This window comes from Nucisporomicrobium flavum, from assembly GCF_016464385.1.
In the GTDB taxonomy this organism is placed as follows: Bacteria; Actinomycetota; Actinomycetes; order Mycobacteriales; family Micromonosporaceae; genus Actinoplanes; species Actinoplanes flavus_A.
Genome location: NZ_JADMLH010000021.1, coordinates 55,086 through 111,133, shown reverse-complemented (window position 1 = coordinate 111,133; position 56,048 = coordinate 55,086). Strand labels below are relative to the sequence as shown.

55 protein-coding genes (2 of these 55 cut by a window edge) are annotated in these 56,048 nt (G+C 72.7%); 30 read left to right on the top strand and 25 right to left on the bottom strand.

The window, feature by feature from the left end; translation table 11 throughout:
* Together IT780_RS35035 and IT780_RS35030 are read right to left on the bottom strand one after the other, a co-directional pair.
* Positions 1–785: the 5' portion of an aldo/keto reductase family protein gene (locus tag IT780_RS35035; protein ID WP_199516133.1), read on the bottom strand. It extends 214 nt beyond the left edge of the window; the window shows 785 of its 999 coding nt (coding positions 1–785); the start codon lies at positions 783–785; its stop codon lies off the left edge, out of view.
* A gap of 22 nt (positions 786–807) precedes the next feature.
* Entirely contained in the window at positions 808–3,330 is a 2,523-nt protein-coding gene (locus IT780_RS35030) for a WG repeat-containing protein (protein ID WP_199516132.1), read from the bottom strand.
* A gap of 2,976 nt (positions 3,331–6,306) precedes the next feature.
* Here IT780_RS35030 and IT780_RS35025 point away from each other — a divergent pair.
* From IT780_RS35025 to IT780_RS35015, 3 genes are read left to right on the top strand one after another with little or no spacing between them, the layout of a single operon-like run.
* Positions 6,307–6,993: an ABC transporter permease gene (locus IT780_RS35025; protein ID WP_307831534.1), complete on the top strand. Its 687-nt coding sequence runs from the start codon at positions 6,307–6,309 to the stop codon at positions 6,991–6,993.
* Positions 6,986–7,786, top strand: a complete 801-nt coding sequence (locus tag IT780_RS35020; protein WP_199516130.1) for an ABC transporter permease — start codon at positions 6,986–6,988, stop codon at positions 7,784–7,786. Before IT780_RS35025 ends, IT780_RS35020 begins: the two co-directional genes overlap by 8 nt.
* Positions 7,783–8,739 (top strand): ABC transporter ATP-binding protein, encoded by a 957-nt coding sequence (locus tag IT780_RS35015; protein WP_199516129.1) that lies wholly within the window; start codon positions 7,783–7,785, stop codon positions 8,737–8,739. The genes IT780_RS35020 and IT780_RS35015 overlap by 4 nt, the downstream gene beginning before the upstream one ends.
* A 159-nt stretch (positions 8,740–8,898) precedes the next feature.
* On the opposite strand, the gene IT780_RS35010 is transcribed toward IT780_RS35015, so the two are convergent.
* Positions 8,899–9,456, bottom strand: coding sequence for a helix-turn-helix domain-containing protein (locus IT780_RS35010; protein ID WP_199516128.1), 558 nt, complete (start codon positions 9,454–9,456; stop codon positions 8,899–8,901).
* A 66-nt stretch (positions 9,457–9,522) separates the two neighbouring features.
* Here IT780_RS35010 and IT780_RS35005 point away from each other — a divergent pair, with 66 nt between their 5' ends.
* Together IT780_RS35005 and IT780_RS35000 are read left to right on the top strand one after the other, a co-directional pair.
* Positions 9,523–10,461 carry an AzlC family ABC transporter permease gene (locus tag IT780_RS35005; protein WP_233413984.1) on the top strand — a complete coding sequence of 313 codons (939 nt, stop codon included), beginning with the start codon at positions 9,523–9,525 and terminating at the stop codon, positions 10,459–10,461.
* Positions 10,455–10,763, top strand: coding sequence for an AzlD domain-containing protein (locus tag IT780_RS35000; RefSeq protein ID WP_199516127.1), 309 nt, complete (start codon positions 10,455–10,457; stop codon positions 10,761–10,763). The genes IT780_RS35005 and IT780_RS35000 overlap by 7 nt, the downstream gene beginning before the upstream one ends.
* Before the next feature lie 179 nt (positions 10,764–10,942).
* Here the strand turns inward: IT780_RS35000 and IT780_RS34995 are convergent, their stop codons facing one another.
* The 4 genes from IT780_RS34995 to IT780_RS34980 form a co-directional block, all read right to left on the bottom strand.
* Positions 10,943–11,572, bottom strand: coding sequence for a DUF3043 domain-containing protein (locus tag IT780_RS34995; protein WP_199516126.1), 630 nt, complete (start codon positions 11,570–11,572; stop codon positions 10,943–10,945).
* A gap of 88 nt (positions 11,573–11,660) precedes the next feature.
* Positions 11,661–13,016 (bottom strand): UDP-N-acetylglucosamine 1-carboxyvinyltransferase, encoded by a 1,356-nt coding sequence (gene murA, locus IT780_RS34990; RefSeq protein ID WP_199516125.1) that lies wholly within the window; start codon positions 13,014–13,016, stop codon positions 11,661–11,663.
* A 262-nt stretch (positions 13,017–13,278) separates the two neighbouring features.
* Complete coding sequence (gene nadA, locus IT780_RS34985; RefSeq protein ID WP_372443873.1) at positions 13,279–14,448, bottom strand: quinolinate synthase NadA; 1,170 nt, start codon at positions 14,446–14,448, stop codon at positions 13,279–13,281.
* 61 nt (positions 14,449–14,509) lie between these two features.
* Positions 14,510–14,659 carry a hypothetical protein gene (locus IT780_RS34980; protein WP_199516171.1) on the bottom strand — a complete coding sequence of 50 codons (150 nt, stop codon included), beginning with the start codon at positions 14,657–14,659 and terminating at the stop codon, positions 14,510–14,512.
* A gap of 48 nt (positions 14,660–14,707) precedes the next feature.
* On the opposite strand from IT780_RS34980, the gene IT780_RS34975 reads away from it, so the two are divergent.
* From IT780_RS34975 to IT780_RS34960, 4 genes are all read left to right on the top strand, one after another.
* Positions 14,708–15,820 carry a glycerate kinase family protein gene (locus IT780_RS34975; protein WP_199516123.1) on the top strand — a complete coding sequence of 371 codons (1,113 nt, stop codon included), beginning with the start codon at positions 14,708–14,710 and terminating at the stop codon, positions 15,818–15,820.
* 103 nt (positions 15,821–15,923) lie between these two features.
* Positions 15,924–16,298, top strand: a complete 375-nt coding sequence (gene erpA, locus IT780_RS34970) for an iron-sulfur cluster insertion protein ErpA (protein WP_199516122.1) — start codon at positions 15,924–15,926, stop codon at positions 16,296–16,298.
* Positions 16,299–16,487: 189 nt separating this feature from the next.
* Complete coding sequence (locus tag IT780_RS34965) at positions 16,488–17,468, top strand: carbohydrate kinase family protein (RefSeq protein WP_199516121.1); 981 nt, start codon at positions 16,488–16,490, stop codon at positions 17,466–17,468.
* Positions 17,469–17,470: 2 nt separating this feature from the next.
* Positions 17,471–17,971 carry a P-loop nucleotide/nucleoside kinase family protein gene (locus IT780_RS34960; protein WP_199516120.1) on the top strand — a complete coding sequence of 167 codons (501 nt, stop codon included), beginning with the start codon at positions 17,471–17,473 and terminating at the stop codon, positions 17,969–17,971.
* Here the strand turns inward: IT780_RS34960 and IT780_RS34955 are convergent.
* Positions 17,964–18,176 carry a sulfurtransferase TusA family protein gene (locus tag IT780_RS34955; RefSeq protein WP_199516119.1) on the bottom strand — a complete coding sequence of 71 codons (213 nt, stop codon included), beginning with the start codon at positions 18,174–18,176 and terminating at the stop codon, positions 17,964–17,966. The genes IT780_RS34960 and IT780_RS34955 overlap by 8 nt on opposite strands.
* Positions 18,173–19,321: a cysteine desulfurase family protein gene (locus IT780_RS34950; protein WP_199516118.1), complete on the bottom strand. Its 1,149-nt coding sequence runs from the start codon at positions 19,319–19,321 to the stop codon at positions 18,173–18,175. Before IT780_RS34950 ends, IT780_RS34955 begins: the two co-directional genes overlap by 4 nt.
* Before the next feature lie 171 nt (positions 19,322–19,492).
* Here IT780_RS34950 and ctaC point away from each other — a divergent pair, with 171 nt between their 5' ends.
* Together ctaC and IT780_RS34940 are read left to right on the top strand one after the other, a co-directional pair.
* On the top strand, positions 19,493–20,437 hold the full coding sequence (gene ctaC, locus IT780_RS34945; RefSeq protein ID WP_372443871.1) for an aa3-type cytochrome oxidase subunit II: 945 nt from the start codon (positions 19,493–19,495) through the stop codon (positions 20,435–20,437).
* A 9-nt stretch (positions 20,438–20,446) separates the two neighbouring features.
* Positions 20,447–20,872 (top strand): cytochrome c oxidase subunit 4, encoded by a 426-nt coding sequence (locus tag IT780_RS34940; RefSeq protein WP_199516116.1) that lies wholly within the window; start codon positions 20,447–20,449, stop codon positions 20,870–20,872.
* Positions 20,873–21,054: 182 nt separating this feature from the next.
* On the opposite strand, the gene IT780_RS34935 is transcribed toward IT780_RS34940, so the two are convergent.
* The 4 genes from IT780_RS34935 to IT780_RS34920 all read right to left on the bottom strand — a co-directional run bounded on the left by IT780_RS34935 (position 21,055) and on the right by IT780_RS34920 (position 24,398).
* Entirely contained in the window at positions 21,055–21,261 is a 207-nt protein-coding gene (locus IT780_RS34935) for a hypothetical protein (protein WP_199516115.1), read from the bottom strand.
* A 172-nt stretch (positions 21,262–21,433) separates the two neighbouring features.
* Positions 21,434–22,495 (bottom strand): anthranilate phosphoribosyltransferase, encoded by a 1,062-nt coding sequence (gene trpD / locus IT780_RS34930; protein WP_199516114.1) that lies wholly within the window; start codon positions 22,493–22,495, stop codon positions 21,434–21,436.
* A 276-nt stretch (positions 22,496–22,771) separates the two neighbouring features.
* Positions 22,772–23,218, bottom strand: a complete 447-nt coding sequence (locus IT780_RS34925; RefSeq protein ID WP_199516113.1) for a hypothetical protein — start codon at positions 23,216–23,218, stop codon at positions 22,772–22,774.
* A gap of 181 nt (positions 23,219–23,399) precedes the next feature.
* A complete protein-coding gene (locus IT780_RS34920) occupies positions 23,400–24,398 on the bottom strand; it encodes a cytochrome c oxidase assembly protein (RefSeq protein ID WP_199516112.1) in 999 nt (332 codons plus the stop codon).
* 106 nt (positions 24,399–24,504) lie between these two features.
* Between IT780_RS34920 and ctaE the strand changes: the two genes are divergently transcribed.
* Genes ctaE through qcrB form a run of 4 tightly spaced genes read left to right on the top strand, consistent with a single transcriptional unit; the run spans position 24,505 to position 28,726 of the window.
* The gene (ctaE, locus tag IT780_RS34915) at positions 24,505–25,101 is read left to right on the top strand and encodes an aa3-type cytochrome oxidase subunit III (protein WP_199516111.1); all 597 of its coding nucleotides are present in this window, start codon (positions 24,505–24,507) and stop codon (positions 25,099–25,101) included.
* Between the two features lie 51 nt (positions 25,102–25,152).
* A complete protein-coding gene (gene qcrC, locus IT780_RS34910; RefSeq protein ID WP_199516110.1) occupies positions 25,153–26,001 on the top strand; it encodes a cytochrome bc1 complex diheme cytochrome c subunit in 849 nt (282 codons plus the stop codon).
* Positions 25,998–27,110 carry a cytochrome bc1 complex Rieske iron-sulfur subunit gene (gene qcrA / locus IT780_RS34905; RefSeq protein ID WP_199516109.1) on the top strand — a complete coding sequence of 371 codons (1,113 nt, stop codon included), beginning with the start codon at positions 25,998–26,000 and terminating at the stop codon, positions 27,108–27,110. Before qcrC ends, qcrA begins: the two co-directional genes overlap by 4 nt.
* A complete protein-coding gene (qcrB, locus tag IT780_RS34900) occupies positions 27,107–28,726 on the top strand; it encodes a cytochrome bc1 complex cytochrome b subunit (protein ID WP_199516108.1) in 1,620 nt (539 codons plus the stop codon). Before qcrA ends, qcrB begins: the two co-directional genes overlap by 4 nt.
* Before the next feature lie 301 nt (positions 28,727–29,027).
* On the opposite strand, the gene IT780_RS34895 is transcribed toward qcrB, so the two are convergent.
* The 5 genes from IT780_RS34895 to IT780_RS34875 all read right to left on the bottom strand — a co-directional run bounded on the left by IT780_RS34895 (position 29,028) and on the right by IT780_RS34875 (position 34,866).
* Positions 29,028–29,315: an Lrp/AsnC family transcriptional regulator gene (locus IT780_RS34895; RefSeq protein WP_199516107.1), complete on the bottom strand. Its 288-nt coding sequence runs from the start codon at positions 29,313–29,315 to the stop codon at positions 29,028–29,030.
* Positions 29,316–29,746: 431 nt separating this feature from the next.
* Complete coding sequence (locus IT780_RS34890; protein ID WP_199516106.1) at positions 29,747–30,577, bottom strand: NTP transferase domain-containing protein; 831 nt, start codon at positions 30,575–30,577, stop codon at positions 29,747–29,749.
* Complete coding sequence (locus tag IT780_RS34885; RefSeq protein ID WP_199516166.1) at positions 30,574–31,071, bottom strand: NUDIX domain-containing protein; 498 nt, start codon at positions 31,069–31,071, stop codon at positions 30,574–30,576. Before IT780_RS34885 ends, IT780_RS34890 begins: the two co-directional genes overlap by 4 nt.
* 84 nt (positions 31,072–31,155) lie before the next feature.
* On the bottom strand, positions 31,156–32,934 hold the full coding sequence (locus IT780_RS34880) for a RelA/SpoT family protein (protein ID WP_199516105.1): 1,779 nt from the start codon (positions 32,932–32,934) through the stop codon (positions 31,156–31,158).
* A 102-nt stretch (positions 32,935–33,036) separates the two neighbouring features.
* Positions 33,037–34,866, bottom strand: coding sequence for a DEDD exonuclease domain-containing protein (locus tag IT780_RS34875; protein ID WP_199516104.1), 1,830 nt, complete (start codon positions 34,864–34,866; stop codon positions 33,037–33,039).
* 75 nt (positions 34,867–34,941) lie between these two features.
* Between IT780_RS34875 and IT780_RS34870 the strand changes: the two genes are divergently transcribed.
* From IT780_RS34870 to IT780_RS34840, 7 genes are all read left to right on the top strand, one after another.
* On the top strand, positions 34,942–36,348 hold the full coding sequence (locus IT780_RS34870; protein ID WP_199516103.1) for an NYN domain-containing protein: 1,407 nt from the start codon (positions 34,942–34,944) through the stop codon (positions 36,346–36,348).
* Positions 36,349–36,524: 176 nt separating this feature from the next.
* A complete protein-coding gene (locus IT780_RS34865) occupies positions 36,525–36,680 on the top strand; it encodes a hypothetical protein (RefSeq protein ID WP_307831531.1) in 156 nt (51 codons plus the stop codon).
* Between the two features lie 231 nt (positions 36,681–36,911).
* Positions 36,912–38,168, top strand: a complete 1,257-nt coding sequence (locus tag IT780_RS34860; protein WP_199516101.1) for a M48 family metallopeptidase — start codon at positions 36,912–36,914, stop codon at positions 38,166–38,168.
* A 70-nt stretch (positions 38,169–38,238) separates the two neighbouring features.
* A complete protein-coding gene (locus IT780_RS34855) occupies positions 38,239–39,366 on the top strand; it encodes a glycosyltransferase family 4 protein (RefSeq protein ID WP_199516100.1) in 1,128 nt (375 codons plus the stop codon).
* A gap of 74 nt (positions 39,367–39,440) precedes the next feature.
* The gene (locus IT780_RS34850) at positions 39,441–41,405 is read left to right on the top strand and encodes an ABC transporter ATP-binding protein (RefSeq protein WP_199516099.1); all 1,965 of its coding nucleotides are present in this window, start codon (positions 39,441–39,443) and stop codon (positions 41,403–41,405) included.
* A 52-nt stretch (positions 41,406–41,457) separates the two neighbouring features.
* Positions 41,458–42,054 (top strand): TlpA family protein disulfide reductase, encoded by a 597-nt coding sequence (locus IT780_RS34845; RefSeq protein WP_233413983.1) that lies wholly within the window; start codon positions 41,458–41,460, stop codon positions 42,052–42,054.
* Between the two features lie 104 nt (positions 42,055–42,158).
* A complete protein-coding gene (locus tag IT780_RS34840) occupies positions 42,159–42,572 on the top strand; it encodes a DUF4395 domain-containing protein (protein ID WP_199516098.1) in 414 nt (137 codons plus the stop codon).
* 167 nt (positions 42,573–42,739) lie between these two features.
* Here IT780_RS34840 and IT780_RS34835 read toward each other — a convergent pair whose 3' ends face one another.
* Both IT780_RS34835 and IT780_RS34830 read right to left on the bottom strand, forming a co-directional pair.
* Complete coding sequence (locus IT780_RS34835) at positions 42,740–43,408, bottom strand: response regulator transcription factor (RefSeq protein ID WP_023359837.1); 669 nt, start codon at positions 43,406–43,408, stop codon at positions 42,740–42,742.
* Positions 43,409–43,415: 7 nt separating this feature from the next.
* On the bottom strand, positions 43,416–45,107 hold the full coding sequence (locus tag IT780_RS34830) for a sensor histidine kinase (RefSeq protein ID WP_199516097.1): 1,692 nt from the start codon (positions 45,105–45,107) through the stop codon (positions 43,416–43,418).
* Positions 45,108–45,202: 95 nt separating this feature from the next.
* Here IT780_RS34830 and IT780_RS34825 point away from each other — a divergent pair, with 95 nt between their 5' ends.
* Genes IT780_RS34825 through IT780_RS34810 form a run of 4 tightly spaced genes read left to right on the top strand, consistent with a single transcriptional unit; the run spans position 45,203 to position 48,204 of the window.
* On the top strand, positions 45,203–45,655 hold the full coding sequence (locus IT780_RS34825) for an SRPBCC family protein (RefSeq protein WP_199516096.1): 453 nt from the start codon (positions 45,203–45,205) through the stop codon (positions 45,653–45,655).
* A 36-nt stretch (positions 45,656–45,691) separates the two neighbouring features.
* Entirely contained in the window at positions 45,692–46,531 is an 840-nt protein-coding gene (locus IT780_RS34820) for a hypothetical protein (RefSeq protein WP_233413982.1), read from the top strand.
* 22 nt (positions 46,532–46,553) lie between these two features.
* A complete protein-coding gene (locus tag IT780_RS34815) occupies positions 46,554–47,504 on the top strand; it encodes an ROK family glucokinase (protein ID WP_199516095.1) in 951 nt (316 codons plus the stop codon).
* Between the two features lie 10 nt (positions 47,505–47,514).
* Entirely contained in the window at positions 47,515–48,204 is a 690-nt protein-coding gene (locus IT780_RS34810) for an endonuclease/exonuclease/phosphatase family protein (RefSeq protein WP_199516094.1), read from the top strand.
* 12 nt (positions 48,205–48,216) lie between these two features.
* Here the strand turns inward: IT780_RS34810 and IT780_RS34805 are convergent, their stop codons facing one another.
* From IT780_RS34805 to IT780_RS34795, 3 genes are read right to left on the bottom strand one after another with little or no spacing between them, the layout of a single operon-like run.
* On the bottom strand, positions 48,217–48,675 hold the full coding sequence (locus tag IT780_RS34805) for an SRPBCC domain-containing protein (protein ID WP_233414006.1): 459 nt from the start codon (positions 48,673–48,675) through the stop codon (positions 48,217–48,219).
* On the bottom strand, positions 48,675–49,331 hold the full coding sequence (locus tag IT780_RS34800; protein WP_199516092.1) for a dihydrofolate reductase family protein: 657 nt from the start codon (positions 49,329–49,331) through the stop codon (positions 48,675–48,677). Before IT780_RS34800 ends, IT780_RS34805 begins: the two co-directional genes overlap by 1 nt.
* 1 nt (position 49,332) lies before the next feature.
* Positions 49,333–49,671, bottom strand: a complete 339-nt coding sequence (locus IT780_RS34795) for an ArsR/SmtB family transcription factor (RefSeq protein WP_199516091.1) — start codon at positions 49,669–49,671, stop codon at positions 49,333–49,335.
* Between the two features lie 88 nt (positions 49,672–49,759).
* On the opposite strand from IT780_RS34795, the gene IT780_RS34790 reads away from it, so the two are divergent.
* The 4 genes from IT780_RS34790 to IT780_RS34775 are packed head-to-tail and all read left to right on the top strand — an operon-like array spanning position 49,760 to position 54,378.
* Positions 49,760–51,106, top strand: coding sequence for a flavin-containing monooxygenase (locus IT780_RS34790; RefSeq protein ID WP_199516090.1), 1,347 nt, complete (start codon positions 49,760–49,762; stop codon positions 51,104–51,106).
* Entirely contained in the window at positions 51,103–51,873 is a 771-nt protein-coding gene (locus tag IT780_RS34785) for an alpha/beta hydrolase (RefSeq protein ID WP_199516089.1), read from the top strand. Before IT780_RS34790 ends, IT780_RS34785 begins: the two co-directional genes overlap by 4 nt.
* Positions 51,874–51,918: 45 nt before the next feature.
* Complete coding sequence (locus tag IT780_RS34780; protein ID WP_199516088.1) at positions 51,919–53,667, top strand: DUF6311 domain-containing protein; 1,749 nt, start codon at positions 51,919–51,921, stop codon at positions 53,665–53,667.
* A 42-nt stretch (positions 53,668–53,709) separates the two neighbouring features.
* A complete protein-coding gene (locus IT780_RS34775) occupies positions 53,710–54,378 on the top strand; it encodes a response regulator transcription factor (protein WP_199516087.1) in 669 nt (222 codons plus the stop codon).
* Here IT780_RS34775 and IT780_RS34770 read toward each other — a convergent pair.
* Together IT780_RS34770 and IT780_RS34765 are read right to left on the bottom strand one after the other, a co-directional pair.
* Entirely contained in the window at positions 54,367–55,782 is a 1,416-nt protein-coding gene (locus IT780_RS34770; protein WP_199516086.1) for an alpha,alpha-trehalose-phosphate synthase (UDP-forming), read from the bottom strand. The genes IT780_RS34775 and IT780_RS34770 overlap by 12 nt on opposite strands.
* A gap of 60 nt (positions 55,783–55,842) precedes the next feature.
* Positions 55,843–56,048, bottom strand: the end of a protein-coding gene (locus tag IT780_RS34765) for a DUF308 domain-containing protein (RefSeq protein WP_199516085.1). Its footprint extends 646 nt past the window's final position; 206 of the gene's 852 nt are visible here — the last part of the coding sequence; the start codon falls outside the window, past its right edge; the stop codon is at positions 55,843–55,845.

Genomic DNA, 56,048 nt, shown 5'->3' with positions numbered 1-56,048 from the left:
AGGCCGGCCTGCTCGGCGAGCGGCTTGAGCTTCTGCACGGTGGTCAGCACCTCGTCGGTCATCAGGCGCTGGATGAACTGGGCGCCCGACTTGTCGTCGGTGGCACGCGACCCCGCCGGCGGCTGCTTGCCCGGCTCGTACTTGCCGGTCAGCACGCCCTGCGCGATCGGCGAGAACACGACCTGGCCCAGCCCCAGCTCCTCGCACGCCGGCACGACCTCGGCCTCGATGACCCGCCACAGCATCGAGTACTGCGGCTGGTTGGAGACGAGCGGGAACTTCAGCTCCCGGGCGAGCCGGTGGCCGGCGCGGATCTGCTCGGCGGTCCACTCCGAGACGCCGATGTAGAGCGCCTTGCCGGAGTGCACGATGTCGGCGAACGCCTCCATCGTCTCCTCGAGCGGCGTCGAATGGTCGAAGCGGTGCGCCTGGTACAGGTCGACGTAGTCCATCTGCAGCCGGCGCAGCGACCCGTTGATCGACTCCATGACGTGCTTGCGGGACAGGCTGCGGTCGTTCGGGCCGGGGCCGGTGGGCCAGTAGACCTTGGTGAAGACCTCGAGGCCCTCGCGGCGTTCACCCTTCAGCGCCCGCCCCAGCACCTCCTCGGCGGCGGTGCCGGCGTACGCGTCTGCGGTGTCGAAGGTGGTGATGCCCACGTCGAGGGCGGCCCGCACGCACGCGGCGGCGGCCTCCTCCTCGACCTGGGAACCGTGGGTGATCCAGTTGCCGTACGCGATCTCGCTGATCATGAGACCGGAACGGCCGAGGTGACGGAACTCCATGACCGCCGACCCTACCCGCTCCTTACAGAACCGGCCTGTCGTCCGGGATCAGCCGCTCGATCTCCTGCATCACCTCGGCCGGATCGCGGTACGTGACGCCGACGAGCGGCTCGCCGTCACGGTCCAGCGCGCCCCAGCGCCCGTCCCGGTCACCGACGAGGAACGCCGCCGGGTGGATCAGCAGCCGCGCGTGCACCGGCTGCACCCGCAGCTGGCCCGTACGGTCCACCACGCCGAACCGGTCGCCGGCGTCCACGACGGCCAGCCCCTCCTCGGTGAACCCGTCCACCGGCCCGCCCGCGCTCAACTCGGTCGCGAACGCCCGGTACTTCGGGTGCACCACGACCCGCCCGTGCCGGTCCATCGCGCCCCAGCCGCCGCGCCGCACCGGTGCCACCCCCCGCCGGAACGGCCGTACGTCGTCGAACCCGCCCGGCACGATCACCCGGTTGTGCCAGTCCACCGCGAACCACCCGCCGGCCGGATCGCGCGACACCCACGCCAGGCCGTCCGTGAACGGCAGGGCCTGCAGGTACGCCGACGACTCGTCGATCAGCAGCGCCCCGGACTCGTCGATCAGCTCCCACGCGGCGGCGTGCGGGCGGCGTACCCAGGCGGCGCCCTCGGAGAACGGCTGGGCGTCGGCGAACGACTCCGCGATGACCACGTCACCGTTGCTGTCGGCGTACCCGACAAGCCCGGTCTCGTAGTCGGAAGCCGGCTGCGGCGGACGGCTCTGCTGCAGGATCTCCTCCCGCGACCGCGGGTAAGGACCCCACCCGGCCTCCTGCACCCGAGCCATCACCGCATCGAGCGCCGCCTCGGTCCGCGCGACCAGATCGGGATCCTCGACCCGCCGCAGCTCCAACGCGAGCTCGAAATGGTTGCACGCCTCCAGATACCGCCCCTGCTCATAACAGGACTTTCCGGCGTTCACATGCATCTCGGCCCGCAACCGGCCGGGCAGCTCGACGGAATTGGCCTCCTCGTACAACCGGTCGGCCTCGGCGAAATCGCCCCGCCACTGCTGCACCTGAGCCAGCCGGGCCTGCACGACGGCAACCTGCCCCAGCTCCCCGGTGGCCTCGGCATGGCGCAACGCCTCCCGCCCGTCGGCGAGCGCCCGGCCGTACTCCCCGAGCAGCCGGCTCACCACGGCCCGCAAACTCAGCAACCGCGCCCGGACGGAGTCACGCTCGGCGTACTCCAACCGGTCGGTGAACCGATCCCGCAACGCCCGCAACCGGTCCGGCTCGGCCACCGTCTCGCGCAGGGTGACGGGATCAACCTCCCACGGGTACGCGGACAGCAGCTGTTCCGGGTCGGCCAGGACGGGTACGGGCTCGAGCTCGGGCTCCGGCGGCGGGGGTACGGAGAGGGTGGGCAGCTGCATGCTCGGGGCGCGGACGGCTTGCTCCGTACGGTCCGGGCTCGCTGCCTGGACCGCTTCGCTCTGCTCTGCCGTCTCGCTTTCTGCCTGCTCTGTCGTCTCGCTTTCTGCCTGGTCTTCGGGCTCGGCCTGGTCTTCGGGCTCGCTCTGGTCCTGCGGCTCGCTTGGTTCTGTCGGCTCGTCTGGTTCTGCCGGCTCGCTTTGTGCAGGGGCCTCGCCGCCGACGGGTCCGCTCGCCGCGGTCTCCGTCTCGCCCGGCACGGTCCCGGCGGGGTCGTCCTTCGGCTCCCGAGGGGTCACGATCTGGTTCTCCGCGGAGGGGGAGAACCAGTCCGTCCGGACCGGGGCGGCACTGACCGGCTCGGGAGCGGGCGCGGCGCTGACGGGCGACTCCGCGGGCGACACCGGAATCGAATCCGGATCGGCCGTGACCGCACCCAGCCCGCTCATCGACAACAACCACCCGAGCCCGCCACCCGCCGGTTCACCCTCCTCGTCCGCCGGCCGCTGAGCGTCTGAGCCGTCAGCGCCGTGATCGGCGACCCCTGCCGCGGCCTCGTCACTGGGCGTTCCGACCGGCTCGGCTTGTCCATCGACCGCAGGCTGCTCCTGGACAGCCTCACCCGCCGGAACGTCGATGATCTCGGCGTCAAGGGGCGGCTCCGCGGCCGCGGGCACATCGGCGACGGCCGGAGCGACCTCGACGACGACCGGTTCCGCGACGACCTCGGCCTCGGCACCATCAGCCTCGACGACTTCGGCGTCGACGACCTCATCCCCGGCGTCCACCACGGCGACCGGCACGTCGATGACGACCTCGGCCTCGGCTTCCGGCTGGTCACGGGGCTCGGCCTGGGCGCTGTCGTCGCCGGGCTCGACCGGGCCGCTGTTGTCGTCGGCGGCCTTGATCGGGTCGTTGTCGCTGGCGGGCTCGGCCGGGTCGTTGTCGCTGGCGGGCTCGGCCGGGTCGTTGTCGCTGGCGGGCTCGGCCGGGTCGTTGTCGCTGGCGGGCTCGGCCGGGTCGCTGTCGCTGGCGGGCTCGGCCGGGTCGCTGTCGCCGGCGGCTTCGGCCGGGTCGCTGTCGTCAGCGGCCGAGTCGCTCGGTTCGACGACTGTGCCGGGCTCGCGAAGCTCATCGGCGGGCCGCTCGACCACCGCGACGCTGCTTGCGGCGGTGGTGGGTTCTCCGGCGTCTGCATCAGCCGGGTCCGGCGGAACAGTGCCGTCGGCGGGCCCTGCTGGGTTGGTAGCCGGTGATTCGTTGTCCGGGCTCGGAACGTTTGCTTCCGGGGAAGTCGGTTCAGCGGTCTCCGTCCGGGCCGGCGGGGTCTCCTCTGCCACAACCGGCTCCGGCTGACCCACGTCCGTCACAGCCGGCTCAGGCGCGACGTCGGCCGTCTCCGGCGTGGTCAGGCCTGCGTCCGGCGCGGCCGGGCCTGCGTCCGGCGCGGCCGGGCCTGCGTCCGGCGTGGCCGGGCCTGCGTCCGGCGCGGCGACACCAGGATCGGGCGCGGCGGTGACGGGTTCGGGCTTGGTTGCGGCAGGTGCGGCCAGGACAGGTTCGGCCGCAGCCATGACGGGTGCCGGCGCGGCCGCGGCGGGTTCGGGTGCGGCCATGACGGGCTCTGGCGCAGCTGCAACGGGCTCGGGTGCGGCCAGAACCGGTTCTGGTGCGGCCGCGACCGGTTCGGGTGCGGCCATGACCGGTTCGGGTGCGGCCATGACCGGTTCGGGTGCGGCTGCGGCGGGTTCGGGTGCGGCCATGACCGGTTCGGGCTGAACCGCGGCGAGTTCCCGCGCGGTCGGGGCCTGCTGCGGCTCGTAAGCCGGCGTCGGCGGCGACACTCGGTAGGACACGGGCGTTCCCGAAACAGGTCGCGCCACAGGCGGCGTAGGTGCGGCCGACACGGGCCGCACCACCGGCGGCTCCGGCTGCCGCGCAGCGAGCGGCGGCGCGGCCGAAACCGGCGGCGGGGCCGAAACCGGCGGCGCGGCCGAAACCGGCGGCGGGGCCGAAACCGGCGGCGGGGCCGAAACCGGCGGCGCGGGCGGTGCCTGGGGTGCGGTCGGGGCCGGCGCGGCCGAGACGGGCGGCGTGGTCGGAACGGGCCGGGCGGTCGGCACCGGCTGGGTCGGCTGAACCGGTGGGATCGGTGTGGCCGGGCGCGTCTCGGCCGGCGCGCTTGCTGCCGCCGCCCACCCGGCCGACGGCACGATCGGCTGGGTCGTCTCCGGTCCGGCCGGATCGCTCGCATGGCGGACCGGGGCCGGTTCCGGGGCGCGCGGCGGGGGCGGCGTCTGCAACGGCGCCGGGAAGCGGGGGTCCGTCGGCGGTTCCAGGCTGTGGGCGCCACGCCGCGGTGGCTCCGGCATGCCGTACGGCGCACCGGACCGCTGCCCGGCCTCAGCAGCCGGGCGCGGGTCCGCCGGCACGGCGTAAGGATCGGCGCGACGCGCAGAGTACGGCGCAGCCAGCCGCGGATCGGTCGGTGGCGTGTACGACGCCGCCTGCCGTCCCTCATAAGGCGGAGCGACCCGCGGCTCCGGGGCAGGAACGTGCTGGCCAGGACGGGGCTCGGCGGGCGTGGAGCGCGCCGCCCACATGTCAGCTGCGGATGTCCCGGGCCGCGCCCGCGACCAACCATCCGGCACGGGAGGCGCAGACTCGGGCCGCGGCCGGTCCGCTGCGGGAGGTGCGGACTCGGGCCGCGACCGGTCCACTGCGGGAGGTGCGGATTCCGGCCGCGACCAACCACCCGCCGCGGGAGGTGCGGACTCGGGCCGCGACCAGCCGTCCGGTGCGGGCGTCGCCGAATCCGGGCGTGACCATCCGGCGCCCGCGCGAGGTGCCGGCTCCGGCCGGGTCCAGCCCTCCGCCGCAGGAGGCGCGGAATGCGGCCGGGACCATCCGTCCCCGGCGGAAGGGGCGGATTCCGGCCGGGAGCGGCCCGCCGCAGGTGGTGACCAGGCTTCCGGGGCCGGTGACGGCGGCGCGGATCGCGGTGGCACCCAGGGTTCCGGGGTTCCGGGGCGTGGGTCGACCGGGGCCGCCCACCGCGGGTCGGGCGGTACCGGGCGGGGCGCCGGGTAGCGGGCGTCCGGGGGTGCCGGGCGCGGCGTCGGCTGAGGCGGTGGCGCCGAGCGGTACGGCGGCGTCTGGCGCGGGCCGTGGAACTGGTTGTCGGATACCGGTGGGCGCGGGTCGTGGAACTGCTCGTCGGATGCCGGTTGGCGCGGCGCCGGGGACGGTTCGCGGCCGGGGCGCTGGGCCTCCGGCGGGCCGGCGGGCCGGCGCGGGTTCGCGGCCGGGCGGGACTGGCGGGGGTCGTTCTCGGGCAGGCGGTCGGGGAGCGGGACCGGGCGGTTCCACGACGGCTCGGCCCGCCGCGGGGCCGGTGGGGGTGGGGGAGTGGCCGCCGGGCGGGCGGGCGCGGGGGAGTCCTCCGGCCCGTTCCACGACGGCGGGGGCTGCGGTGGACGGCCGACGGTCGCGCGGCCCGCCGCCGGGGAGATCGGACGGGCGGGTGGCGCCGAGGCGGGGGAGAGAGGGTGGGCGGGTGGCGCCGAGGTCGGGGAGAGATGGTGGGCGGGTGGCGCCGAGGCTTGGGCGATGGCTCGGAAGTCCGCGTCCCACGCCGCTGCCGCCTCGGCCGCGACCGAGGCGTCGTACACCGGTTGGTGGACCGCGCGGCGGCGGCCCGGGTCGCCGGGGTAGCGCTGGCCCGGCAGCGGTTCCCATTCCCAGGTGATCTCGTACACCCAGGCGGGTTCGTCGTCCCAGCCGCCGGCACCGAGGTGTGAGCTCCAGCCGTTCATCCGGCAACCCGGAGGCTGCCCGATGACTGACTACGCTGCGTCACGACGATCCACCTTGTCGGAAATTGCTCGGTGGCAGGGCGGGGCACCGGGTACAGTCGCCCGGCTCCGCTGCGGGGGTTGTGGAAGGAGATTAGCGGCGTGAACGGGCTCGACGCCAGGGTGCCTGGGATCTCTCCTGATCGTCCGTTCCGGGGCCGCGTCACTACGTTCGGTGCGCTTTCATGGTCGGGTTTCCGGAGGTACGCAACCTACCGGCAGGCGACGATAGCCGGATCGTTCACCAACACCGTCTTCGGGTTCCTGCGGTGTTACGTGTTGCTCGCCGTCGCGGCGGGCGCGGCCGGTGGGCGGGCGGCCGGATATGACGCTGAGCAGCTGGCCACGTTCGTGTGGGTGGGGCAGGGATTGCTCACCGTAGTGTCGTTGTGGGGCTGGACCGAGCTCGCCGACCGGATCCGGTCCGGTGACGTGGCCGCCGACCTGCTGCGCCCCGTACACCCGGTCATCGGCTATCTGGCCCCGGACCTGGGGCGGGCCGCGCACGCGATGATCTTCCGCTTCCTGCCGCCGCTCACGGTCGGCGCGCTTTTCTTCGATCTGTACGCCCCCAGCCGCTGGTTCACGGTCCCGTTGTTCGCGCTGTCCGTGCTGCTCGCCGTGATCGGCAGTTTCGGGCTGCGGTTCCTGGTGAACGCCACGGCGTACTGGCTGCACGACGCCCGGGGCCCGATCACGCTGTGGGTGCTGTCCGCGGGCGTGCTCGCCGGGCTGTACTTCCCGCTGCGGTTCCTGCCGGACTGGCTGGCGGTCACGCTGTGGGTCGGTACGCCGTTCCCCGGCCTGCTCCAGACCCCCGCGGACGTGCTGGTCGAGCGCGATCCCGCCCCGGTGCAGGCGGCGCTGGTGGCCCTGCAGGCGCTGTGGGCGGCCGCCCTGCTCGGCCTCGCCGCCGTGGTGCAGCGCCGCGCCGAGAAGCGCCTGGTGGCCCAGGGTGGGTGAGCTGCGGGCGTACGGTGCGCTGTTCCTCGGTCAGTGGCGGTCGCTGGCGTCCTACCGGGCGTCGTTCGCGGTGGACTTGGCCACGAACATCCTCGGGGCGGTGCTGGACGTCGTCGCCGTGCTCGTGCTGTTCGGCGCAACCCGCACGGTGGCCGGCTTCACCCTGCGCGAGGGTCTGCTCGTGGTGAGCCTGTCGTCGTGCGGGTTCGCCACCGCCGACCTCGTGGTGGGCAACATCGACCGGCTGAAGACGTACGTGCGCACGGGCGCGATGGACGCCGTGCTGACCCGCCCGCTCGGCGCGTTGCCGCAGCTGGTGCTGATGGACATGCCGCTGCGCAAGGGGCTGCGCGTGGCCGTGGCGGTCGCCGTGCTGATCACCGCGCTGCGCCTCAACCACGTCGACTGGACGCCGGCGCGGGCGGCGCTGGTCGTGATCGCCCCGCTGTCCGGCGCGCTGTTCTTCGGCGCGATCTTCGTGGCCAGCGCGAGCCTCGCGTTCTGGTGGGTGGAGTCCGGGGAGGTCGGCAGCGCCTTCACGTACGGCGGGCGGGACTTCACCGCGTACCCCGTACCCGTCTTCGAGGGCTGGTTCCGGGCGGTCTTCGCGTACGGCATGGGGTTCGGTTTCGTGGCCTACCAGCCGGCGCTGACGCTGCTGGAGCACCCCGACCCGCTGGGTCTGCCCGCCGGGGCGGGCTTCCTCTCCCCGCTGGTCGCGCTGGTCGCGGCCGGCGTCGCCGCCGTCGTGTGGCGGGCCGGCATCAGGCACTACAGGAGTACGGGCTCATGAGCGTGATCACGATGCGCGGGCTGCGCAAGGACTTCACGGTACGGGTCCGCACGGGCCGCCTGCGCCGGGAGAAACGGACGGTCGAGGCCGTGGCGGGCATCGACCTGACCGTGGAGGCGGGCGAGATGGTCGGCTACATCGGGCCGAACGGCGCCGGCAAGTCCACGACGCTGAAGATGCTCACGGGCGTCCTCACGCCGTCGTCCGGGGAGGTGTCGGTGTGCGGGCTGGCGCCGGTGCCGCAGCGCACCCGCCTGGCGCTGACGATCGGCGTGGTGTTCGGGCAGCGTTCGCAGCTCTGGTGGGATCTGCCGCTGCGCGACTCGTTCGCGCTGCTGCGGCACATCTACCGGGTGCCGCCCGACGCGCACGCCGCCCGCCTGCGGCGCTGCCGGTCGCTGCTGGACCTGGACGAGTTCCTGGACACCCCGGTACGGCAGCTGTCGCTGGGCCAGCGGATGCGCGGCGAGCTGACCGCCGCCCTGCTGCACGGCCCGTCGGTGCTGTTCCTCGACGAGCCCACGATCGGCCTCGACGTGGTGAGCAAGCAGGCGGTGCGCTCGTTCCTCGCCGAGCTGGGCGCCACGGGCGACGTGACGCTGGTGCTGACCACCCACGACCTGGCCGACATCGAACGGCTGTGCCGCCGGCTCGTGGTGATCGACCACGGCCGGGTGGTGCACGACGGCACGATCGAGGCCCTGCACGCCCGGTACGGTTCCCGCCGCCGGCTCGTGGTGGACCTGGACACGCCGCTGCCGCCGGGGTTCGCCGTACCGGGAGCCGACCTGGTCTCGCTCGAAGCGGACGGCCATCGGGCCTCGTTCGACCTGCTGTCGTCGTCCGCGGCGGGTGCGGTCGTCGCGGAGCTGGCGACGCTGGCGTCGATGCGGGACCTGTCGCTCGTCGAGCCGGACATCGAGGACGTGGTGGCCCGGCTCTACCGCGCCTAGGGGGTGTCCTGCGGATCATGGCGACGCCGAGCCGAGGTCCAGGTTTCGCGTCGCAAGCGTGGCGGGCGGTCGGATACCGGGTTGTATCCGGCCGTTCGGCACGTGCCGCGAGGCGGAAGCTGGGCCCGGCGCAGGCCGTCATGATCCGCAGGACACCCCCTAGCGGTGCTCCATCACGAGGACGGCCCAGGTGCCGGGTTCGAGGGCCTCGTAGTGGTGCGGGATGTCGCCGGGGAACGCCACGTAGTCGCCGGGGCCCAGGTCGACGAACTCGCCCCTCGGGCCCGTACGCAGCCGTCCCGCGGCGACGACCACGTGTTCCACGCTGCCCGGGATGTGCGCCTCCGCCTCGCGTGGCTGGCCCGGCTCGAGCTCCATCACGTACAGGTCGCGCCGGGTGTGCGACGACCCGGCGGCGAGCAGGCTCGCCGCGAAATCGGCATGATCGGCTCGCAGACGCGGGGTCTCGGCGGCCCGGATCACGCGTACGACGGGAACGGGCGGTTCGACCAGCCGGCTGAACGGCACCCCGAGCGCGACGCCGAGCGACCAGAGCGTCTCGATGCTGGGATTGCCCGTGCCGTTCTCCAGCTGGGACAGCGTCGACTTGGCCAGCCCCGCCCGGCGCGCCAGCTCGGCGAGCGAGATGCCCACCCGCTCCCGCTCACGGCGCAGGGCGGCGGCGATCGTGGCGAGCGGGGGAGCGGGCTGCGACATGTTCACTCCGTCGGTCGGTTCGTTCGGTTTGACGAACGGCGCGGTGGGCGTTCATTATTCTGGACTATGCGTACGCGAAAACGAACGGTGGACCGCGCGCTCCTCCGCGACGCAGCCGCCATCGCCGCCGCAATGATCGCGGTCGGCGCCTCGTTCGGAGCGATCACCATCGCGTACGGCCTCCCCACCTGGGTCCCGTTCGCCATGTCGACCGTGGTGTTCGCGGGCGGCGCCCAGTTCCTCGCGGTCGGCCTGATCGCCGCCGGCAATCCGGTCGCGGCCGTGATCGCGGGCCTGCTCCTTAACGCCCGCCACCTCCCGTTCGGCCTGGCCGTCTCCACCACCATCGGCGACCGCTGGCGCGACCGGCTCCTCGGCAGCCACCTGATGACGGACGAGGTCGTCGCCTTCACCCTCCGCGAACCCGACCCCGCCCGCCGACGCCGCACATACTGGCTCATCGGCGTCACCCTCTTCACATCCTGGAACGCGGGCACAGCGCTCGGCGTCCTCCTCGGCGGCGCAACGGGCGACCCCGCGGCGTTCGGTCTGGACGCGGCATTCCCGGCCGGCCTGATCGCGCTGATCCTGCCGTCCCTCCGGGACCGCCCGACCCGCGCGGCGGCGCTGGCCGGGGCGGCGGTGGCCGTGCTGGCCACGCCGGTGCTGCCGGCCGGCCTGCCGGTCCTGTGCGCGCTGCTGGGGCTGGCTGTCCTGTTCATCCCGCGGCTGCGGGCAGCCTCAACCCCGGCGGCGGACGACCGGGCCGCGGCGGGTGACCGGACCGCGGCGGGTGACCGGGTCTCGGGCATGCCGGCTGCGGGTGACCAGGTCTCGGCGGTGTCGGCGGCGGGTGACCGGGCCGCGGCGGTGCCTGCGGTGGGCGACCGGGCCGCGGCGGTGCCTGCGGTGGGCGACTCGGTGTCGGCCGGGCCGGCGGCGGCCGGGCCCGCACCGTCCGCGGCTGCGGGGCCGGATCGTTGTCCCTCGGAGGCGTCATGCTGATCGCCACGATCATCGTGCTGGGTGTGGGCACCTACACGTTGCGGCTCAGCGGGGTGCTGCTCCGCGACCGCCTCGTCCTGTCCGAACCGGTGCAGCGCCTGCTTCCGATGGCGGCGACCACCCTGCTGGCCGCGCTGGCGATGACGGCCGCGCTGATGGACGGAGCGGCGTTCGCCGGAGCGGCCCGCCCGGCCGGCGTCGCGGTGGGCGCACTCCTGGCCTGGCGCCGGGCACCGTTTGTCCTGGTGGTCGTGGCCGCCGCGGCCACAGCGGCGCTGCTCCGCCTGGCCGGCGTCCCGTGACCCGCTCGCCGACCCGACCGTAGCGATCGGCTAGACCCGGCTCGGCCTGGCGGCCCGACCCGGCAGCCCGGCTCGGCCTGGCGGCCCGGCTCGGCCTGGCGGCCCGGCTCGGCCTGGCGGCCCGACCCGGCAGCCCGGCTCGGCCTGCCGGCCCCCGCCCGGCTGGCTGGCTGGCTGGCTCAGATCTTGGTGCCGAGCTCCACCTGCGGCTTGGGCACCCGCATCCGCCGGAACGTCAGCGCTCGCATGATGCCGTACATGTACAGCGAGCCCATCCGCTGGGTCGTGTTCGGGTACTTCTCCGTCACCCGCTTCTTGATGCGCCGGGAGATCAGGATGCTGTCGACGATCACGCTGATGGCGAGGATCGCCCAGAGCAGGTTGGCCGCGAGCTGGACCTGGTAGGGCATCTTGCCGGTGGAGCCGATGAAGACGATGATCGCGCCGACGAAGAACCAGGTGCCGGCCGTGCGGCGGGAGTCGACGATGTCGCGGACCAGGCGGCGTTCCGGGCCTCGGTCGCGGGCGAGCAGGTAGCGCTCGTCGCCGGAGCGCATGCCTTCGGAGGCCTCGGCCCGTTCGGCGCGCTGGCGTTCGCGCATCTGCTTGTACGCCTCGCGGCGGTTGGCCGGGGCCGCCACCGTGCCGGGCCGGCGTTGGGAGCTCTGCCGTTTCGGCGTCTCCTTGCCGAGCTCCTTCTTCGACGGCGTGTAGCCCTTGGGGCGCGGCGTGGTGTCCGGCTCGGGCGTCACCGTGGAGGTGGCGTCGGCGACCAGATCGGCGGACTTGCGGCGAAACAGCGAGGACACCCCAGCAGCGTAGCCAAGAGCCGCACCAAACCTGAAACCGCGCCGCCCATCCCTGTGGACAGGCGGCGCGGCCGGGGCGTACGGATGATCAGATGCGCTCGACGTGCGCACCCAGCGCGGCGAGCTTGCCCTCGAAGTCCTCGTAGCCGCGGTTGATCAGGTCGACGCCGTAGACCCGGGACGTACCCTCGGCCGCCAGCGCCGCGATCAGGTGGCTGAAGCCGGCGCGCAGGTCCGGGATGACGAGGTCGGCGGCGTGCAGCTTGCTCGGGCCGGCGATGACCGCGGAGTGCTTGAAGTTGCGGCGGCCGAAGCGGCAGGGGGTGCCGCCGAGGCAGTCGCGGTACACCTGGATCGTGGCGCCCATCGAGTTCAGCGCCTCGGTGTAGCCCAGGCGCTGCTCGTACACCGTCTCGTGCATGATCGACAGGCCGCGGGCCTGGGTCAGGGCGACCACCAGGGGCTGCTGCCAGTCGGTCATGAAGCCGGGGTGGACGTCGGTCTCCAGCGCGACGGCCTGCAACTCGCCGCCAGGGTGCCAGAACTTGATGCCGCCCTCGACCGTCCCGACCCCGGGGCGCCCCACGCGGGCATCGGTGATCTCGAACTGGCCGCCGATCGAGCGGAAGATGTTGAGGAACGTCATCATGTCGGCCTGCTGGGCGCCGAGCACCTCGATCTCGCCGCGGGTGGCGAGCGCGGCGGCGGCCCAGCTGGCGGCCTCGATGCGGTCGGGGATGGGCTTGTGGCTGTAGCCGTGCAGGCGGGGCACGCCGAGGACCTCGATGACCCGGTCGGTGTGCACGGTGATGATCGCGCCCATCTTCTGCAGCACGCAGATGAGGTCGATGATCTCCGGCTCGATCGCCGCGTTGCGCAGCTCGGTGACGCCCTCGGCGCGGACGGCCGTGAGCAGCACCTGCTCGGTGGCGCCGACGCTCGGGTACGGCAGCTCGAGCTTCGTGCCGTGCAGCCCGTTGGGCGCGGTCAGGTGCATGCCCTCGGGGGTCTTGTCGACGATCGCGCCGAACTGGCGCAGCGCCTGGATGTGGAAGTCGATCGGGCGCGGGCCGATGTGGCAGCCACCCAGGTCGGGGATGAACGCGTGCCCGAGCCGGTGCAGCAGCGGCCCGCAGAGCAGGATCGGGATCCGCGACGAGCCGGCGTGCACGTTGATCTGGTCGCTGCTGGCGCTCTCCACGTTCGTGGGGTCCATGACGAGTTCGCCCTCGTCGGCGCCGTCGGACACCTTCACGCCGTGCAGGCCGAGCAGCCCGCGGACGACCTCCACGTCGCGGATGCGCGGTACGTCGAAGAGGCGGCTCGGTGTCTCGCCCAGCAGGGCGGCCACCATGGCCTTCGAGACCAGGTTCTTGGCGCCACGGACCCGGATCTGCCCGTGCAGCGGCGTACCGCCGTGTACGGCCAGGACGTCGTCGGTCAACGCAACCTCCGAAAGGGGCGCATCGACGCGCCCGAGCGAGTAGGGGTGCTGCCTCACGGGTGGGGGTACCCCGCGGCAGCCGCCCGGGCAGCATAGCCCTGAGTGACCGTTGCAGAAATCACCAGATCGCCCAGCGCGGCACGAATCCCTGATGATTAAGCCAACAAAAAGGTACGGCGGAGCGCTCGGCTCATCGCCTGTCACTCAGGGTGACGGAATCGGGGTTTCCGGTCGAGGGCGGGCGGTTGGGGCGGCAGCCGGGTTACGGCAGAGCGAGCATCTGGTCGAGAGCCACCCGGGCGTACTTCGCCGTGTCCTCGTCGACGGTGATCTGGTTCGGGACGCGCCCCGCCACGAGCTCCTCGAGCGACCACACGAGATGCGGGAGATCGATGCGGTTCATCGTGGAGCAGTAGCAGACCGTCCGGTCCAGGAACATGATCTGCTTGTCCGGGTGCGCGAGGGCGAGCCGGCGCACCAGGTTGAGCTCCGTGCCGATCGCCCAGGCCGATCCGGCGGGCGCGTTGTCCAGCGCCTTGATGATGTACTCGGTCGAGCCGACCTGGTCGGCGGCGCGGACGACCTCGTGCCGGCACTCCGGGTGGACGAGGACGGTGACGCCGGGGACCCGTTCGCGCACCTCGCGGACGCTGTCGATCGTGAAGCGGCCGTGCACCGAGCAGTGCCCCCGCCAGAGGATCATCTTCGCGTCGCGCAGCTGCTCCGGCGTGAGCCCGCCGTGCGGCTTGTGCGGATCCCAGAGCACGCAGTCGTCGAGGGAGAAGCCCATGTCGAGCACCGCGGTGTTGCGGCCCAGGTGCTGGTCGGGGAGGAAGAACACCTTCTGACCCTGCTCGAACGCCCAGGTCAGGGCGCGCTTGGCGTTGGAGGAGGTGCACACCACGCCGCCGTTGCGCCCGACGAAGCCCTTGATGTCCGCCGAGCTGTTCATGTAGGTCACGGGGACCACGTCGCCGGCGATGCCCAGGTCGGTGAACTCGTCCCAGGCGGCCTCGACCTGGCCCAGGACGGCCATGTCGGCCATCGAGCAGCCGGCGGCCAGGTCGGGGAGCACGACCTTCTGCGCGGGACCGGTCAGGATGTCGGCGCTCTCGGCCATGAAGTGCACGCCGCAGAAGACGATGAACTCGGCGGCGGGCCGGGCGGCAGCCTCGCGGGCCAGCTTGAACGAGTCGCCGGTGACGTCGGCGAACTGGATGACCTCGTCGCGCTGGTAGTGGTGGCCCAGCACGAAGACGCGGTCGCCGAGGGCGGCCTTGGCGGCGGTTGCGCGGGCCACCAAGTCGGGGTCGCTCGGCGCGGGCAGGTCGCCCGGGCAGTCGACGCCGCGCTCACTGGCCGGGTCGGTGCCCTGGCCGAGCAGGAGCAGCGCGAGTGGCGTGTTCTCGGGTTCCGTCCACGTCGAGGTCACGGCACCCATGTTTCCACAACGTTGCGCCCGCCAAGAGCGTCGATCAGGTGTTCTGAACCACTCAGCGGCGGCGGTTCTGGAAGCGGGTGGCCAGCTTACGGAGACGGGCCTGGTTCTCGGGCTTGGCCAGCTGGCGCCGGCCCTGATCGACGAGCCGCTGCCCCTGAGGGCTGCGGAGGAACTTCTGCACGCGCTGCATGAGGGTGGGCATGCCTTAACGTTGCCCGACGCACCTGAGCGAAACCTGTACTTTCTCCTCGTGCGCGTACTCATCTGTCCGGACAAGTTCGCCGGGACGCTGACCGCCTCCGAGGTCGCCGCCGCGCTCGCCGAGGGCTGGCACGAGACCGCTCCCGGCGACGAGTGCGTGCTGCGCCCGCTCTCCGACGGCGGCCCCGGCTTCGTGGAGGTGCTGGCGGCGGCGCTTGACGGGCGGCGCATCCCGGTCGCCACCGTCGATCCGCTCGGCCGTCCGGCGCGCGGTGAGGTCCTGCTCGCCGGCTCCACCGCGTACGTGGAGAGCGCGCAGGCCTGCGGCCTGCATCTTCTGACCGAGGAGGAGCGCAACCCCAACGTCGCCACCTCGTACGGGCTGGGCCTGCTGCTCGCCGCCGCGGTCGAGGCGGGCGCCACCGAGGTCGTGGTGGGGCTGGGCGGTTCCGCCGTCAACGACGCGGGCGCGGGCATGCTGGCCGCGCTCGGCGCCGGACCGGTCGACGAGAGCGGGTACGCCCTGCCGTACGGCGGCGCGGTCCTCGGCGCGGCGGCCCGCCTCGAAGGTCCGCCCCAGCTGCGCCAGGTCAGCCTGGTCGCCGCCACGGACGTCGACAACCCGCTGCTCGGCCTGCACGGCGCCAGCAACGTGTACGGCCCGCAGAAGGGTGCCACCAGGGAGGACGTGCTGCGCCTCGACGCCGCCCTCGAGCACTTCTCGGGCGTGCTCGAGAAGGCGTTCGGGGTCGACAACCTGGCCCTGACGCCCGGCGCGGGCGCGGCCGGTGGCCTCGGCGCGGCGCTGCTGGCGCTCGGCGGCCGGGTGGTCTCGGGCATCGGCCTGGTCACCCGGCTCATCGGCCTGGAGGAGCAGCTGGACCGCGCCGGCCTCGTGATCACGGGGGAGGGGTCCTTCGACCACCAGTCGCTGCGCGGCAAGGTCGCCGCCGGCATCGCGAACGGCGCCCGCGACCGTGGGCTTCCGTGCGTGGTCGTCGCGGGGCGCAACGAGACGGGTTACCGCGAGGCGGCCGCCGCCGGGGTCACGGAGACGTACGCCCTGGTCGAGCACTTCGGCTCGGAGGAACGGGCACTCGCCGAGCCGGCCCGCGGCCTGCGCGAGGTCGCGGCCCGCCTCGCCCGGCAGTGGAGCCGCTGACGCGCGGTGTCGGACATCTCGGCCACCCGGATTGGGAATACGGCCTGAGAGAGCTAGCGTTGGCCGGTACGGCACATCACCGGACCTGCAGGGAGAACCGCACGTGTCTACTGAAGCGCACACCGAGTCGACCGAGGCCACCACGGCCGCGCCGACCGGCGTCATTTTGACCGACGTCGCGGCGACCAAGGTCAAGGCCCTGATCGAGCAGGAAGGCCGCGACGACCTGCGCCTGCGCATCGCCGTGCAGCCCGGTGGCTGTTCCGGCCTGCGGTACCAGCTGTTCTTCGACGAGCGCTCGCTCGACGGTGACATCGTCAGCGACTTCGACGGCGTCGAGGTCGTCGTCGACCGGATGAGCTCGCCGTACCTCGCGGGCGCGACGATCGACTTCGCGGACCGCATCGACGCCCAGGGCTTCACCATCGACAACCCCAACGCGCAGAACTCCTGCGCCTGCGGCGACTCCTTCCACTGAGCCGCCCGCCTGCAGCACATCGAGGCCGTCCGTTCCCCCGGGAACGGACGGCCTCCCCGTCCAACCACCCCACCACCGCCCACAAACCGACTGAAGGCTGCTGCATGCGACGCGTGTGACGCGGGAGTGTCGTCCCGGGCAACGGCCGGTAGGCTCCGGGGGTAATCGCACCCGACCCCGAGGGCCGACATGAAGATCGCCGTCACCGGCTCGATCGCCACCGACCACCTGATGCACTTCCCCGGCAAGTTCGCCGAACAGCTCATCGCCGACCAGTTGCACAAGGTCTCGCTGTCCTTCCTCGTCGACGACCTGGTCGTGCGGCGCGGCGGCGTGGCGTCGAACATCGCGTACGGGATGGGCAAGCTGGGCCTGCGCCCGATCCTGGTCGGCGCCGTCGGCGTGGACTTCGCCGACTACCGATCCTGGCTGGAGCGTCACGGGGTCGACTGCGACTCGGTGCACGTCAGCGAGGTCGCGCACACCGCGCGCTTCGTCTGCACCACCGACGACGACCTCAACCAGATCGCCTCGTTCTACGCGGGCGCGATGAGCGAGGCCCGCAACATCGAGCTCGAACCGGTCGCGGAGCGCGCCGGCGGCCTCGACCTCGTGCTGGTCAGCGCCAACGACCCGGCCGCGATGATCCGCCACTCGCAGGAGTGCCGCACCCGCGGGTACGCGTTCGCCGCCGACCCGTCCCAGCAGCTCGCCCGCATGGAGGGCAGCGACGTCATGTCGCTGATCCAGGGCGCGGAGTACCTGCTGACCAACGACTACGAGCGGTCCCTGCTGGAGACCAAGGCCGGCCTCACCGCCGACCAGGTGCTCGAGCACGTCCGCATCCGGGTCACCACGCTGGGCAAGGACGGTGTGGAGATCACGGGCCGCGACATCGAGCGGGTGCACGTGCCGGTCGCGCGCGACGTCGTGCCCGACGACCCCACCGGCGTCGGCGACGGCTTCCGGGCCGGGTTCTTCGCCGCGATCAGCTGGGGGCTGGGCCTCGAGCGGGCCGCCCAGGTGGGCTCGCTGGTCGCCGCGCTGGTCCTGGAGACCGTCGGCCCGCAGGAGTACGACGTCAAGGCGGACTTCTTCCTCAAGCGCCTCGCCGACTCGTACGGCGACCAGGCCGCCGCCGACGTCCAGCCGTACCTGCCCGTCGCCTGACCATGGTCCTCGCCGTCTTCGCCGGCCTGCCGGGCGTGGGTAAGAGCACGCTCGCCGCGCAGGTGGGGGCGGCGCTGCCGGCCGCTGTGCTGGCCGTGGACACCGTCGACTTCACGCTGCAGGCGTACGACGTCACCGAGCCCCGTCCCGGCTATGCCGCGTACGGGGTGGTGGCGGCGCTCGCCGAGACGCAGCTCGCCATGGGCCACAGCGTGATCATCGACGCGGTGAACCCGGTGAAGGCGGCCCGGCAGCTCTGGACCGATCTCGCTGACCGCCTCGGCGTCCCGCTACGGGTCGTCGAGGTGGTCTGCGGCGACGACGCCGAACACCGCCGCCGGGTCGAGACCCGGTACGCCGCCCGGGCACACGACGGCGTCCCCGACTGGGTGCGGGTGCTGGAGCGGCAGGGGGAGTACGAGCCGTACCTCGGCCCGCGCCTGGTCGTCGACACGTACCTGGCGAAGGAGCCGGTGGGCCCGGTCGTGGACTACCTCAGCTGAGCCGCCGCACGTCGTAGGCGCCCTCCGCCGGGCTGCCCACGTACTCCTGGCCCTTCATCCGGCACCAGGCCGGGATGTCGTTCGCGGCCGCGGGATCGTCGGCGAGCACCCGGACCACTTCCCCGACCGGCACGGACGGCATCCGCCGCGCCAGGTCGATGATCGGCAGCGGGCAGCGCCGGCCCCGCGAGTCCACCTCGATCACATCCCCGCCTCCTTCCGGATGCCGGCCACCACGCCGGGCAGCACCGCGAGGAAACGGTCCACGTCGGCCTCCGTGGTGCCGCGGTGCAGCGACACCCGGACGTTGCCGTGGCTCAGCACACCCATCGCCTCCAGCACGTGACTGGGCCGCAGCGTCGACGCGGTGCACGACGAGCCCGAGGACACCGCGAAGCCGTGCCGGTCCAGGGCGTGCAGCAGCGCCTCGCCGTCCACGTACAGGCAGGAGAACGTCACCAGGTGCGGCAGCCGTTCGGCCGGATCGCCGACGACCTCCACGTCGGGCACGGTCGCCGCGACGGTCGCCCTGATGCGGTCCACCAGGGCGGAGAGGCGTACCGCTTCGGTCTGCGCCTCGGCCAGGACGGCCCGCAGGCTCGCCGCGGCCGCGACGACGGCCGGCAGATCGAGCGCGCCCTGCGGCCGCGGCCTGTGAAGATCATCACCAGGGTACGGGGACAGCCAGCGCGTGCCTTTACGGACCACGAGGAGTCCCACCCCCGGCGGACCGCCCCACTTCCTCGCACTGGCGGTGAGCAGCGACCAGCCCGGTGGCACCGGAGCGTGACCGACGGACTGGGCGGCGTCGACGTACAGCGGCACCCCCGCCTCCGCGCACGCCTCGGCCGCCGCCGCGACCGGCTGCACGGTTCCCACCTCGTGGCTGGCGCTGATCAGGCCGGCCAGCGCGACCCCCGGCCCGCTCACCGCGGTGCGCCAGGCGTCCAGGTCGAGCCGTCCCCGAAGGTCCACACCGACCTCGGCGGAGTCGCCGTGCCGGGCCGCCGCGTGCAGCACTGCGGAGTGCTCGATGGCGGAGTGGACGAACGTTCTGCCTGCTCGCGCGCGTCCGGCGAGGCCGCCCAGCACCGCGGCGTGGGCTGCGGCCGTACCCGAGGACAGGAAGGTCACCTCGTCCGCGCGTACCCCCAGGGCGTCCGCGACGGTGGCCGTCGCCGCCTCCCTCAGCCGTTGCGCCCGCCGGCCCGCGGCGTGCAGCCGGTCCGGATCGGCCCAGCCGTCCTCCAGCGCGGCCGTCAGCGCCTGCCGGGCCACCGGATGCAGGGGTGCGGCGGTCGCCGCGTCCAGGTACGCGGGGGCAGCGGCTTGTTCCGCCGTGTATTCCACCCACGGAACGGTATCGTCCACAGGATCAGGGGTATGCACGGCCGGGCGAAGATCCGACCCCCGGTAGCCGGGCGGCACGGCCTGGTCGAGTAGTGTGCGACCGTCGGTGACACCTTGCCGCCGGTGTCCGGATTCGTCGCACCGGGCGGTGCTCTAGGGAGGCAGGAGCAGGTGGTCTCAAGGAGTTCGGTCGCACGGCCGCGCGTCGTACGGCTAGCCGGGCTCGGTGTCGGTGGTGCCATGCTGCTGGCCCTGCTGTCCGGCTGTTCCGCGAACGACATCGGTGACAAGCTCGGTGGCTTCGGCTGGCCGCGGCACGGCATCACCGAGCAGGCCCACACCATGTACGACCTCTGGATCGCCGCGGTCATCGCGGCCCTGGTCGTCGGCATCTTCGTGTGGGGCCTGATCTTCTGGTGCGTGATCCGCTACCGCAAGCGGGGCGACAGCCTGCCGGTGCAGACGCGGTTCAACATGCCGATGGAGGTCCTGTACACGGTCACTCCCGTGCTGATCGTCGCCGTGCTGTTCTACTACACCGCGATCGTGCAGACCGATGTGGACAAGCTCTCGGCCAAGCCGGACCAGACCGTCGAGGTCGTCGCGTTCAAGTGGAACTGGCAGTTCAACTACCGTGACGCGCCCGGCAAGGACGCGAAGACGGTCGCCTCGACGCTGGGCTCGTCCGACGTCATCCCGCTGCTCGTGCTCCCGACCGGACGCAAGATCCGGTTCGAGGAGACCAGCCGGGACGTCATCCACTCGTTCTGGGTGCCGGAGATGCTGTTCAAGCGGGACGTGTTCCCCGGCAACACCCGCAACGTGTTCGAGGTGACGCTCGACAAGGAAGGCCGGTACGTAGGCCGCTGCGCCGAGCTCTGCGGCACGTACCACGCGTTCATGCAGTTCGAGCTCGTGGTGGTCTCCCCGCAGAAGTTCGACCAGTTCCTGGCCGCCAAGCAGTCCGGTGCCAGCACGCAGGACGCGATGGCCGCGATCGGCTACACCGGTGACGAGCGCTTCGCCGTGACGACCCGTCCGTTCGACACCCGTCGCCACGGCCAGTCGTGGAACCAGTCGGGCGACACCCCCAACACCGTCGCCGCAGGGAAGTAGGAGCACGCTGTGAAGACCGAATACAAGATCTTCGCGGGTGTCGCCGCCTTCCTCTTCGGCGCGGCCATCGTGTACGCCAGCTACACCAACGGCGAGGTCGGCCGCGTCGAGTGGGTCGGCACCGTCGCCCTGCTGCTGTCGGGCCTGCTCTGCTCGATGTGCGGCGGCTTCTTCTGGTTCGTCGCCCGCCGCATCGACCTGCGCCCGGAGGACCGCCCGGACGGCGAGATCGCCGACGCCGCGGGCGAGGTCGGCTTCTTCAGCCCGGGCAGCTACTGGCCCTTCGGCCTGGCGCTGGCCGCGGCCGTCGCGGCGCTGGGCCTGGTGTTCTGGCAGTGGTGGCTGATCGGCGCCGGCCTGATCGCGGTGATCTTCGCGGCGTGCGGCCTGCTCTTCGAGTACTACTCGGGCAGCCGGCACCCCGCCGAGCACTGACCGAACGCACGACGAAGGCCCGCACCCTGCGCGAGGGTGCGGGCCTTCGTCGTTGCTGTCTCCCGCCCGCTCAGCTCGCCGCTGCGGGCCCGGCGACCCTCACAAGCCATCCAGGGGTGCCCGCCGCGCTCTTCTCACGCAGCGCTCGGGTGGGGCGGCCTGGCGTTGCGGCGGCGCTCGGGTCAGGCGGCCCGGCGTTGCAGCGGCGCGATGCGGTGGTTGTCCGGGCGCAGCCAGACGCGTACCTCCAGCGGCGCCAGGATCTCGGCGGCGTCGCAGCGGGTGCAGACCAGCTCGGGGCAGTCGGCGCCGTGCCCGTCGGTGCACGGCGGCACCTCGAACGGCATCTCGGCGTCGCAGATGACGCAGCGCAGTTCACGTTCCTGCACGGGTGGCTCCTCTTCGCCGGAAGGTGGAATTACCCGAATGTCATTCAAACGTTGTCACGATGTCCCGGGCCACGGGTGGATGCGCCCCGGCGTGTCTCGGGTCCGCAAAAGGTCATACAACTGGCGTTCCGGCCCGGTGGCGGCGGGTCTCCGGGCCGTGGTGCCGCGGGCCTCAGGACTCGGTGGACTTGGCTGCCTTCGCGGCCTCGACCCAGCGGCCGAGGAGGGCCGTCGCCGCGCCCGAGTCCACCGTCTCGGCGGCGCGGGCCAGGCCGGCGCGCATGGTGTCCTCGAAGGTCCCGGGGAAGCCGGCGTGGACCGCCAACGCCGCCGCGGCGTTGACCAGCACCGCGTCGCGCACCGGGCCGCGCTCGCCGGCGAACATCTTGAGCGCCGCGTCCGCGTTGAAGGCGGCGTCGCCGCCGCGCAGGTCGCCCGGGTTGCTGCGGGGCACCCCGAAGGCGGTGGCGTCGACCACGGACTCGGTGACCGAGCCGTTGCTCACGATCCACACCCGGGTGGGCGCGGCAGTCGTGAACTCGTCCAGGCCGTCCTCGCCGCGCATCACCAGCGCCGAGTCGCCTCTACGGGCGAAGACCTCGGCCATCACCGGGGCCATCCGCTGATCGAAGCAGCCCACGGCCGCGTTGCGCGGACGAGCCGGGTTGGTCAGCGGGCCCAGCACGTTGAAGAACGTCGGGTGGCCCAGCTCGCGCCGGGTGACCGCGGCGTGCCGCATCCCGGGGTGGAAGCGCGCCGCGAAGCAGAAGCCGATGCCGGCCTCCGACACCGTCCGCGCCACCCCCTGCGGCCCGAGGTCCAGCGGGATGCCGAAGTACTCCAGCAGGTCCGCCGTGCCGCAGGCGGACGAGGCGGCGCGGTTGCCGTGCTTGACGACCTTGACGCCCGAGGCGGCCACGATGATCGCGGCCATCGTGGAGATGTTCACCGTGTGCGCCCGGTCGCCGCCGGTGCCGACCACGTCGACGGCGTCCGCCCGGACGTCCTCGGGCAGGTCGACGACGGTCGCGCTGGCGAGCATCGCGTCGACCAGGCCGGCCAGCTCGGTGGGGGTCTCACCCTTGGCCCGCAGCGCCACCGCGAAGCCGGCCACCTGGACCGGGGTGGCGTTGCCCGCCATGATCTCGCCCATGGCCCAGGCCGTGTCCTGCGCCGTCAACTCGTCGCCCCGCAGCAGGGCGCTCAGCAGGTTGGGCCAGGTAGGTGCGCCCATGAGGGCCTCCGGAAGGGCGAGGTGCGGGCGGGGAGGGAACGAGGGCCCCGGCTTCGACGGCGGTGCCTCGCGGTGCCGGCACCCGGTGCGAGACGGTGCCGGCGGGCGGTGCGGAAGGATCCGTGCTCAAGCGATGCCGGGTCACGCCCGGCCCGATCGCGCGCAAGGCCCCTGCGAGGGCCCGGCTCGGTCGGTCACCGCGGCCCGTGCGGGGCTGCGGGGGAGCCGCCGGGGGCGGCCGGCGCGGCCGGCCGCGCGCCGATCCACGGGTGCCGGTCAGCCCAGCGTGCCGAGGGTGCCCAGCGGAACCTGGCCGTCGCGGCGGGCCCGCAGCATGCCGGCCACCGACTGGCCCGTGGTGACCGGGTCCAGCGGGTAGAACAGCGTGTGGTCGACCTGGGCGTACGCGGCCAGCCACCGGTCCGCGGCGCGGGCGAGCACGACGCAGGTGGGCGGGGGGTCGGCGTACTCGTCCTTGGTCTGGCGGGCGATGCCGAGGCCGCCGGCCGGGGTCGCCTCGCCGTCGAGGACCATGAGGTCGATCTCGTAGTCGTCGAGCAGGCGTCGGCACTCCTCCCAGGTGGAGGCGTCCACGAACTCCACGCTCAGGTCGGCCGCGGGGCGTACGCCGATCGCCAGCCGGATCTTGTCGCGGACCGCGAGGTCGTCGCTGTACAGCAGGACCGTGTACTTGTCCGGCTTGGGCTTGCTGTCGTCGCTCATGATTACGCCTTTAGTCCGGTCATGGGTGGCGGGTGGGGCGGTCGGAAGGGCCTTTGGTCCGGTCGTGGGTGGCGGGTGGGGCGGTCGGAAGGGCCTTTGGTCCGGTCATGTGTGGCGGGTGGGGCGGTCGGACGGCCCTGGTTCCCACGCTCGTAGGTGCCCGCTGATCGTACCCAACACCTCAGTCGGCGTCGGGCTGTGGTCGTACCGTCGGACTCTCGGTTGTGATCTTGCTCGCGGCCGGCGCCGCCGGGGCCGCGGCCTGCGCGCGGTCCTCGGCCTCCGCCCGGTCGAGCGCGCGGTCGATCCGCTTGGCCTCGCGTTCGGACTGCTTGATCCACTGCAGGACCAGGATGCCGAGCATCGTGACGCTGACGATCTCCCCGCCGGCCCAGAGGATGCCGCCCGCGGTGACCTGGTCCTGCTCCGGGCTGATCCAGCTCAGGTGCAGGTTCGGGTACCAGTCGCCGCCGAGCAGCGTCTTGCTCTGCATGATCGTCAGGCCGAGCACCGTGTGGAACGGCACGGAGAGCACCATGAGCAGGGCGCGGGCCGGGTACGGCCACCTGTTCGGCAGCGGGTCCAGGCCCAGCAGCGGCCAGAAGAACAGACATCCCGTGACAATGAAGTGCACGTGGATGAACTCGTGCAGCCACGCGTGCTCGAGGGTCGCGCGGTACAGGCCCGTGAAGTACAGGACGAACGGGTTCGCGATGAACAACCCGAACGCGACCAGCGGGAACGTCAGGACGCCGACCACCCGGCTGTGCAGGAACGCCAGCAGCACCTTGCGGTTCTTCAGCGGCAGGGTGCGCAGGGCGAGCGTGACCGGGGCGCCGAGCGCCAGGAAGATCGGGCCCACCATGGACAGCACCATGTGTTGCACCATGTGCACGCTGATCAAGGTCGTGTCGTACGCCTCGATGCCGGTGACCGTGACCGCGGCGATGGAACCGAGCCCGCCCACGATGAACGCCACCGTACGCCCGGCCGGCCAGTGGTCCCCGCGCTGTCTGAGCCGGTGCACGCCGTACAGGTAGACGGCCGCCCCGATCAGCAGGAAGAGGGCGATCAGGCTGGTCAGCCGGATCTCGGTGAAGATCTGGGCGACGCTGAACGGCGGGGGAGCAGTATCCCCCGCCGCCATGACGGAGGAGGGCGATTCGGCGAGCTGCACCATTCGAGGCTAGGCCCACCGGGGTGCCGCGCGTTCTACCGGGCGGCGACACAGGACGGATTGGGCCCCCCGCGACATGTTGAGGTGATCGCGGGGCAATAATGAGCCCGTGACAGCGGCAGCCATCGACAAGAGCCGGATCCACTCGCTGACCCGACCCAACATGGTCAGCGTGGGGACCATCGTGTGGCTCTCCAGCGAACTCATGTTCTTCGCGGCGTTGTTCGCCATGTACTTCGCCATCCGCGCGGCGGACTACAGCATGTGGGAGAAGCACACCGAGGTTCTCAAGATCCCGTACGCGACGACGTTCACGGTGATCCTGGTGCTGTCCTCGGTCACCTGCCAGCTCGGCGTCTTCGCGGCGGAGAAGGGTGACGTGTTCGCGCTGCGGCGCTGGTTCACGATCACCTTCGTCATGGGCCTGATCTTCGTGCTCGGCCAGGCGAACGAGTACCGCCACCTGGTCGAGGAGGGCGTGAAGATCAACGGTGACGGCTACGGGTCGATGTTCTACCTGACCACCGGGTTCCACGGCCTGCACGTCACGGGCGGTCTCATCGCCTTCATCGTCTACATGATCCGCACGACCATGGGCCGGTTCACGCCGGCGCAGGCCACCTCGGCCATCGTCGTGTCGTACTACTGGCACTTCGTCGACATCGTGTGGATCGCGCTGTTCGCCATGATCTATTGGCTGCAGTGAAGTCCCGCCGCCGTCCGTGAGTACAGGTCAAGACCCAGAGGGACACAACCCATGACTTCTGACACCCCCGCCGGACGGCGTCTCCGGGTGTTCAACCGGCGGAGGTCCGCGCCGAGCCGGGCGCGCCGGCGCTTCGGCGCCGCGGTCCGCATGGTCGCCGCCCTCGCGCTGGCCGGAGGCGTGTACACCGCCTTCGCGCCGGGTGCGCTCGCCGAGGACAACCGGCCGCTCTCCGCCGCCGCCCAGGAGGGCAAGGCGCTCTTCGACAACAGCTGCATCAGCTGCCACGGCCGTAACGCCGAGGGTGTCGAGGGTCGCGGTCCCACGCTGATCGGCGTCGGCTCCGCCTCCGTGGAATTCCAGGTCGGCACCGGCCGCATGCCGATGACCCGCCAGGAGGCCCAGGCGGAGCGCAAGACGCCGCAGTTCAACCAGGACCAGGTCAAGCAGCTCGGCCAGTACGTCCAGGAGATCGGCGGCGGCCCGCAGCTGCCCAGCGGCTCGCTGACCGAGGACCTGAAGCAGAACCCTGAGGCGCTGGCCCGCGGCGGTGAGCTCTTCCGGATCAACTGCACCTCGTGCCACAGCTTCGGCGGCGCGGGCGGCGCACTGTCCTCCGGCAAGTACGCGCCGAGCCTGCACGGTGCCACCGAGCAGGAGATCTACGCGGCCATGCTGACCGGCCCGCAGAACATGCCGGTGTTCGGGGACAACGAGATCACCCCGGAGCAGAAGCGCGAGATCATCACGTACGTCACGCAGCAGCTCCAGCAGGACAAGGACCCGGGCGGCCTGTTCAACCTCGGCCGGTACGGTCCGGTCACCGAGGGCCTGGCCATCTTCCTGGTCGGCATCACCCTCCTGGTGTTCGCAGCGCTGTGGATTGCGGGGAAGTCATGACGGTGACCAAGGACGATCAGCACGGGTCCGGCCGCAAGCCGGTGGACCTGAGCGATCCCCGGCTGTCGCGCTTCGAGATCGTCAAGGAAGGCGCGCGGCGCGACGACATCGAGATCGTCACGTACGAGTCGCAGTTCGCCGGCCCGAACACCAAGGCCGAGAAGCGCGTCGAGCGGGCCATCGCACTGCTGTTCCTGCTCGCCGGGCTCCTGGGTCTGGTCTTCCTGGTCGCCTACATCTGGTGGCCGTGGGAGTTCGAGCTGGGTCACACGAACAGCGACTACTACACGCCGATCCTGGGCATCTCGCTCGGCCTGGCGCTGCTGGCGGTCGGCTTCGGCATCCTCTCCTGGGCCAAGAAGCTGCTGCCGCACGAGGTCTCGATCCAGGACCGCCACGAGGCGATGTCCACCGACGAGGACCGGCAGATCACCGGCCAGACGGCGCTCTTCATGGTCGACGAGCTGGGCGTCCAGCGCCGTCCGCTGCTGAGGGGCGCGGTCCTGCTGGGCCTGGCGCCGCTCGGCCTGGTCGCCGCGGCCCCGCTGGTCGGCGGTCTGATCAAGAGCCCGCACAAGCCCGACCGGGGCGAGAAGTCGCCGATGTTCAACACCGGCTTCAACGCCGACCTCAACGAGGGCAAGCCGGTCCGGCTCACCCGTGAGGACGGCACCGGGGTCCGGCCCGAGGACGTCAGCGTCGGCGGCCAGATCACGGTCTTCCCGGGCATCCCCGGGGGCGCGACCAACGAGTTCGCCGACTCGCCGACCCTGCTCATCCACCTGCGCGCCGGTGACGCGGAGGTGGCCCGCAAGGCCGCGGAGAGCGACGAGCGCAACAAGGGCGCGATGTGGGGCAACTACGTCGCGTTCTCGAAGATCTGCACCCACGCCGGCTGCCCCGCCAGCCTGTACGAGCAGCAGACCAACCGGCTCCTCTGCCCGTGCCACCAGTCCCAGTTCCTCATCACGGAGAACGCCCGCCCCATCTTCGGACCGGCCAGCCGCCGCCTGCCCATGCTCCCCATCACGGTGGACGCCGAGGGCTTCCTTGTGGCAGCGTCGGATTACCGCGAGACCATCGGGCCTGACTTCTGGGAGCGGCCGTGAAGCGCCGAAAGTTCGACCTGGCCTCCGTACCGGGCAAAACGGCCAAGGGCGTCGACGAACGCCTTCAGGTCGCCACCCCGCTGCGTGGCCTCCTCAACAAGGTCTTCCCCGACCACTGGTCGTTCCTGCTCGGGGAGATCGCCCTCTTCTCCTTCATCGTGCTGCTGCTCAGCGGCGTGTTCCTGACGCTCTTCTTCGACCCGTCGATGAAGGAAGTGGCGTACGAGGGTGCCTACCCGGCGCTGCGCGGCACGGAGATGTCCGCGGCGTACGAGTCCTCCCTGCGCCTGTCGTTCGAGGTGCGCGGCGGTCTGTTCATGCGGCAGATGCACCACTGGGCGGCGCTGCTGTTCATGGCGTCGATCGTGGTGCACATGGCGCGCGTCTTCTTCACCGGCGCGTTCCGCAAGCCGCGTGAGGCCAACTGGGCCATCGGCATCGCGCTGTTCCTGCTGGGCTTCCTGGCCGGCTTCACCGGCTACTCGCTCCCGGACGACGGCCTCTCCGGCACCGGCCTGCGGATCGCCTCGGCGATCATGCTCTCCATCCCGGTGGTGGGCACCTGGCTCTCCGCGTCGATCTTCGGCGGCGAGTTCCCCGGCGAGCTGATCATCGGGCGCTTCTACATCGCGCACGTGCTGCTCATCCCGGGCGGCCTGCTGGCGCTGATCAGCGTCCACCTGGGCCTGGTCTTCAAGCAGAAGCACACCCAGTGGCCCGGCCCCGGCCGGACCAACTCCAACGTGGTGGGCGAGCGCATGTTCCCGCGGTACGCGCTCAAGCAGGGCGGCTTCTTCATGACCGTCTTCGGCGTGATCTGCCTGCTCGCCGGCCTGTTCCAGATCAACCCGATCTGGCTGTTCGGGCCGTACCGTGCCTCCGAGGTCTCCTCGGCCAGCCAGCCCGACTGGTACGTCATGTTCATGGACGGCCTGGTCCGGCTCATGCCGGCGTGGCAGATCGACATCCCGATCGGCGACGGCTACGTGATCCCGCCGCTGTTCTGGCCCGCGGTCGTCGGCCTCGGCGCGCTGACCACGGTGCCCATGTTCTACCCCTGGATCGAGGCGCGGCGCACCAAGGACTACCGGTCGCACCACATCCTCCAGCGTCCCCGCGACGCGCCCGAGCGCACCGGCCTGGGAGCGATGGCCTTCACGTTCTTCGTGATCGCGACCCTGTCCGGCGGCAACGACGTGATCGCCGACAAGTTCCACATCAGCCTGAACGCGATGACCTGGGCGGGCCGCATCGGCCTGGTGATCCTGCCGCCGCTGGCCTACTACCTGGCCGTCCGCATCTGCCTCGGCCTGCAGCAGCACGACCGCGAGGTCCTGGCCCACGGCGCCGAGACGGGCATCATCAAGCGCCTGCCCAACGGCCAGTTCGTCGAGGTCCACCAGCCGCTCGGCCCGGTCGACGACCACGGCCACCCGCTGCCGCTGGACTACGCGGGCTGGGTCGTCCCGAAGAAGATGAACCGCCTCGGCGCCCTGGCGCCCGCGGTGAAGGGCTTCTTCTTCCCGGTCGAGAAGCCGGTCGAGGCCCCGGTCTCCCCGGCGGTCCCGCCGGTGGCCGGCCGCGACCAGCGCGAGGAGATCACCTCCGGGCGCTGAGCCTGCACGACGAGCAAAAGGGGGCCCGATTCGGGCCCCCTTTTCCGTGTCCGTGAGTCAGCCGGCTTGTGCGTGCCCGTGCGCGCGCGTGGTCGGCTTGTGCGCGCCCGCACGCGGCCGGCTTTTGCATGCCCATACCCGCACGCGGCCGGCTTTTGCATGCCCATACCCGCACGCGGCCGGCTTTTGCATGCCCATGCCCGCAGGTGGCCGGCTTTTGCGTGCCCGCGCTTCGCCGGCTTGGGCGTTGCTGCTTTGCGTGCTTGCGAGTCGCCGGCTTGGGCGTGCCCGAGGCCGTGCGTCAGTCGGCGTCCGGCAGGCCGATCGCGAACGCGTCCTCCAGGTCGTGCCGCGAGTACGCCCGGAACGCGATGTGCGACTCGGTGTTCAGCACCCCCGGCGTCTTCGAGATCCGCCCGGCGATCACCTCGGCGATGTCGTCGAAGTGCGGCACCCGCACGATCGCGATGAGATCCACGTTCCCGGCGACCGAATAGACCTCGCTGACCCCCGGCAGCGCCGCCAGCGCCTCGGCGACCTCGGGAATCGAGTCGGTAACGCAGTCGATGTGCACGATCGCGGTGTTCAAGGAAGGCTCCCTCGGGGTCGGCGTCGCGTTCATGCTAGCGATGCCGCGGACGACGCGAGCGGTGGAAGGCCGGTGCACGCCCACGGGGAGCCGCGGCCGGGTTCCGCGCTTGCTGTGAACGGCGGCTGGCGGTCGGGCGGCCAACGGCGGGCTGGCTGCGGGTGCCGGGCTGCGGCGGGCTGGCTGCGGGCCGCGGGCTGGCTGCGGGTGCCGAACTGGCTGCGGCGGCGGCGGGCTGCGGGCGGCGGTCTGGCCGCGGGCGCCGGGCTGGCTGCGGGCGGCGGCGGGCTGCGGGCGCCGGGCTGGCTGCGGGCGCCGGGCTGGCTGCGCCAGGCCGTTGGGGCCAGGCGGGCGGGGCCAGGCGGGCGGGGCTGGGCGGGCGGGGCTGGGCGTGCCTGCCGTGGCCTGTCAGGCCGTCCGCCGGGATGGGGTCAGGCTGCCGGGACCGTCATGTGCGTGCCCGCGCGGATCGCATCCGTCAGGTCTTCGTCCGCGGCCACCTCGGCGCCCGGCCACACCACGCAGCGGGTGATCCGGCCCGCCACCGTGGCTCCCGCGCCGACCACCGACTCCTCGGCGTGGCCGGTCACCGTTGCGGCCGGGTCGGTCAGGCCGCGGGCCGCGTGGAGGTTGGCTGCCAGGTACGTTGCCGGGGTGCCTGTGTCGAGGTAGACGCCCTCGTAGGGGATCAGCTCCAGGTCGCCGGCGGCTTCGGCGGGGCGCCACACCGTGCGGACCAGGTCGGAGAACTCGGGGCTCAGGGTGCGGACGTACCGCCACGGCAGCAGCGAGAAGCCCGCGAACCGGCGGCCGCTGAAGCCGCCCGTGTCGCCCGGCGGTACGGGCTTGGTGAGCATCCGTACGGTGTCGCCGCCCCAACCGTCCACGAGGGCCGCGATGTCCTCGCCGGGCTTGCGGTCCGGGTCGGCCAGGTACGCGTCGGCGTTGCCCACCAGCACGCCGCGGCCGTCGATCCAGTCGCGCAGCCGGCCGATGCCGCCGGAGGTGCCCACCGGGCCGTCCGGTTCCACGGAGAGGTGGGTCCGCTCGCCGACGGCGGCGACGATCTGCTCGGCGAGGTACGCGGCGTTGACGGCGACCGTGGCCGGTCCGGCGAGGCCGAGGCCGGCGACCCGGGCCAGCGCGCGGTCCAGCAGCGGTACGTTGCCGACCGGGCAGAGTGCCTTCGGGACGAGCGTGGTGAGCGGGCGCAACCGTTGACCCTCACCGGCCGCCAGGATCACCGCGGCGAGGGCCGTCACGGCGTCTGCCGGGCCGCGCGGGGGCCGATGCCGTACACGCCGAGGACGATGGCCGTGTTGGGGGTCAGGTCGGGGAGGTCGTCGAGGGAGAACCAGCCCGCCTCGAGCACCTCGCCGCCGTCGACGACGAGCTCGGTGGACGAGGCGGGGACCGTACCCATGAAGACGGTGTCGACCCAGCCCTTGGGGTGCACGATCGCGTTCGGGACGGCCGGGGTGAGGTCGTCCGGGTCGATCCGTACGCCGGACTCCTCGTGCAGCTCGCGGGCGGCGCCCACGGCCGGGGCCTCCGCCTTCTTCAGCAGACCCGCCGGCAGGCCCCAGCGGCGGCCCGGTGGCTGGCGCAGCAGCAGGAGGCGTCCCGGGTCGGCGGCCTCGGCGTCGCGCACGATGCAGACCGCGCCGACGAGGTACTTGGGCACGATGACCCGGACGATGCGCCGCCGGACGCCGTGCGGCAACCGGTAGAACGCCTGGTACGCGGCGCCACGCATCCGCCGGGGAAATTTCACGTCCCCAAGGCTATCGGGACGCTCGATGTCGCTCGGCCGGGGTCCGTCCGGCCCGCACCGGCAGGCTCAGTCGGGGTGGTCGACCAGGGCGATGAGCTGCTCCACCACCTGGTCCGGCTCGAGGTTGCGCTCGGTCACCGCGACCAGCATCGTCTCGAGGTCCGGGTAGCCGAGCTCCTCCGCGAGCCGCCGCAGCGGGACCTCGCTGGCCAGGCCGCGGTCGTGCTTGCGCAACGTCAGGCCGATCGTCGCGCGGCCCAGGCGCACCTTGTCGGCGATGCTGATGCCCGGGGCGTTCTCCTCGGAGAAGTACCGGTTGATCTGCATCTGGGCCTGCGTCGACTTGACGAAGCCGAGCCACTCCTTGCGGGGGCCGCGCGGCGCGGCGCCCGGCTCCACCTGAACCGGGCCGTCCGTCTCGGTGAAGATCTCCACGACGTCGCCGTCGTGGAGCTGCGAGCTCAGCGGCGCCAGCCGGCCGTTGATGGTCGCGGCGAGCGTCTGGTCACCCTTGTCGGGGCTCAGCTCGTACGCGAGGTCGACGGGGGTCGAGCCGGACGGCAGCTCGATCATGCGGCCCTTGGCGAAGACGGTGATCTGGCCCTCGGCGAGGTCGCACCGCAGCGAGGCGAGGAACTGGCCGGCGTCCGTGGTGTCCTGTTCCCAGTCGAGCACCCGCTTCAGCCAGGTGAGCTGGTCGGTGCCGGGCAGCGACTCGGTGTCGGCCTTGGGGTAGCGGTAGCCGGTGGCGACGCCGTACTCCGCGCAGCGGTGCATCGACACCGTGCGGATCAGCACCTCGACCAGACGTCCCTCGGGGCCGGTGACCGTGGTGTGCAGGGAGCGGTACAGGTTGTTCTTCGGCGAGGCGATGAAGTCCTTGAACCGGCCGGCGACGGGCCGCCACTGGCCGTGGATCGCGCCGAGCGCGGCGTAACAGTCGGTCTCCGGGCCGTCGACGATCACCGCGATGCGGGGCAGGTCGAACGGTACGGCGTGGCCGCCCGCGACCGTGTCCTTCCAGATCGAGTAGTAGTGCCGGGGGCGTACTCGCACCTCGGCGCTGACCCGCTGGCGGCGCAGCGCCGTGCGGGCCTGGCCCGAGACGGCGGCGAGGTACTCGTCCCAGCCGGGACGGTTGCGCACATGCTCGTCGATGCGCTGGTACGAATCCGGCTCGAGGTGGTACAGCACCACGTCGTCGAGGTCGCGTTTGAGGGCCTGGATGCCGAGCCGGTCGCAGAGCGGCACGAGCACGTCGAGCGTGGCGGTGGCGATGCGGGCGCGTGACGCGGGGGAGCGGGCGTCGAGCGTCCGCATGTTGTGCAGCCGGTCGGCCAGCTTGATGATCAGCACCCGGACGTCCTTGCCGGCCGCGATGATCATCTTGCGGATCGTCTCCGCCTCGGCGGCCTTGCCGTAGAACGCCTTGTCGAACTTCGTCACGCCGTCGACGAGGTGGGTCACCTCGGGGCCGAAGTCGCCGTGCAGGGTCTCCAACGTGTAGCTGGTGTCCTCCACGGTGTCGTGCAGCAGCGCCGCGACCAGCGTGGTCGTGTCCATCCCCAGCTCGGCGCAGATCTGCGCGACCGCGAGCGGATGGGTGATGTACGGGTCGCCGCTCTTGCGGAACTGGCCGCGGTGCATGTTCTCCGCGACGGCGTAGCTGCGGCGCAGGACGCCGGCGTCGGCCGAGGGGTGGATCGCGCGGTGGGTCCGGGTCAGCGTGGTGACGGGGTCGTCGTCATTGCCCTGAAAACTCAGAAAGGACCGCAGCCGCTGAGTCAGGGGCGCGGTCGGCAGGGCACGTCCAAGGGCGGCGCCGTGGCCGGCGTCGACGTCCACTCGGACACCCCCTCACGCTCGACCCGCACACTCGACCGGCACAACGTGCCCTGCACCGTACGCGCGGAACCCACCGATTTCTCGGCTTTGCAGCCGCGTGCCCTACAGCCTAAGCGAGCGAGCGTCGTCCGAACGGTCAGTTACCGATGAGCGAACGGACGAGTCTCTTCTCGACGCGGCGGCTTCCGCCCTGGTGAGAAGCCTAGTGAACCGCGCTGCGCCACGCGCCGGTGACACCCAGTCCCCGGAAGTTTCCACCAGCCGGGTGTCAGGACGCTCGAGCCACGCGAGAATGCGCTCGGTCTCCTCGGCCGACGCCGCCGGGACCGGTCCCGGCCCCGGAAGAACCGTCTCGGCCGTCGCCCGCGCGAGATCCAGGGTCGGCCGGGGATGCAGGCGCGGCGGTGACGTCGCCGCGGCCGCCAGGCGGCCGTGCCGGACCACGATGATCTCCCATCCGTACGCGTCGTTGCGCCGCGCCGCCACCAGCTCACCGAGCCGGGTCAGCGCCCCCAGCCGCTGCATGCGGACGGTGGCGCGCAGCAGAGCGATGAGCCGCGACCGGATCACCGCCGCCTCCTCGTAACGCTGCCGCTCCGACAGCCCCTCGATCCTCGCGAGAAGCGCCTCGACCAGGGGTTCCGGGTCGCCGTGGGTCGCCGTGCGAAAGGGCAGCGCGGCTCTCAGCGCGTACTCCTCGGGGGAGATCTTGTGCTCGCAGGGTGCCGGGCACCGCCCGAGCTCGGCCAGCGCGCAGGCCGGCGTGACCGTGCGGGGCGAGAGCTTGTGCGTGCACTGGCGCACCGGGAGGGCGTCGTAGACCCCGGCGGCGGCCAGCTCGGCGGTGCGCCGTGACGAGAACGGCCCCAGGTAGGCCGCGCCGTCGTCGGCGAGCTGGCGGACCACCGAGAGCCGCGGGTACGCCTCTGTGGTCAGTTTCAGCCAGACGACCCGCTCCGGATACTTCGACCGGCGGTTGTACGGCGGCGCGTGCGAGGCGATGAGCCGCAGCTCACGCACCTCGGCCTCCAGCGAATGGGCGCACTCGACGGCCTCCACCCGGGTGGCGGCGGCGATCATCTCCGACATCCGGGCGCGCTTCTCGCTCGCGGTGAAGTAGCTGCGCACCCGGGTGGCGATGTCGACCGACGTGCCCACGTAGAGCGGTCGGTCGTCGGCGGCCCGGAACACGTAGACGCCCGGGGCGTGCGGCAGGTCGTCGGCGAGATGCCGCTTGCGCCGCTGCGCCGGGGTGACCGCCTTGGCGAACTCCACCGCGTCGCCCAGCGTGTGCACCTTGTAGCTGCCCAGCCGCTCGATCAGGCCGTGCAGCACGTCGACGGTGGCCTTCGCGTCGTCGAGCGCCCTGTGCGTGGGCTGCACCGCGGCGCGGAAGAACTGCGCGAGCGTGCCGAGCTTGCGGTTGGGCACCTCGTCGCGGGTCAGCGCCCGCCGGGCCAGCGCCGCGGTGTCCAGCACCCGCACCTGCGGCCACTGGTAGCCGTGCCGCGCGCAGGCCGCCTTGAGGAAACCGACGTCGTACGGCGCGTTGTGGGCGACGAGCACCGCCCCGCGCAGGAACTCCAGCAGGCTGGGCAGCACGACCTCGATCGGCGGCGCCGGGGCCAGCATCGCCTCGGTGATGCCGGTCAGCACCGTGATGAACGGCGGGATGCGCTCACCCGGGTTGACCAGGGTGCCGAAGACGCCGAGCTCCTCGCCGCCGCGCACCTTGACCGCCCCGACCTCGGTGATGCCGCCGCCGTCGGGGGCGCCGCCCGTCGTCTCCAGGTCGAGGACCACGAACGTCGTGTCCCGCAGGGACAGCGCCGCCGGATCGACGGAGCCGTCGGCACTCAGGAGGGTGTCCAGAGTGCCCTGCACGTATGCCGGATGTACCACGGCGGGCAGATTAGAGGCGGGGTACGACATTCTCGGGGCCGGTGCGGTGAAAACATCACTTGCCTCGACAAGCTTTTCCGCTGCCCACGGTGGGAGAATGGAAAAATGTCCGGGCCGTACGAGCACGACGACCGCCCCTCCGAGGAGGTGGCGGCGCTCGGTGCGGACCCGGTGGAGGCAGCCGGCCCGGGTGCGGACGACGGGGGGCAGCCCGAGCCGACGCTGCCCGAGCCGGTCCGGCAACGGATCACCGTTCTGACCGCGGCCGCGCTGCCCGGGCTGCCCGGCGACGAGATCCCGGTCGCGCTGCGCCGGGTCGCGCGCTTCGCCCCCAACCGGCGGGCCCGGCTCGGTGGCCAGGTGCTCGCCGCGCAGCTCGCCGCCGACCCGCTCTTCCGCCAGCGCATCGGCGGCCGGGTCGTCGCCGACGCCGGTGACCTGGGCGCGGCCGTCGCCGGTGGCATGGCCCCCGCGGCCGCCGACCCGGTCGAGGTGGCGGCGCTGGCGTACCTGGCCCGGCCCGCCGGATGGCGCGAGCTGATCGACGCGGCCGGGGAGTCGGTGCGCGCCGAGGCCGACAGCGCCGCCGTGGCGAACCTCGTCCGCGATGCCGAGCAGCGTGCCGCCCGCGCCGAACACGATCGGGCGGTCGCGCGGGTCGAGGCCGACAAGCTCCGGGACGAGCTTTCGCGCGTACGCGAAGAACTTGGGCAGTTGCGGGAGGAAGCCCGGACGACCGCTCGCGCGCTGCGTGAGTCGCAGGCCGCCCACAAGCGGGCCAGCGATCTGCTGGCCACCGAGAAGGGCCGCGCGGCCAAGGTGGCCGCGGACCACGATGCGGAGGTACGGCGGCTGCGCACGCGCCTGTCCGAGGCGGAGGCGGCGGCTGCTTCGGGCAAGCAGAGCGCCAAGGACGCCCGCGCGGCCGACGACGCCCGCCTCTGGCTGCTGCTGGAGACGATCGGGCAGGCCGCGTCCGGGCTGCGCCGCGAACTGGCGATCGGCCCCGCGGACAAGCTGCCGGCGGACTTCGTGGCGGACGCGGCCGCGGACCGTCCCGGTGGCCACGAGCGTTCCCGTCCCCGCGCGCAGGACACCGACGACCCCGGCCGCCTGGACCAGCTGCTCGCCCTGCCGCGCGCGCACCTGATCGTGGACGGGTACAACGTGACCAAGCGCGGCTTCGCCGACATGTCGCTGGAGCAGCAGCGGAAACGCCTGATCACGGGGCTGGGCGGCATCGCGGCGCAGACCGGCGACGAGGTCACGGTCGTCTTCGACGGCGCGGAACGGGTCCACGGCCTGCCACCGTCGCCGCGGGGCGTCCGCGTGCTCTTCTCCCGCAAGGGCGACACCGCCGACGAGCTCATCCGCCAGCTCGTCCGGGCGGAACCCGGGGGCCGACCCCTGGTGGTCATCTCGTCGGACCGCGAGGTCGCCGACGGGGTACGCCGGCACGGTGCGTACCCGATGGGAGCCGACTCACTTCTGCGCCGGCTCGCCCGCGGCTGATTTTTGTCATACCCCTCGCATAGCGTGATTGTCACCGATGGTGGTCGGTCCGCGACAAGCTCTTCCCCCCGAGATCGCGGCCGGGCCACCGTCGGCACGAGGAGGAAGTGATGATCATCGACTGCGGCCGCTGCCCCGGTAGGGGGCGCGGATGCGAGGGATGCCTGATCAAGGCGATGGCGGAGACGCCGGAGGGCATCACCGACCTGACCCCGGGCGAGCTGCGCGCGATCGAGATGTTCGAGCAGGCGGGCTTCGACGTGGAGCTCCTGGAGACGCCCGAGCCGCCGGTTTCCGTGCCGCTCTTCCGCCGGCACGGCCACGTGGCGTGATCATGATCGGGGTGCGGGGCCGGGTGCGGCGGGCGGTGCGGTGGTCCCGGGGAGGCCGGATGTGATCACGGCGAGCGGCTCGGTGGGCCGGCTTGGCTGCTGGGCCGGCCTGGCAGCTGGGCCGGCTTCGGCCGGGTGGGCCGGCGCGGGCGGTGTCGGGGATGCCCGTGGGGCACGCCCTAGGATGGGCGATCACGGCTGTCGGTGACGGAGCGGGACGGAGGCGGGCGGGTGACGCCTCGGTGGTGGGCTGCTTGCACGTTGGGTGTGCTGCTGGTCGGGCTGATCGTCTACGCCGCGGTGGCGATTCCGTGGCATCGGCCGCCGGCTCCCCGGGCCGATCAGGTTGCCGCCCTCGGATTGCTGCCCGCCGACAAGGTCGCCCGGGCCCGGGAGTTCCATTCCGCGTTGCGGCCCGCCTCGTACGGGGGGATGGCCGTCGGGCTGGTCGCCGCGCTGGTGCTCGGGTTCACGCCGTTGGGCGCGCGGCTGGTGGCGCTGGCAGGGCGGCCGTTCGGTGACCATTGGATCGCTCGTGCCGTCCTGGGTGGCCTCGTGGTGGTGCTCGTCGTCGAGGTGCTGACCCTGCCGTTCGCCGCGTGGCGGCACACCGTGGTCGTCCGGTACGGGATCTCCACCCAGACGTGGGGCGGGTGGGCCGTCGACCTCGCCAAGTCGTACGCGGTGGGGGCCGTCCTCGGTGGCCTGGCGCTGCTCGGGTTCTTCGCCGTGACCCGGCTGGCGCCGCGGTGGTGGTGGGCGTTCGGGGCGGCCGGGGCGGCGGCGCTGGTGGTGCTGCTGTCGTTCGTGCTGCCCGTGGTGGTCGAGCCGATCTTCAACAGGTTCACGCCGATGGCCGCCGGGCCGCTGCGGACCGAGTTGTTGCAGGTGGCGGCGCGGGACGGCGTACCCGTGAAGGATGTGCTCGTCGCCGACGCGTCGCGGCGGACCCGGGCGGTGAACGCCTACGTCTCCGGGTTCGGGCCGACCCGGCGGATCGTCGTGTACGACACGATGCTCACCGAGGCGACGCCCGACGAGGTGGTGTCCGTGGCCGCGCACGAGCTGGGCCATGCGAAACGCAACGACGTGCTCACCGGGACGATCATCGGTGCGCTGGGTGCGGCCGCCTCCGTCGTCGCGTTGTACCTGCTCGGGTCGCTCGGGTGGCTGCTGCGGTGGGCCGGCGTCGACTCGATGGGCGAGCCCCGGGCGATCGCGCTGCTCCTCGCCCTGATGACGCTGGCCGGGCTGGTCGGCGGGCCGGTGCAGGCGCTCGTCTCCCGGCGGGTCGAGGCGCGGGCCGACGCGCACGCGCTGGAGCTGACCCGCGACCCCGTGACGTTCGAGGCGATGCAGCGCCGCCTCGGGACCGTGAACCTGTCCGACCCCGACCCGCCGGCCTGGGAGTACGTGATGTCCGCCTCGCACCCGTCCACCGTGGAACGCATCGCCGCGGCCCGCGCCTACGCCCGGGGTGAGCGGTGACGGCCCACCGGTCCGCGGACCGGCCTGCAACGGTGCCCGTCACCCCCGACACGGGCCGGGGTGAGCGGTGATGGCTCGCACGTTGCTCGTCACCAACGACTTCCCGCCGCGGCCCGGGGGGATCCAGCAGTTCGTGCACAACCTGGCCGTGCGGCAGCCCGCCGGCTCCGTCGTCGTGTACGCGTCGACGTGGCGGGGCGCCGGGAAGTTCGACGCCGAGCAGCCGTTCGAGGTGGTGCGCGAGCCGACCGGCGTGCTGCTGCCCACCCCGGCCGTGGCCCGGCGCGCCGCCGAGCTGGCCCGCTCGTACGGGTGCGAGAGCGTGTGGTTCGGTGCCGCCGCGCCGCTGGGGTTGCTGGCGGACGGGCTGCGCCGGCGGGCCGGGATCGAGCGGGCGGTCTCGCTGACCCACGGGCACGAGATCGGCTGGGCCGCCCTGCCGGGTGCCCGGCAACTCCTGCGCCGCCTCGCCCGGGGCAACGACGTCGTGACCTACCTGACCGAGTTCCAGCGCGTACGCCTCGACCGGGCCCTGCACGGCCTCACCACGCTGGAACGCCTCACGCCGGGCGTGGACGTGGACGCGTACCACCCCGAGGTGGACGGCGCCGAGGTGCGGGCCCGGCACGGCCTGAGCGACCGCCCGGTGGTCGTGTGCGTGTCCCGGCTCGTGGCGCGCAAGGGCCAGGACATGCTGATCCGCGCGCTGCCGGAGATCCGGCGCCGGGTGCCCGGCGCGGCGCTGCTGATCGTCGGCGGTGGCCCGTACCGGAAAAAGCTGGAAGCCCTGGCCCGGGCCGAGGGTGTCGCGGCCGATGTGATCTTCACCGGCTCGGTCGCGTGGGAGGAGCTGCCGGCGCACTACGCGGCGGGCGACGTCTACGCGATGCCGTGCCGCACGCGCAGCGGCGGGCTCGACGTCGAAGGCCTGGGCATCGTCTACCTGGAGGCGTCCGCGACCGGCCTGCCGGTGCTCGCCGGGGATTCGGGTGGCGCGCCCGACGCGGTGCGCGAGGGCGAGACCGGCTACGTGGTCGGCGGCCGGGACGTGTCCGCGATCGCCGACCGGCTCGCAGGGCTGCTGTCCGATCCGGAGCTGGCGCGGCGGATGGGTGCGGCGGGCCGGGCGTGGGTGGAGCAGGAGTGGCGCTGGGAGACGAAGGCGGCGCGCCTGTCGGAACTGCTTGAGCGTGAATGAGTCCGTGCGCGCATAGACGCGTGTCGTGGCGGCGAGGTAGGAACGGCTGAGAGCCCTCGGGACGGGAGCCGTTGATGCAGGACGCCACCCGGCAGGACGCGGCGGGCGCGCGGGATCGCGATGAGCCCGCCGGAGAAGAGGACGCCGGCGCTGAGGCAGCCACCGACATCGCCGGCGAAGGGGACGATCTCGCGCTGCCGTACTGGCTGACCAGCACCGAGGAGGCCGCGAACACCAGCTTCGGCCGGATGTTCCGGCGGCTGCCGCGGCTGCTGCGGTCCGCGTGGTCGCTGGCGTGGCGGGCCAGCCCCGGCAGCACCGCCGCCGTCGTCGTTTTCCAGGTGCTCGGCGGGCTCGCCAGCGCCGCCGGGCTGATCAGCGTCGTCGGGGTGTTCGACGGGCTGCTGCAGCAGGGGCCGACGCCCGAGCGGGTACGGGCCGCCGTACCGTCGCTGCTCCTGCTCGTCGGGTCCGTCGCCCTGCGCGGCGCCCTGGGGTCGGCGGCCGCCGCGGCGAACGGGCGGTTGACGCCGAAGGTCTTCCAGGCCGCGGAGATGCAGCTGCTGGAGCTCACCACCGGCGTCGACCTGTCCACGTTCGACGATCCGAGCTGGCGCGACGCCATGGAACGGGCCCGGGACCGCGGCATCAACGCCGCCGAGATGCTCGTCGACCGGGCCATCGAGCTCGGCACGAACCTCATCGGCCTGGTCGCCGCGGCGGGCGTGCTCGCGGTGCTGCATCCCGTGCTGCTGCCGCTGCTCGTGCTCGCGGTCGTACCGATCGCGTGGGCCGCGGTCCGCTCGGCCCGGCTCGGATACCGGCAGGTGCTGCGGTTCATCGCGGTGTGGCGGCGGCAGCGGATGCTCGCCGAGCTGCTCGCCGCCCGCGAATCCGCCCCGGAGCTGCGGGCCTTCACGGTACGCGAGTTCCTGCTGGCGGAGATCAGACGCCTGCTCGCCGCCGCGACGGTGCAGGAGATCCGGCTCTCCGAACGGCGGGTACGGACAACGCTGGTCGGCAACCTGCTCAGCGGGCTCGCCACCGGGCTCACGTACGCGGTGCTGCTGTGGCTGCTGTGGACCGGCCGGATGGATCTCGCCGCCGGAGGCGCCGCCGCGTACGCGATCAACATGGGGATCGGGAAGCTGACCGAGCTCGCGTACAGCGCCAACCGGGTTTTCGAACAGGGCCTCTACTTCGCCGACTTCGAGGGGTTCTGCGAGCTTTCGCGCGAGCGGCGGGAGGCGGTCACCGGCCGCAGCGCGCCCACCGGCTTCGCCGAGATCCGCCTCGACGACGTGACGTTCAGCTACCCGGACGCGGAGCGGCCCGCCGTACGCGACGTCAGCATGACCCTGCGCCGTGGGGAGATCATCGCCCTCGTCGGCGAGAACGGGTCCGGCAAATCCACCCTCGCCGGGCTGCTCGCCGGCCTCTACCGCCCGCAGACCGGCCACATCCGCTGGGACGGCCGCGACCTCGGCGACTTCGACCCGGAGTCCGTGCGCCGGCGCGTGGCGGTGGTCATGCAGGAGCCGACCCGCTGGCCGTTCTCGGCCCGGACCAACATCACGATCGGACGGTACGACAGCAGCGCCGCGATGCCGCAGGTCGAGGCGGCGGCCCGGGCCGGCGACGCCCACGAGTTCGTGATGGAGCTGCCCCGCGAGTACGAGACGCTGCTGTCCCGCCACTTCACCGACGGCGCCGACCTGTCGGGCGGGCAGTGGCAGCGCCTGGCCGTGAGCCGCTCGTTCTTCCGCGACGCGCCGCTGCTCATCTGCGACGAACCCACCGCGAACCTCGACGCGCGCGCCGAGCACGACGTGTACCTGCGGCTGCGGGAGCTGGCGGCCGGCCGTACGGTCGTGCTGATCACGCACCGGATGGCGAGCGTGCGGGAGGCGGACCGGATCTACGTGCTCGACCACGGGAAGCTCGTCGAGGAGGGGGATCACCGGTCGCTGATGGCCCGGGACGGGATCTACGCACAGCTGTTCACGCTGCAGGCGAGCGCGTACCAGTCGGCGCCGTGAGCCGCGTCGCACGTCGTGGAGGGCGTCCGGGGCGCGTGCCAGAGTGGGAGGCATGCAGATCCCTGGGCTGATCGCCGTCGCCGCGGTGCTGGTCGTCGGCGTGGCCGCGGGGATGTGGCGGCGCTCCACCGACGGTCGTGTCCGGACAGTGGCCGGCGTTGCGGGGGACGGCGGCTCGGTGGATGGCGACGGCTCGGTGGTCCGCGACGGCCGGGTGGGTGGCGGCGGCTCGGTGGTCCGCGACGGCCGGGTGGGTGACGGCGTGCCGGTGGAGGGTGACGTGCACGGCGTGCGGGATGACCCTGCTGCGCGGCGGCCGGAGCCGGTTGAGCGGATCGATCCGGAGCTGCTGGCCGAGCTCGGGGTGCGGGCCGGCGAAGTGACGCTGCTGCAGTTCTCGACCGCGTTCTGCGCGCCTTGCCGGGCCGTGCGGCGGGTGAGCGCCGACGTGGCCGGCCTGCTCGAGGGAGTGCGGCACGTCGAGGTGGACGCCGAGAGTCACCTCGACGCCGTGCGGGCGCTGGGCATCTGGAAGACGCCGACGCTGCTCGTCGTGGGGGCGGACGGGCGGGTGGCGAAGCGGGCCACCGGGGTGCCGGGCAAGCCACACCTGATCGCCGCCCTGGCCGACCTCCTGCCGCCGCGCTGAAGGCCGCCGCGCTGAAGACCCGCGCTGAGCAGGGCTTTTGCACCGGGTCGCCGGTGATGGCAATCACGGTGGCGGAGGGGCCGCGGCGTGCGAGAGTCCTCGGCATGCAGCTCGATGCCCGTGGTCCGCGGTTCGCCGCGGCGGTGACCAGCGTGGTGCTCGTGGTCGTCCTCGCCACCGGCTGGGGGTGGCTCGCGGCCGCGCAGGCGGTGGTCTTCGCGATCACGGCCGCCGATCCGCGCCGCGGGCCGTACGGTCTGCTCTTCCGGGGCCTGGTCGCGCCCCGGCTGGGGCCGCCCACCGAGCTCGAGGACGCGGCGCCCGTGCGGTTCGCTCAGCTGGTCGGGCTGGTGTTCGTGGGCGTGGCCGCGGTGGGGTACCTGGCCGGTGCGCCCGCGGTCGGCCTCGTCTTCGCGGCGTTCGGGTTGCTGGCGGCGTTCCTCAACGCCGCGTTCGGGCTGTGTCTCGGATGCGAGGCGTATCTGGCGATCCGGCGGCTCACCGCCCGTCGCGCCTGAGGCCGGGACGCCCCGACGGCCCCGAGAAATTCAGAAACGCCGAAGTTGCCCGGATCCTGCCCGGAACAGATGATCTGCGTGCCCGCGTCGCGCCCGGCCCGTATGCAGCGCCGCCCGCCACCTGGGAACCGGTGACGGGCGGAGCGGCGCGCGGGGGGCTGGCCCCTCTAGAACTTCGGTGCGTCCGGTGCTTCCAGCAGCCCGAGCCGCAGCGCCGTCATCAGCGCCTGGGCCCGGTTGGCCGCTCCGAGCTTCTCGTACAGCTTCGAGATGTGCGTCTTGGCCGTGGACTCCGAGACGAACAGCTGCTTGGCGATCCCCGCCACGCTCATGCCGTCGGCGAGGAGGCGCAGGACCTGGCCCTCGCGGGGGGAGAGCTGGGGGCCGGACGGGGCGAGGCGGCGCTTCATCGCCTCCGCGAGGTCGGCCGCCGTGAAGGCGCTCGGTGCGGACGCCGCGTGGCGGGCTGCCGCGACGACCTCGTCGGCCGGGGCGGTCTTCGGGACGAACGCGCTGGCACCGGCCTCGAGGGCGCCGAAGAGCTGGTCGTCACCCGCGTACATGGTCAGCACCACGATGCCCATGTTGGCGTTGTTCTTGCGCAGGGCCCGGGTGGCCTCGAGGCCGCTGCCGTCGGGCAGGCGCAGGTCCATGATGACCACGTCGGGCTGGAGGGCGCCGGCCTGGCGGACCGCCTCGGCGGCGGTGGCGGCCTCGCCGACCACCTCGAACTGCCGGTCCCGCTCGAACGCGTGCCGCAGCCCCTTACGGATCAGGTCGTGATCGTCGACGAGGAGCACCTTGGTGCGGGTCGTCGGCATCGGACTGGTCGACATGCTCGGGTTACTCCCCTTCTGGTGCGGAAACGCTATCCCGCACGCTATCGCGCCGAGCGGAGGTTCCGAGCACTACCGCTACGGTTGTCCCGCTGGGGTGTCGCGGCCGGATCTCCAGACGGCCACGGATACGTTCCGCTCTCTCCGCCATGATCGCAAGGCCGTAGCGGCCGTCGGGCCGGTCGTCGGCGAAGCCCTTGCCGTCGTCGGAGACCTCGATCTCCGCGTACGGCGGGTCGACGGTGCAGGTCACCCACAGGTTCGAGGCGCCGGCGTGCTTGCGCGCGTTCGTGATCGCCTCCTGGGCGATGCGCAGCAGCTCGGCCTCCGTGGCGGCGGGCAGGCGGGCGGTCGACTCGTCGAAGGTGAAGTGCACGCGCAGGCCGGCTGACGTGCCGAGGGTGCGGGCGTACTCGGCGATCGCCGCGGCCAGGCCGCCGTTGCGGTCCACCTCGGAGCGGAGCTCGAAGAGGCTCAGCCGCAGCTCGGTGATCACCCGGGTGACCTCGCCGCGCAGCGTACGCAGCTCCTCGGCGGTCTCCTCGGCGCCCTCGGGCAGCGTCGCCTGCGCGTTGTCGATGCCGTAGCCGACCATGACGAGCTCCTGCGCCACGCCGTCGTGGATCTCGCGGGCCAGCCGCTGGCGCTCCTCGTTGGTCGCCAGCGAGCGCACCTCGTCGAAGAGCAGCGCGGCCTCCAGCCGCAGCGCCGCCGGGCCGGTCACCTCGGTCGCCCGGGAGATCACCGCCGACGGGTACGCGTTGGGCACGTCCGCCTCGAGGATCACGAGCCCGATCGTGCGTACGCCCGCGACCAGCGGCAGGACCAGGGACGACGCGTCCCCGCCCCGGTGCGAGCGGGCCTGCGAGCGGGAGGCGGTCTGCGGCTGCTGGGTGGCCCACGCGTCGGCGATGGCGGAGTCGGCGTCGAGGGTGACCTCCCAGTCGACGCGCTCGGCGCCGGTCTGGGCGAGCACCACCAGGCGGCCGCCGCCGCTGGCCGAGAGCACGGCCGCCCGGTGCCCGGGGGCGACCACGCGCAGCTCCTCGAGGAGGTGCTCGGAGATGCCGCCCGGGTCGAGGGTGGCGCCGGGCAGGGAGCGGGCGACGCTGCGCAGCTGGGTCAGCAGACGGGTGGCTTCCGCGTACGGCTGCGGGGTGTTCTCGGCCGGCGCCATCAGCTGCCGCATGGTGTCCGCGGCGAAGGTGACGATCGCGCCGAGCACGAGCCATTGGCCGCCGGCGGCGAGGTAGCCGGCCTGGGTGATGATCGTGTCGCCGTCCTCGACGATCACCCCGCCGATCACCATCGCGACCGCGGCGACCCCGAGCAGCGCGGCGCCCTCGGTGGGCCGGCGGCGCAGCGCGGCGGTCAGCAGCGGCACGGCGAGGTACGGCAGAACGGCCTCGGCGCCGAAGCCCGCGTCGACGGTCCCGCGGATGTTCGCGGCCGCGGCCACCGAGCCGGCCGCGAGCCCGGTGACGGCCACCTCGGCGAGGCGCCCGAGCGGGGCGGCGATGCGGTGGTCCGGGGCGAAGAACGCCGGCAGCGCCGCGACCAGCAGCAACGCGATCCAGCGCAGCTGCCCCGCGTCCTGCGTGGCGATCAGGGTGAGCGCCGCGACGAGGGCGAGCATGACGAGACGGGCCGCCACCGCGAGCGGATGGATGCGCACGGGAGCGCTGGCTGAGGCTGGCACGTGACGGATCGTAGCCGGACCCCCGCCCGACAGCCCATCGCCGATGCGGCCGGGGCTCGTCGGTGTCACCGGCGGCACGGGGTAGCCTGCCAGCCATGGCGGACAGCTCGACGCAGTCGATCCAGGTCCAGGCCTCCCTCGATCAGGTGGCCGCGGTGATCTGCGACTTCCCCCGCTACCCCGAGTGGGCGGACGCGATGAAGCAGGTGGAGGTCCTCGAGGAGTACGAGGACGGGTACGCGGCGCAGGTCCGGTTCGTCATCGACGCCGGTCCGCTCGCCGACGACTACACCCTGGAATACGCGTACGCCGAGGACCTGTCGCGCATCGAGTGGCATCTCGTGGCACCGTCGAAGATGCAGAAATCGCTGGACGGCTCGTACGACCTCACCGACGCCGGCGACGGCACGACGACGGTGACGTACACGCTCGAGGTGGAGCTCACCATCGGCATGCTCGGCATGTTCAAGCGCAAGGCCGAGAAGATGATCATGGATACGGCGCTGAAGGAGCTGAAGCGCCGGGTCGAGAGCCTCGCCCGCGCATGACGGCCGTCCGCGGCGAGCGCCGGTGAAGGGCTGGGGATGATGACGGGAAGCACGGGTTCGGCACGCCAGGAGGCCGAGAAGCTGGTCGCCTCGCTGCTCGCGATGGCGCAGGGCAGGGATTCGGCAGGCCTGGGTGATGTGCTCAAGCTTTTTTCAGGTACGGGGTCACAGCAGCACAGAAGCAGCACCGGGTGGGCGACTGGCACGGCCGAGTGCTGCGTGTGCCCGATCTGCCGCGCGATAGCCGCCGTGCGCGATCCCGACCCGCACACCGCCGAGCGGCTGGCCGCCGGTGCGGGCGACCTCGCGACCGGGGTGGCGAGCATCATGCGGGCCTTCTCCACGATCGCGAGTGTCGCCACCCCCCAGCCGCAGCCCAGGCCCGCCGCCCGCCCGCAACCCACCCCCGACCAGGCCTGGTCCGCCGCGACCGACCACACGCCCGTACCGGAGCCCCCGGTCGACGAGAACGCCGACCCGTGGGGAGCGGCGACCCGTTCGCCGGCGCCGGCCCGTCCGGAGGCGGCCCGTCCGGAGGCCGCCCGTCCGGAGGCGGCCCGGCAGGAAGCCGCCGCTCGCCCCGCCGAGCGCGCGCCGCGCGAGGCCGCGCCCACGGCGAGAAGGGACACCGGTCCTGCGGCTGGTGACCAGGAGTCCCGTACCGAAGAATCGTTCGTACCGAAATCCGTGACGCGCCTTACGGATCCCTGGGCTGCGGCGGTCGCGAACTACGCAAAAGCGGAGTCGCACGGCGAAACCGGCGTGGCGGGAACCGGCAGCGTAGATCATGATGTGGCGGCACATGGGACACCGGCTCCGGCCGAGGACCGCGGCAGCCGTGCGGGCGACGACGCCCCCGGCGACGACGCGGTGTGACACAACAGAGGGGACGGGCAGCGTGACGCTGACCATCGGGATCGACGTCGGCGGCACGAAGGTGGCCGGCGGGGTGGTGGACGACCGGGGGACCGTGCTCTCGCACACGCGGCGCGAGACCCCGGCGGACGACCCGGCCGGTACGCGGGACACCATCGTGGCCGTCGCCTCCGAGCTCGCCGCCCTGCACCCCGGCGCCACCGCGGTCGGCATCGGCGCGGCCGCCTGGATCGACGCGGCCGGCGCGACCGTGCTGTTCGCCCCCAACCTGGCCTGGCGCGACGAGCCGGTCCGCGACTACGTCTCGAAGGCCGTCGGGCTGCCGACGGTGCTGGAGAACGACGCCAACGTGGCCGCGTGGGCGGAGTTCCGCTTCGGCGCGGCGCGGGACGCCGACGACTCCATGGTGATGATCACCGTCGGGACCGGCATCGGCGGCGGCATCGTCCTCAACGGCGCGCTGTGGCGGGGCGCGAACGGCATCGCCGGCGAGCTCGGCCACATCCAGTCGGTCAACGGCGGCCACCCCTGCGGCTGCGGCCGGCTCGGCTGCCTCGAGCAGTACGCGAGCGGCAACGCGCTGGTCCGCTTCGCCCGGGCCGGGGCGCGGCAGGAGCCGGACCGGGCGGCGCAGCTGCTGGAGCTGGCCGGGGGAGACCCGGTGCAGATCAGCGGTCGCATGATCACCGAGGCGGCGCAGGGCGGCGACGGGGTGGCCCGGGACGCGTTCGCGCAGATCGGTTACTGGCTCGGCGTCGCGATGGCCGACCTGGCGCAGGCGTTCGACCCGCAGCTGCTGATCGTCGGCGGTGGCGTGATCGACGCGGGTGACCTGCTGATGGGGCCCACCGAGCGCACGTACCGGGAGCAGCTGGCCCAGCGGGGCCGCTTCCCGGTCGCGGAGATCCGGGCCGCGGAGACGGGCAACACGGCCGGCGTGCTGGGCGCGGCCGACCTGGCCCGGCGGATCTGAGGGGGACGACGTGGCCGGGGTCCCGCTGCGGGTGCTGAGCTACAACGTGCACGGGCTGCGCGACGACCGCGCCGCCCTGACCGGGCTGGTCCGGGAGCTGGCCCCGGACGTCGTCATCGTGCAGGAGGCGCCGCGCCGGTTCCGCTGGCGGCACAAGTGCGCGGCCCTCGCCGACGACTTCGGCATGGTCGTCGCGGCCGGCGGCCTGCCGTCGCTGGGCAACCTGCTGCTGGTGAGCCTGCGCGTACGGGTGCACGACACCTGGTGCCTGCGCTATCCGCTGACCCCGGGGCGGCATCTGCGCGGGGCGGCGTTCGCCAGCTGCTCGGTGCACGGCGGCCGTTTCACCGTCTCCGGCTCGCACCTCGCCACCGATCCGGCCGAACGCCCCGATCAGGCGGCGCTGTGGAAGCAGGCGTTGTCCGAGGTGGAGGGTCCGCTCGTGGCGGGTGGCGACCTCAACGAGGGCCCGGGCGGCGGGGCGTGGCGTACGGTCGCGGACGGCCTGGTGGACACGGCCGCCTCGGCCCGGGGCACCCCGCTGACGTTCCCCGCGACGCTGCCCCGGCTGCGCCTGGACGCCCTGTTCGTGTCGCCGGACGTGGAGGTCTCGCGCTACGAGGTGGTGGAGTCGGAGGCGGCCCGCCGGGCCAGCGACCACCTGCCGGTCGTCGCTGACCTCGTGCTCGCCGGGACCTGACGCCGCGGCGCGTCAGCCGAGGTAGGTGCCCAGGGCGTCGAGCAGGCCCCGGGTGCCTTCCTCACGGCCCGTCCCGCCGTCCCAGAACCGGTCGAAGAAGACGCCGTGCTCGACGTGCGTGAACCGGGTGCCGTCGCCGATCGGCTCGAACTCGAGCGACGCCACCGACGTGGACATGTGCACCCCGTCCATCCACATGTCGTACGTCGTGATGATGCGGTGGTGCTCGACGATGTCGGTGTACGTGGCCTCGTACCGCGAGACCCCGCCCTCGTGGAACTTCCCCTCGGCGATGTCACGTCCGCCGACCCGGAAGTCGAAGGCCCACTCGGTGGGCTCCATCGCGTCGCCGGCGCCCCACCAGGACAGCTTTTCCCGTTCGTCGGCGAACGCGGCCCAGACGCGCTCGACGGCGGCGGGGTAGTCGCGGGTCAGGGTGAATCCGGAGTGGGCGAGCCGGCGTTCGATCATCACTTGTCGTCCTCTCGCGAGAAGGTGACGTGGAGGGTGCCGCTCTCGGCCGTCTCCGTCGTCACCCGGTGGGTGAGCTCGAGGCCGTGCAGGCCGTCCCACACCCGGGTGCCCCGGCCGAGCACGATCGGGGCGATCATCACGTGCAGGTCGTCGACCAGGCCGGCGCGCAGGAAGTCCCGCGCGGTGCTCACCCCGCCGCCGACGCGGACGTCCAGCCCACCGGCCGCCTCCGTCGCCTCGGTGAGCACGTCCTGGATCGCGGTGTTGCGGAAGTGGAACGTCGTGCCGCCCTGCATCGGGAGCGACGGTCGCGGCGCGGTGTGCGTGAGGACGTAGACCGGGGTACCGAACGGCGGCTGGTCGCCCCACCAGCCCTTCCAGTCCGGGTCGTCGGGGTACGTGTGCAGGCCGTACATGCCCGCGCCCATGATCTCGGCGCCCACGCCCTCGAAGTGCGCGGCGGCGTGGGCGTCGTCCACACCGGTCGTGCCGCTGCCACTGGTGTCGCCGAAGATGCGCGCGCGGAACGTACGGGTCGCGGCCCAGGCCGCCGTGAGACGTCCCCAGTCCTCGCCCATCGGGTTCTCCGGGGTCCCGCCGGCCGAGGTGTAGCCGTCCAGCGAGGCGAACAGGTCCATGCGTACGCGGGTCATGTCAGTCTTCCTTCGGGTTCGTACGGGTCAGGTGGATGCCGATCCGGTCGGCCTGGCGCTCCGCGGGGGTTCGTTGCTCGTCGAGCCACAGGTGCAGGACGTCGAGGGCGCCCGGCCGCAGGCTCACGGTGCGGACGCGCCCGTGCTTCTCCGACGTGACGACGCCCGCGTCCTCCAGGACCCGCAGGTGCTGCATCAGCGACGGCAACGCCATGGAGAACGGTGCCGCCAGGTCGGACACGACGGCCGGTGACTTCGCCAGCCGTTCCACGACGGCCCGGCGCGTCGGATCCGCGAGGGCGCGGAGCACGGCGTCGAGCTCGTCCTGATACTTAGGCACGAGCCTAACTATTGCGCGCGGCACGGGATCGGTCAACCCAGGAATTTGCCCCTTCCGGGCGTACGCCGCGTTCTGCAAGGATTCCCGGGTGCACGACACCCCTGAGATCGCCGACCGGCACGACGCGGTCTGCGTGGTCGGCGCGGGCGCGAGCGGCCTCGCCACGATCAAGAACCTGCGAGAGCAGGGTTTTTCCGTCGACTGCTACGAGCGCGAGACCTCGGTGGGCGGCGCCTGGAACTGGCGGCACGACCGCAGCCCGGTGTACGCCGGCACCCACTTGATCTCGTCCCGCCCGCTCACCGAGTTCCCCGACTTCCCGATGCCGGACGACTGGCCCGACTATCCCGACCACACCCGGGTGCTCACCTACCTCGAGCGGTACGCCGAACACTTCGCCCTGCGGATGAGCATCTGGTTCGGCACCGAGGTGGTGTCCGTGACGCCGGTCGGCGACGGCCGCTGGGACGTGACGACCCGCAGCACCGGCGGCGGCGCCGAGCGGGTCCAGCGTTACGCCGCGGTCGTGGTCGCCAACGGGCACAACTGGTCGCCGAAGCCGCTGTCCGTGGACGCGTCGGCGTTCCGAGGGCGGATCATGCACGCGGCGGCGTACAAGGACCCGGCGCAGCTGCGCGGCCGCAAGGTGCTGGTGATCGGCGGCGGCAACACCGGCTGCGACATCGCCGTCGAGGCCGCCCAGCAGGCCACCACCGTCTGGCACTCGACCCGGCGCGGCTACTGGTACGCGCCCAAGTACGTCTTCGGCCGCCCCGCCGACCAGGTCAACGCCAAGCTGCTCCAGCTGCGCCTGCCGCTGCGGGTGCGGCAGTGGCTGTACCACCGCACGGTCCGGCTCACGATCGGCGACGTCACCCGGTACGGCCTGCCCGCGCCGGACCACCGCCCGTACGAGAGCCACCCGGTCGTCAACAGCCAGCTCGTCTACTACGTGGGCCACGGGCGGATCACCCCGGTCCCCGACGTCGCCCGGCTCGAGGGCTCCACGGTGGAGTTCGCCGACGGCCGCCGCGTCGAGCCCGACCTCGTGGTCACGGCCACGGGCTACCTGCCGCGCTTCGAGTTCCTCGCCCCGGAGCTGCTCGACGTGGACGAGGAGGGCAAGCCCGACCTCCACCTGCACGCGTTCGCCCGGCGGCACCCGACGCTCGCCGTGGTCGGGCTGGTGCAGGCCGACGGCGGGCTGTTCCCGCTGGCCCACTGGCAGAGCGTCGCGGTGGCCCGCTGGCTGCGGCTGCGCGACACCGACCCGGAACGCGCCGCCCTGGTGCAGCAGAAGGAGTCGACGAGGCCGCTGCGGTCGTGGACCCGGCTGCACGTGGTGCCGTCGTCGCGGCACTGGTTCGAGGTCGGCTTCACCAACTACCTGCGCGCGCTCGGGGATCTCCTGGACCGGATGGAGGCGACCTCATGAGCTCGCGGCTGCTGCGCTTCGAGGACTGGACGTCGCCGGTGCCGCCGGTGCGCCGGGAGGTGTTCAGCGCCCTGCCGCACCCCGACGAGGGGGAACCGCCGCTGCTGTTCGTACCCGGGCTCGGCCACGGCGGCTGGGCGTTCCGGGAACACTGGCTCGGACATGCCGCGTCGCGGGGGTTCGCCGCGTACGCGCTGACGCCGCGCGAGCGGGGGTCGCTGCGGGCGTACGTGCACGACGTCGTCCAGGTTGCCGCGGGCCTGCCCCGGCAGACCGTGCTGGTCGGCCACGGCACCGGCGCGCTCGTCGTCGCGCACGCGCTCGCCCGGTATCCGGCGCGGGCCGCGGTGCTGGCGGCGCCGGTGCTGCACGGCTGGCCGGCCCTCGGCGCGGCGCTGCGGGTCAACCCGCTCGGCACCCTGCCGGCGCTGGTCGGCGGGGCTCTGACGCTGAGCCGCAAGCAACTGTTCGGCGCGGACGCGCCGGAGGCACACGTCGAACGCCTCACCCGCACGCCGTCTGCCGTCGCCCGATCGCTGTTCACCGCCCCGGAGCCCGCGGACCCGGTGGGCTCGCCGCCGGTCCTGGTCGTGGGCAGCCCGGACGACCGGGTGGTCACCCGCAAGGCCCTCGACCGGACGGCGGCCCGCTACGGCGGCGCGCCGCTGCTGTTCCCCGGCATGGGCCACGACCTGATGCTGGACCCGGCGTGGCGCGACCCGATCGACGCGATCCTCGACTGGCTCGTCAAGGAGCTCGCCGGGTAGCTCGTTTATCCAGCGCTTATCGGGGCGTCCGTACGGTCGGCGCCCATGGTCAACTCGCTCCTCGAGCGTCGCCGCGGGTCCGGCCCGGCAGCGGCGCCCGCCTCGTCGTGGCTGCGCCGGCATCGCCCGGACCTCGGCGCCGCGGCGGTGTACGTCGCCCTCGGCCTGGTCGTGATGGGCCGGTACCTCGCCGACCCGGACGGGACGCTGTCGGCGCACCTGCCGCCGGACAACACCTGGTTCCAGTGGCTGCTGTCGCACGGGGCGTACTCGGTGCGGCACCTGGAGAACCCGCTGTTCTCGGCGCGGCAGAACGTGCCGGACGGCGTGAACATGATGGCGAACACCTCGGTGCTCGGGGTCACGCTGCCGCTCGCGCCGGTGACGATGCTGGCCGGGCCGCGGGTCGCGTACGTGGTGTGGATGGCCGGGGCCTGCGCGGGCACGGCGTTCAGCGCGTACTGGGTGCTGCGCCGCCACCTGGTGCGGTCGCGGGCGGCCGCCTTCGCCGGTGGTGCCCTCGCGGGGTTCGCGCCCGGCGTCATCCACCACGCGAACGGCCAGCCGAACTTCGTGTCGAACTTCGCGTTGCCGCTGATCGTCGCCGCGGTGGCCCGGCTGGGTGCCGGCGGCCGGGTCCGGCGGGACGGGGTGGTCCTCGGCCTGCTGGTGACGTACCAGCTGTTCGTCAACGAGGAGTTGTTGCTGATCACGGCGGTCGGCTGCCTGGTCATGACCATCGCGTACGCCGCCTTCCGGCGTGACGAGGCGCGGCGGCGCGCACGGGCGTTCCTCGGGGCGCTCGGGGTCACCGCGGCTGTGGCGGGGGTGCTGTGCGCGTACCCGATCTGGTTCCAGTTCCACGGCCCGATGTCGTTCGCGAGCATGCCGTTCTTCACGTCGTGGGGCGAGGATCCGCTGACGTACCTGACGTTCTCGCGGGACACCCTCGCCGGCGGCCCGGCCTCCGAGGCGGTCGTGGGGCGCATCGAGCAGAACAGCTGGTTCGGCTGGCCGCTGACGCTGGTGGCGGTGCTGCTCGCGGTCGTGCTGTGGCGGCGGTCCGTCGCGGCGCGGGTCGCGGCGGTGACGGCCCTGGCGGCGGCCGTCCTGTCGCTGGGCCCGGTGCTGCGCGTCGGCGGGGAGGTGTCCGGCGAGCCCGGCCCGCTGGCCTGGCTGCCGCGGGGCCTGCCGGTGCTGGGGCTGCTCATGCCGAGCCGGTTCACGTACGTCGTCATCGGCGCCCTGGTGGTGCTGGTCGCGCTGGGCTGGGACCGGCTGCCGTGGCGCACCGGGCGGTACGCGATCGCCGCCGCGCTGCTGCCGCTGGCGCCCACGCCGGTGCCCGCGATGCCCGAGGCGCCGCCGCCGGTGTTCATCTCGTCCGGCGCGTGGCGGCCGTACGTGCCCGCGGGCAGCACGCTGGTGCCGGTGCCCGTACCGAGCAACTGGGCCGGACGCGAGACGCTTGGCTGGAGCGCGGCGGCGCTGCACGAGTTCCCGGTCCCGGAGGGCTACTTCCTCGGGCCCGGCGTGCACGGCACCGGCGTCATGGGCCCCGCCCGGCCGGGCACGCTGAGCCGGCTCGTCACCGGCCTGCTGACGTCGGGGACCGTACCGGTGGTCTCCGGGCCCGACCGGGCCGCGGCCCAGGCCGAGGTGCGGCGCTGGAACGGCTCGGTGCTGGTGCTGCGCGCCGACGCCGCGCACGAGCCGATGCGGATCCTGGTCGAGCAGATCTTCGGGCCGCCGCGGCGGGTGCTCGACGTGTGGCTCTGGCAGCCGGTCACCTGATCTTTATCCCGGCTTTATGCAGGGGATTCGATAGTGACCGGCGTGCGGATCCTGGTAGCCGATGACGAACGCCTGCTCGCGGACACCGTGGCCGTCGGCCTGCGCCGGGCGGCCATGGCGGTCGACGTCTGCTACGACGGCGAAGCCGCCCAGGAGCGGCTCGGCGTGAACCGCTACGACGTGGCCGTGCTCGACCGGGACATGCCCGGCCGCAGCGGCGACGACGTCTGCCGCTGGGTGATCCGCGAGCGGCTCGGCACCCGGGTCCTGCTGCTGACCGCCGCGTGCGGCATCTACGACCGGGTGGCCGGGCTCGGGCTGGGCGCGGAGGACTACCTGACCAAGCCGTTCGCCTTCGCCGAGCTGCTGGCGCGGGTGCAGGTGCTGGCCCGGCGTACGGCCCCGGCGCTGCCCCCGGTGCTGGAGCTCGACGGCGTGGTGGTCGACGTCGCCGCCCGTACGGCCACCCGCGACGGCCGCCCGCTGCACCTCACGGTCAAGGAGTTCGGCGTCCTGCACGCCCTCATGCGCGGGCAGGGGCAGGCGGTCAGCACGGAGGACCTGCTCGAGCAGGTGTGGGACGAGCACACCGACCCGTTCACCAACGTCGTCCGGGTGACCGTGATGAACCTGCGCCGCAAGCTCGGTGACCCGCAGATCGTGCGGACCGTGCCCCGGGCCGGCTACCGGATCGGGCGGTCAGCGCCGTAGCCAGGCGGCGATCCGGCCGGTCCGGTCCAGCGCCGTCAGGTACGCCCTTGCCCACGCGAGGATGTCGTGGCTGGTCAGGTGCGCCCGCATCGCTGCCATGCGCCGCTCCAGGTCCCGCTGGTCGGCCTCCATCGCGTGCAGCAGCGTCTCCTTCAGCCCGTCCACGTCGTGCGGGTTCACCAGGAACGCGTCCGCCAGCTCGGCCGCGGCGCCGGCGAACTCGCTGAGCACCAGCGCGCCGGCATCGTCCGCGCGTGCTGCCACGTACTCCTTGGCGACGAGGTTCATGCCGTCGCGCAGCGGGGTCACCACCATCACGTCGGCGGTCTGGTAGAGCGCGGCCAGGTCGGCGCGGTCGAAGGGCTGGTTGAGGTAGTGGATGGCGGTCTCGCCGACGCGGCCGTACTCGCCGTTGATCCGCCCGACCTCGCCCTCGATGCGGTCGCGCAGCACCCGGTAGTTCTCCACGCGTTCCCGGCTGGGCACCGCCACCTGGATCATCACCGTGTCGCGGACCTTCACCCGCCCGTCGCGCAGCAACTCGCTGTACGCGGTCAGCCGGTGCTCGATGCCCTTGGTGTAGTCGAGCCGGTCGACGCTCAGCAGCACGCGCCTCGGGCGGCCCAGGTCCGTACGCAGCTGCCGCGCCCGGTCGCGCACGTCGGGTCGGGCGGCCAGCGCCTGCATCTCCGTCACGTCGATCGACACGGGGAACGCGCCGGTGCGCACCGTACGCCCGTCCACAGTGATCTGGTCGTTGGCGGTGACCGGCGCGCCCAGCAGCTTGACGGCGAGCTGGGCCACGTTGTGCGCGGCCTGCGGGCGCTGGAACCCGACCAGGTCGGCGCCGAGCATCCCGCGCAGCAGCTCCACCCGGCGGGGCAGCTGCATGAACAGCTCCGGCGGCGGGAACGGCACGTGCAGGAAGAAGCCGATCAGCACGTCCGGGCGCAGCTCGCGGATCAGCTGGGGGACGAGCTGCAGGTGGTAGTCCTGCACCCAGACCGCCCCGCCGGGCTCGACCACCTCGGCGGCCGCCTCCGCGAAGCGCCGGTTGACGTCGCGGTACGTCTCCCACCAGCCGCGGTCGAAGACGGGCTGCTCGACGGCGTCGTGGTAGAGCGGCCACAGCGTCGAGTTGGCGAACCCCTCGTAGTAGCCGTGCAGCTCGTCCGCGGAGAGTCCGACCGGGCGGATCCGCAGGGTGCCGATGTCCGGCAGGGACGGTGCCTCCCCGGTGCCGCCCGCCCAGCCGACCCAGGTGGCGGGGGTCTGCTGCAGGATCGCGTGCAGGGCGCTGGCGAGGCCGCCGGGGCTGCGCCTCCACTCGCAGGCGCCGTCGGGCGCGGTGCTGTCGTCGAGCGGCAGACGGTTGGCGACGACCACGAGCGAGCTCTGACGCATTTACGAGAGGTTACGCGATGACTACCCAGCGATATAGAGGCGGGGGTCTATGGGAGGGTTTCAGACGACTGCGCCGTCGTCGAAGTCGTCGTCGTCCTCACCCGAGCGCAGCCGCCACACCAGCGTCACCGCTCCCGCGACGATCGCGGTAAAGCCGATCAGCGTCACGATCGTGCGCTCGATCGGGAGCAGCCACGGGAAGACGAACAGCACGAAACCCAGGACGACGCCGAGCACCCCGGCGATCGCGTACTTGGAGATGTGCG

Excerpts from the sequence above, each read along its gene's own strand:
- IT780_RS35015 (WP_199516129.1), top strand. The coding sequence starts at position 7,783 with ATGAGCGTGATCACGATGCGCGGGCTGCGCAAGGACTTCACGGTACGG.
- IT780_RS35010 (WP_199516128.1), bottom strand. The coding sequence starts at position 9,456 with ATGTCGCAGCCCGCTCCCCCGCTCGCCACGATCGCCGCCGCCCTGCGC.
- IT780_RS35005 (WP_233413984.1), top strand. The coding sequence starts at position 9,523 with ATGCGTACGCGAAAACGAACGGTGGACCGCGCGCTCCTCCGCGACGCA.
- IT780_RS35000 (WP_199516127.1), top strand. The coding sequence starts at position 10,455 with ATGCTGATCGCCACGATCATCGTGCTGGGTGTGGGCACCTACACGTTG.
- IT780_RS34980 (WP_199516171.1), bottom strand. The coding sequence starts at position 14,659 with ATGCCCACCCTCATGCAGCGCGTGCAGAAGTTCCTCCGCAGCCCTCAG.
- IT780_RS34965 (WP_199516121.1), top strand. The coding sequence starts at position 16,488 with ATGAAGATCGCCGTCACCGGCTCGATCGCCACCGACCACCTGATGCAC.
- IT780_RS34960 (WP_199516120.1), top strand. The coding sequence starts at position 17,471 with ATGGTCCTCGCCGTCTTCGCCGGCCTGCCGGGCGTGGGTAAGAGCACG.
- trpD (WP_199516114.1), bottom strand. The coding sequence starts at position 22,495 with ATGGGCGCACCTACCTGGCCCAACCTGCTGAGCGCCCTGCTGCGGGGC.
- IT780_RS34925 (WP_199516113.1), bottom strand. The coding sequence starts at position 23,218 with ATGAGCGACGACAGCAAGCCCAAGCCGGACAAGTACACGGTCCTGCTG.
- IT780_RS34920 (WP_199516112.1), bottom strand. The coding sequence starts at position 24,398 with ATGGTGCAGCTCGCCGAATCGCCCTCCTCCGTCATGGCGGCGGGGGAT.
- qcrC (WP_199516110.1), top strand. The coding sequence starts at position 25,153 with ATGACTTCTGACACCCCCGCCGGACGGCGTCTCCGGGTGTTCAACCGG.
- qcrA (WP_199516109.1), top strand. The coding sequence starts at position 25,998 with ATGACGGTGACCAAGGACGATCAGCACGGGTCCGGCCGCAAGCCGGTG.
- IT780_RS34885 (WP_199516166.1), bottom strand. The coding sequence starts at position 31,071 with ATGCGTGGCGCCGCGTACCAGGCGTTCTACCGGTTGCCGCACGGCGTC.
- IT780_RS34875 (WP_199516104.1), bottom strand. The coding sequence starts at position 34,866 with ATGTCGTACCCCGCCTCTAATCTGCCCGCCGTGGTACATCCGGCATAC.
- IT780_RS34870 (WP_199516103.1), top strand. The coding sequence starts at position 34,942 with ATGTCCGGGCCGTACGAGCACGACGACCGCCCCTCCGAGGAGGTGGCG.
- IT780_RS34865 (WP_307831531.1), top strand. The coding sequence starts at position 36,525 with ATGGCGGAGACGCCGGAGGGCATCACCGACCTGACCCCGGGCGAGCTG.
- IT780_RS34855 (WP_199516100.1), top strand. The coding sequence starts at position 38,239 with ATGGCTCGCACGTTGCTCGTCACCAACGACTTCCCGCCGCGGCCCGGG.
- IT780_RS34850 (WP_199516099.1), top strand. The coding sequence starts at position 39,441 with ATGCAGGACGCCACCCGGCAGGACGCGGCGGGCGCGCGGGATCGCGAT.
- IT780_RS34845 (WP_233413983.1), top strand. The coding sequence starts at position 41,458 with ATGCAGATCCCTGGGCTGATCGCCGTCGCCGCGGTGCTGGTCGTCGGC.
- IT780_RS34840 (WP_199516098.1), top strand. The coding sequence starts at position 42,159 with ATGCAGCTCGATGCCCGTGGTCCGCGGTTCGCCGCGGCGGTGACCAGC.
- IT780_RS34835 (WP_023359837.1), bottom strand. The coding sequence starts at position 43,408 with ATGTCGACCAGTCCGATGCCGACGACCCGCACCAAGGTGCTCCTCGTC.
- IT780_RS34825 (WP_199516096.1), top strand. The coding sequence starts at position 45,203 with ATGGCGGACAGCTCGACGCAGTCGATCCAGGTCCAGGCCTCCCTCGAT.
- IT780_RS34820 (WP_233413982.1), top strand. The coding sequence starts at position 45,692 with ATGATGACGGGAAGCACGGGTTCGGCACGCCAGGAGGCCGAGAAGCTG.
- IT780_RS34805 (WP_233414006.1), bottom strand. The coding sequence starts at position 48,675 with ATGATCGAACGCCGGCTCGCCCACTCCGGATTCACCCTGACCCGCGAC.
- IT780_RS34800 (WP_199516092.1), bottom strand. The coding sequence starts at position 49,331 with ATGACCCGCGTACGCATGGACCTGTTCGCCTCGCTGGACGGCTACACC.
- IT780_RS34785 (WP_199516089.1), top strand. The coding sequence starts at position 51,103 with ATGAGCTCGCGGCTGCTGCGCTTCGAGGACTGGACGTCGCCGGTGCCG.
- IT780_RS34780 (WP_199516088.1), top strand. The coding sequence starts at position 51,919 with ATGGTCAACTCGCTCCTCGAGCGTCGCCGCGGGTCCGGCCCGGCAGCG.
- IT780_RS34770 (WP_199516086.1), bottom strand. The coding sequence starts at position 55,782 with ATGCGTCAGAGCTCGCTCGTGGTCGTCGCCAACCGTCTGCCGCTCGAC.